This is a genomic window from Chloracidobacterium sp. (assembly GCA_016716305.1).
Taxonomy (GTDB): domain Bacteria; phylum Acidobacteriota; class Blastocatellia; order Pyrinomonadales; family Pyrinomonadaceae; genus OLB17.
Window position 1 is genome coordinate 288,358 of record JADJWP010000001.1, and the last position, 57,671, is coordinate 346,028.

At 53.3% G+C, this 57,671-nt stretch carries 46 protein-coding genes and 1 pseudogene (1 of these 47 running past the window's edge); 24 read left to right on the forward strand and 23 right to left on the reverse strand.

Features of this window, described 5'->3' with window-relative positions:
* Positions 1-44: 44 nt before the first annotated feature.
* The gene (locus tag IPM28_01225) at positions 45-1,004 is read left to right on the forward strand and encodes an isoaspartyl peptidase/L-asparaginase (GenBank protein ID MBK9171620.1); all 960 of its coding nucleotides are present in this window, start codon (positions 45-47) and stop codon (positions 1,002-1,004) included.
* 29 nt (positions 1,005-1,033) lie between these two features.
* Here the strand turns inward: IPM28_01225 and cphA are convergent, their stop codons facing one another.
* The 8 genes from cphA to IPM28_01265 all read right to left on the reverse strand — a co-directional run bounded on the left by cphA (position 1,034) and on the right by IPM28_01265 (position 15,175).
* Positions 1,034-3,676 (reverse strand): cyanophycin synthetase, encoded by a 2,643-nt coding sequence (gene cphA / locus IPM28_01230; protein MBK9171621.1) that lies wholly within the window; start codon positions 3,674-3,676, stop codon positions 1,034-1,036.
* A 104-nt stretch (positions 3,677-3,780) separates the two neighbouring features.
* Positions 3,781-4,635, reverse strand: a complete 855-nt coding sequence (locus tag IPM28_01235) for a cyanophycinase (GenBank protein ID MBK9171622.1) — start codon at positions 4,633-4,635, stop codon at positions 3,781-3,783.
* A 186-nt stretch (positions 4,636-4,821) separates the two neighbouring features.
* Entirely contained in the window at positions 4,822-8,049 is a 3,228-nt protein-coding gene (gene carB, locus IPM28_01240) for a carbamoyl-phosphate synthase large subunit (protein MBK9171623.1), read from the reverse strand.
* A gap of 147 nt (positions 8,050-8,196) precedes the next feature.
* Complete coding sequence (locus IPM28_01245) at positions 8,197-10,026, reverse strand: tetratricopeptide repeat protein (protein ID MBK9171624.1); 1,830 nt, start codon at positions 10,024-10,026, stop codon at positions 8,197-8,199.
* Between the two features lie 89 nt (positions 10,027-10,115).
* Positions 10,116-11,192 (reverse strand): UDP-N-acetylmuramate dehydrogenase, encoded by a 1,077-nt coding sequence (locus IPM28_01250; protein MBK9171625.1) that lies wholly within the window; start codon positions 11,190-11,192, stop codon positions 10,116-10,118.
* Positions 11,193-11,300: 108 nt separating this feature from the next.
* Positions 11,301-13,175, reverse strand: a complete 1,875-nt coding sequence (locus tag IPM28_01255) for a tetratricopeptide repeat protein (GenBank protein MBK9171626.1) — start codon at positions 13,173-13,175, stop codon at positions 11,301-11,303.
* Positions 13,176-13,371: 196 nt separating this feature from the next.
* Positions 13,372-14,160 carry a class I SAM-dependent methyltransferase gene (locus IPM28_01260; GenBank protein ID MBK9171627.1) on the reverse strand — a complete coding sequence of 263 codons (789 nt, stop codon included), beginning with the start codon at positions 14,158-14,160 and terminating at the stop codon, positions 13,372-13,374.
* Between the two features lie 52 nt (positions 14,161-14,212).
* The gene (locus IPM28_01265; GenBank protein MBK9171628.1) at positions 14,213-15,175 is read right to left on the reverse strand and encodes an FkbM family methyltransferase; all 963 of its coding nucleotides are present in this window, start codon (positions 15,173-15,175) and stop codon (positions 14,213-14,215) included.
* A gap of 268 nt (positions 15,176-15,443) precedes the next feature.
* Between IPM28_01265 and IPM28_01270 the strand changes: the two genes are divergently transcribed.
* Both IPM28_01270 and IPM28_01275 read left to right on the forward strand, forming a co-directional pair.
* Positions 15,444-17,549 carry an elongation factor G gene (locus IPM28_01270; GenBank protein ID MBK9171629.1) on the forward strand — a complete coding sequence of 702 codons (2,106 nt, stop codon included), beginning with the start codon at positions 15,444-15,446 and terminating at the stop codon, positions 17,547-17,549.
* 118 nt (positions 17,550-17,667) lie between these two features.
* A complete protein-coding gene (locus tag IPM28_01275) occupies positions 17,668-18,162 on the forward strand; it encodes a hypothetical protein (protein MBK9171630.1) in 495 nt (164 codons plus the stop codon).
* On the opposite strand, the gene bla is transcribed toward IPM28_01275, so the two are convergent.
* Positions 18,144-19,136: a class A beta-lactamase gene (gene bla / locus IPM28_01280; GenBank protein MBK9171631.1), complete on the reverse strand. Its 993-nt coding sequence runs from the start codon at positions 19,134-19,136 to the stop codon at positions 18,144-18,146. The genes IPM28_01275 and bla overlap by 19 nt on opposite strands.
* Positions 19,137-19,140: 4 nt before the next feature.
* Positions 19,141-20,163 carry an SMP-30/gluconolactonase/LRE family protein gene (locus IPM28_01285; protein ID MBK9171632.1) on the reverse strand — a complete coding sequence of 341 codons (1,023 nt, stop codon included), beginning with the start codon at positions 20,161-20,163 and terminating at the stop codon, positions 19,141-19,143.
* Positions 20,164-20,385: 222 nt separating this feature from the next.
* Here IPM28_01285 and IPM28_01290 point away from each other — a divergent pair, with 222 nt between their 5' ends.
* The gene (locus tag IPM28_01290) at positions 20,386-21,342 is read left to right on the forward strand and encodes a hypothetical protein (protein MBK9171633.1); all 957 of its coding nucleotides are present in this window, start codon (positions 20,386-20,388) and stop codon (positions 21,340-21,342) included.
* Positions 21,343-21,358: 16 nt separating this feature from the next.
* The gene (locus tag IPM28_01295; GenBank protein ID MBK9171634.1) at positions 21,359-21,925 is read left to right on the forward strand and encodes a hypothetical protein; all 567 of its coding nucleotides are present in this window, start codon (positions 21,359-21,361) and stop codon (positions 21,923-21,925) included.
* A gap of 82 nt (positions 21,926-22,007) precedes the next feature.
* On the opposite strand, the gene IPM28_01300 is transcribed toward IPM28_01295, so the two are convergent.
* Positions 22,008-22,295, reverse strand: coding sequence for a hypothetical protein (locus IPM28_01300; protein MBK9171635.1), 288 nt, complete (start codon positions 22,293-22,295; stop codon positions 22,008-22,010).
* An 84-nt stretch (positions 22,296-22,379) separates the two neighbouring features.
* On the opposite strand from IPM28_01300, the gene IPM28_01305 reads away from it, so the two are divergent.
* The 11 genes from IPM28_01305 (at position 22,380) to IPM28_01355 (ending at position 33,170) form a co-directional block, all read left to right on the forward strand.
* Positions 22,380-22,844, forward strand: coding sequence for a hypothetical protein (locus tag IPM28_01305; protein MBK9171636.1), 465 nt, complete (start codon positions 22,380-22,382; stop codon positions 22,842-22,844).
* 389 nt (positions 22,845-23,233) lie between these two features.
* Complete coding sequence (locus IPM28_01310; GenBank protein ID MBK9171637.1) at positions 23,234-24,187, forward strand: hypothetical protein; 954 nt, start codon at positions 23,234-23,236, stop codon at positions 24,185-24,187.
* A 4-nt stretch (positions 24,188-24,191) separates the two neighbouring features.
* Positions 24,192-24,620 (forward strand): hypothetical protein, encoded by a 429-nt coding sequence (locus IPM28_01315; GenBank protein ID MBK9171638.1) that lies wholly within the window; start codon positions 24,192-24,194, stop codon positions 24,618-24,620.
* 171 nt (positions 24,621-24,791) lie between these two features.
* On the forward strand, positions 24,792-25,697 hold the full coding sequence (locus IPM28_01320) for a hypothetical protein (protein ID MBK9171639.1): 906 nt from the start codon (positions 24,792-24,794) through the stop codon (positions 25,695-25,697).
* Positions 25,698-25,754: 57 nt separating this feature from the next.
* Positions 25,755-26,156 carry a hypothetical protein gene (locus IPM28_01325; GenBank protein MBK9171640.1) on the forward strand — a complete coding sequence of 134 codons (402 nt, stop codon included), beginning with the start codon at positions 25,755-25,757 and terminating at the stop codon, positions 26,154-26,156.
* A 58-nt stretch (positions 26,157-26,214) separates the two neighbouring features.
* Positions 26,215-27,537 (forward strand): hypothetical protein, encoded by a 1,323-nt coding sequence (locus IPM28_01330; GenBank protein MBK9171641.1) that lies wholly within the window; start codon positions 26,215-26,217, stop codon positions 27,535-27,537.
* Between the two features lie 61 nt (positions 27,538-27,598).
* Positions 27,599-27,934 carry a hypothetical protein gene (locus IPM28_01335; protein MBK9171642.1) on the forward strand — a complete coding sequence of 112 codons (336 nt, stop codon included), beginning with the start codon at positions 27,599-27,601 and terminating at the stop codon, positions 27,932-27,934.
* Positions 27,935-28,000: 66 nt separating this feature from the next.
* Complete coding sequence (locus IPM28_01340) at positions 28,001-28,540, forward strand: hypothetical protein (GenBank protein ID MBK9171643.1); 540 nt, start codon at positions 28,001-28,003, stop codon at positions 28,538-28,540.
* Positions 28,541-29,041: 501 nt separating this feature from the next.
* On the forward strand, positions 29,042-30,196 hold the full coding sequence (locus tag IPM28_01345) for a type IV pilus twitching motility protein PilT (protein ID MBK9171644.1): 1,155 nt from the start codon (positions 29,042-29,044) through the stop codon (positions 30,194-30,196).
* 473 nt (positions 30,197-30,669) lie between these two features.
* Complete coding sequence (locus tag IPM28_01350; protein MBK9171645.1) at positions 30,670-32,853, forward strand: 30S ribosomal protein S1; 2,184 nt, start codon at positions 30,670-30,672, stop codon at positions 32,851-32,853.
* A 41-nt stretch (positions 32,854-32,894) separates the two neighbouring features.
* Positions 32,895-33,170 carry an HU family DNA-binding protein gene (locus IPM28_01355; GenBank protein ID MBK9171646.1) on the forward strand — a complete coding sequence of 92 codons (276 nt, stop codon included), beginning with the start codon at positions 32,895-32,897 and terminating at the stop codon, positions 33,168-33,170.
* 104 nt (positions 33,171-33,274) lie between these two features.
* Here IPM28_01355 and IPM28_01360 read toward each other — a convergent pair whose 3' ends face one another.
* From IPM28_01360 to hflX, 3 genes are all read right to left on the reverse strand, one after another.
* The gene (locus tag IPM28_01360) at positions 33,275-33,715 is read right to left on the reverse strand and encodes a hypothetical protein (protein ID MBK9171647.1); all 441 of its coding nucleotides are present in this window, start codon (positions 33,713-33,715) and stop codon (positions 33,275-33,277) included.
* Positions 33,716-33,795: 80 nt separating this feature from the next.
* Positions 33,796-36,237, reverse strand: coding sequence for an HDIG domain-containing protein (locus IPM28_01365; GenBank protein ID MBK9171648.1), 2,442 nt, complete (start codon positions 36,235-36,237; stop codon positions 33,796-33,798).
* A 53-nt stretch (positions 36,238-36,290) separates the two neighbouring features.
* Positions 36,291-38,075, reverse strand: a complete 1,785-nt coding sequence (gene hflX, locus IPM28_01370) for a GTPase HflX (protein ID MBK9171649.1) — start codon at positions 38,073-38,075, stop codon at positions 36,291-36,293.
* A 152-nt stretch (positions 38,076-38,227) separates the two neighbouring features.
* On the opposite strand from hflX, the gene IPM28_01375 reads away from it, so the two are divergent.
* From IPM28_01375 to IPM28_01385, 3 genes are all read left to right on the forward strand, one after another.
* Positions 38,228-39,682 carry an NAD-dependent malic enzyme gene (locus tag IPM28_01375; GenBank protein ID MBK9171650.1) on the forward strand — a complete coding sequence of 485 codons (1,455 nt, stop codon included), beginning with the start codon at positions 38,228-38,230 and terminating at the stop codon, positions 39,680-39,682.
* 2 nt (positions 39,683-39,684) lie between these two features.
* Positions 39,685-40,329 (forward strand): hemolysin III family protein, encoded by a 645-nt coding sequence (locus IPM28_01380; GenBank protein MBK9171651.1) that lies wholly within the window; start codon positions 39,685-39,687, stop codon positions 40,327-40,329.
* A gap of 176 nt (positions 40,330-40,505) precedes the next feature.
* A complete protein-coding gene (locus tag IPM28_01385; GenBank protein MBK9171652.1) occupies positions 40,506-42,275 on the forward strand; it encodes a CSLREA domain-containing protein in 1,770 nt (589 codons plus the stop codon).
* Here IPM28_01385 and IPM28_01390 read toward each other — a convergent pair.
* Complete coding sequence (locus IPM28_01390) at positions 42,272-42,952, reverse strand: response regulator transcription factor (GenBank protein MBK9171653.1); 681 nt, start codon at positions 42,950-42,952, stop codon at positions 42,272-42,274. The two genes, IPM28_01385 and IPM28_01390, sit on opposite strands and share 4 nt — an antisense overlap.
* Before the next feature lie 53 nt (positions 42,953-43,005).
* The gene (locus IPM28_01395) at positions 43,006-44,826 is read right to left on the reverse strand and encodes a HAMP domain-containing histidine kinase (GenBank protein ID MBK9171654.1); all 1,821 of its coding nucleotides are present in this window, start codon (positions 44,824-44,826) and stop codon (positions 43,006-43,008) included.
* 221 nt (positions 44,827-45,047) lie between these two features.
* On the opposite strand from IPM28_01395, the gene IPM28_01400 reads away from it, so the two are divergent.
* Entirely contained in the window at positions 45,048-46,160 is a 1,113-nt protein-coding gene (locus tag IPM28_01400) for a hypothetical protein (GenBank protein MBK9171655.1), read from the forward strand.
* Between the two features lie 86 nt (positions 46,161-46,246).
* On the opposite strand, the gene IPM28_01405 is transcribed toward IPM28_01400, so the two are convergent.
* From IPM28_01405 to IPM28_01425, 5 genes and pseudogenes are all read right to left on the reverse strand, one after another.
* A complete protein-coding gene (locus tag IPM28_01405; protein ID MBK9171656.1) occupies positions 46,247-47,281 on the reverse strand; it encodes an NAD(P)-binding domain-containing protein in 1,035 nt (344 codons plus the stop codon).
* Positions 47,282-47,647 (reverse strand): annotated as a pseudogene (locus IPM28_01410) (four helix bundle protein).
* Positions 47,648-47,653: 6 nt separating this feature from the next.
* Positions 47,654-47,944: a hypothetical protein gene (locus IPM28_01415; protein MBK9171657.1), complete on the reverse strand. Its 291-nt coding sequence runs from the start codon at positions 47,942-47,944 to the stop codon at positions 47,654-47,656.
* Position 47,945: 1 nt separating this feature from the next.
* Entirely contained in the window at positions 47,946-48,860 is a 915-nt protein-coding gene (locus IPM28_01420; protein MBK9171658.1) for a folate-binding protein YgfZ, read from the reverse strand.
* A 29-nt stretch (positions 48,861-48,889) separates the two neighbouring features.
* Positions 48,890-49,495 carry a uracil-DNA glycosylase gene (locus IPM28_01425; GenBank protein MBK9171659.1) on the reverse strand — a complete coding sequence of 202 codons (606 nt, stop codon included), beginning with the start codon at positions 49,493-49,495 and terminating at the stop codon, positions 48,890-48,892.
* 54 nt (positions 49,496-49,549) lie between these two features.
* Between IPM28_01425 and apbC the strand changes: the two genes are divergently transcribed.
* The 4 genes from apbC (at position 49,550) to IPM28_01445 (ending at position 54,840) form a co-directional block, all read left to right on the forward strand.
* Entirely contained in the window at positions 49,550-50,632 is a 1,083-nt protein-coding gene (apbC, locus tag IPM28_01430; GenBank protein ID MBK9171660.1) for an iron-sulfur cluster carrier protein ApbC, read from the forward strand.
* A 6-nt stretch (positions 50,633-50,638) separates the two neighbouring features.
* On the forward strand, positions 50,639-51,088 hold the full coding sequence (locus IPM28_01435; protein ID MBK9171661.1) for a hypothetical protein: 450 nt from the start codon (positions 50,639-50,641) through the stop codon (positions 51,086-51,088).
* 205 nt (positions 51,089-51,293) lie between these two features.
* Positions 51,294-52,577 carry a hypothetical protein gene (locus IPM28_01440; GenBank protein ID MBK9171662.1) on the forward strand — a complete coding sequence of 428 codons (1,284 nt, stop codon included), beginning with the start codon at positions 51,294-51,296 and terminating at the stop codon, positions 52,575-52,577.
* A 31-nt stretch (positions 52,578-52,608) separates the two neighbouring features.
* Complete coding sequence (locus IPM28_01445; GenBank protein ID MBK9171663.1) at positions 52,609-54,840, forward strand: hypothetical protein; 2,232 nt, start codon at positions 52,609-52,611, stop codon at positions 54,838-54,840.
* Between the two features lie 100 nt (positions 54,841-54,940).
* On the opposite strand, the gene IPM28_01450 is transcribed toward IPM28_01445, so the two are convergent.
* Both IPM28_01450 and IPM28_01455 read right to left on the reverse strand, forming a co-directional pair.
* Positions 54,941-57,544 (reverse strand): serine/threonine protein kinase, encoded by a 2,604-nt coding sequence (locus tag IPM28_01450; protein MBK9171664.1) that lies wholly within the window; start codon positions 57,542-57,544, stop codon positions 54,941-54,943.
* 44 nt (positions 57,545-57,588) lie between these two features.
* Positions 57,589-57,671 carry the final stretch of a sigma-70 family RNA polymerase sigma factor gene (locus IPM28_01455; GenBank protein ID MBK9171665.1) on the reverse strand. Its footprint extends 475 nt past the window's final position, so 83 of the gene's 558 nt are visible here — the last part of the coding sequence; its start codon lies beyond the right edge, outside the window; the stop codon is at positions 57,589-57,591.

Genomic DNA, 57,671 nt, shown 5'->3' on the forward strand with positions numbered 1-57,671 from the left:
CTTGCTTGTTCTGTGAATGTCGTTACCGCTGTTAGACTATCTGTATGAACAATATGGCTTTGGCGATCCACGGCGGAGCTGGAACGATATCCAGATCGTCGATGACAGCCGATCTGGAACGCGAGTACCGAAACGGACTCGAAGCGGCACTGAGGGCAGGATGGTCCATACTGGAGGACCGAGGATCGGCGATCGAGGCCGTAGAGGCGGCCGTTGTGTCGCTTGAGGACTTTCCTCTCTTCAATGCCGGGCGTGGTTCTGTTTTTACTCACGAAGGAACGAACGAGATGGATGCGGCGATCATGGACGGTTCCGCGTTGAAGGCCGGCGCCGTAGCGTTCGTCCGAAATGTAAAGAACCCGATAAAGCTCGCACGTTTGGTGATGCAACGCACTGAGCATGTTCTGTTGGCGGCGGATGGGGCGAACAAATTCGCCACAGAAATGAACGTCGAACACGCTCCCGACGAATACTTTTTCACCGAGCATCGATGGCAGCAGCTCCAGGACGCCATCGCCGCCGGCCGCGTACAGTTGGACCACACCCCGGCGGAAACACGACCGGTAGGGAGTGTGTCCCGTGGCCAAGAAACGTCGCTCGGCACAGTGGGCGCCGTCGCCTGCGATTCCGAAGGCCGCCTCGCCGCCGCAACCTCGACCGGCGGCATGACCAACAAGAAATTCGGCCGCGTCGGAGACACGCCGATCATAGGCGCAGGAAATTATGCTGACGGCACTTGCGCCGTCTCGTGCACCGGCCACGGGGAATATTTTATGCTGGGTGTCACCGCCTATGACGTAGCGGCGCGGATGAAATACAAAGGCCTCTCGCTCGACGATGCCGCATCCGAAACCATCGAACACCTCACATCCATCGGCGGCGAAGGTGGCCTGATCGCGGTCGATTCACTGGGGAATATAGTGCTTCCTTTCAATTCGGATGGAATGTATCGTGGTTATGTTACGGCCGATGTTCGCCCGAGCACCGAGATCTACGGCGACTGAGGAACTAGACATGTCGCGGAACAAATCGTCTATTCTGCCTGTTCATCTGCCAACAATTTATCCCTTATCTCCTGCACATGCGCGATGTCATCAGGAACGATGTCTGCGAGCGTGACGACGAGTTCGCCCTTTCGGGCGTATTTGATCGCGTGTTGTATTGCGTCGCGGCTTTCCGGAATGATCCGCACTTGCGGTTCCCTGGCGCTCCGGGAAATGCCTTCCTGGATCAGCTTTGCGATGTCAACCGCATCCCTGCCGCGAAGGTAATGGCCTGCTCGAATTACAATTCGATCGAACGCCTCGCCAGCGATCTCGCCCATTTCACGAATATCGTCGTCCCTTCTGTCTCCGGGCACATTCATCACAACCGTACGATATTTGTTCGGCAACTTTGAGATGAATTTGGTCAATCCCGTAAAGCCGGCGGGGTTGTGAGCATAGTCCATCAGAACGGTCACGGTGCCGACCTCGATGAAGTTCAGGCGTCCCGGCGTCTGAGCGGTACCGGCGTTAAATGTCGTCAAGCCGACGCGGATATCTTCGATCGAAACTCCGTGAACAAAGCACGCCAGCGTAGCTGCCAACACATTCTGGATCATGAACTCGGCACGACCGCCATAGGTAAGCGGAATATTCGTAACCTTTTCGACCCTGACCTTCCATTTGCCTTTCAGGATCGTCACGAAGCCATTCTCGTAGACGCACGAGATACGTCCCCGTTCGGCCCGGCGTTTTATGTTCACGTTGTTCTCATCCATCGAGAAACAGACCACTTTACCGTCAACCAGTTGCTTCATCCGATAAACGAGCGGGTCTTCTGCGTTTAGCACCGCATAGCCGCGCTTGCCAACCGCACGAGGTACGACCGACTTGACCCGCGCGAGATCTTCGAGCGTATTCACGTCCTTCAGCCCCAAATGATCGGCTGCAACGTTTAGGACGACCCCGATATCAGCATGATCGAACCCAAGGCCGGAACGAATGATGCCGCCTCGCGCAGTCTCCAGCACCGCAACATCGACCGTCGGATCCTTCAGGACAAGCTGCGCCGAGACTGGCCCCGTGTTGTCGCCCTGAACGATCTGTTGATTCTGGATGTATGTACCGTCTGTTGTCGTGAACCCGACAGTCCGGCCGCTTCCCTTAAGTATATGAGCGATCAGTCGCGTGGTCGTTGTCTTGCCGTTCGTGCCGGTGATCGCAAATATCGGAATTCGCGCTTCGGAACCTGGCGGAAAGAGCATATCGATCACGTGTTCCGCAACGTTTCGGCCGATACCCTCGCTTGGGGCGAGATGCATTCTAAATCCGGGTGCGGCATTTACCTCGATGATTCCGCCGCCGTTCTCATGGAGCGGTTCGCTCACGTTCGGAGCAATTATGTCGACACCCGCAACGTCCAATCCGATAATGCGTGCGATGCGTTCGAAAAGAAAGACGTTTTCAGGGTGCACTTCGTCGGTCACGTCGATCGCTGTGCCGCCGGTAGAGATGTTCGCTGTCGTTTTAAGGTAGACTTTTTCGCCTTTTGGCAGAACACTGTCCAGTTCATACCCAGCTTTCTTGATGCAGCGCAAGGTCTGGCTATCGACATCGATCTCGGTCAGCACATTTTCGTGGCCGTAACCGCGACGCGGATCGGCATTGGTTTCGTCGATAAGCTGCTGGATCGTCTGCTTTCCGTCACCCGTAACATGTGCAGGGACCCGCTCAGCTACAGCGATCAAACGGTTGTTTACGACGAGCGCCCGATAGTCGGCGCCTATCAACTGCTTCTCAACGATGACCCAGCGCGAATACTCTTTCGCTTTCTCCCAAGCGACCATCGCATCTTCAAGCGATTTGATGCCGACCGTTGCACCTTTTCCGTGATTGCCGTCGAGCGGCTTTATCACGACCGGGAATCCTATTCTCTCGAGCGTGTCTTCGAGCTCCTCTTCCGACCTCAAGCGGTATCCTTTTGGCACCGGCACGCCCATATCGCCAAGGAGGGTTTTAGTGGCGTGTTTATTCCCGGCTATATCGACCGCGATCATGTTCGTATTTGCGGTCGTTGTCGCCTGGATGCGCTTTTGATGAACGCCGTAACCAAGCTGGACCAGCGATTGATCGTTCAATCGAATAAACGGAATGTCGCGGCTAACAGCCTCTTCGACCAATGATCCGGTCGAAGGTCCAAAACGGACCTCCTCGCGGATCTCGCGCATCTTTTGAATGTTCTCTGCTATCTGAGCCTTCAGTTCCTCTGTCGGCTTTGCCTCGACCAGGTCTAGAAACAAACGCACTGAGACGCGGGCGGCAAATCTTCCGACCTCCTCTTCGTGGTAGCTGAAAACGACGTTGTAGATGCCGCGTTCTTCGGTTTCACGCGTCCGGCCGTAACCGGTTTCCATACCTGCAAGCGTCTGAAATTCGAGTGCGAAATGCTCGATTATGTGTCCGGCCCATGTACCTTCCTGAACGCGCCTGAGAAATCCGCCTTCCTCGCCGTAGCTGCAGCCATGAGCAAGGAGCGTTGGCATCACTTCGTTCATCCGGCCATAAAACCCGTCGATCTTGTCAGACGGCCGGTCCTCGAACTCGCCGATATCGAGGCGCATGATGATCAGCTTTTTCCAGTAACCACTCCAATAGTTAGGCCCGCGAAGTGTTCTGATTTCAAGAATTTCCATAGTCTCTTCAGGTGCGATCCTTTTGGATCAATTGAATCTAATATCTCGATATGTGATCTGCATAAAGCTCTCCGCCTCCGTGCCCCGATTCTAAGTGTCACGTCTCAGCCGAGATCGGGCAACAAGAACTCCTGCGGCGGCTGCAGCGGATGCCGGTCAAGATATTGGTAAACAAGACCATCACGCAGTATATGCATCTGGACGCCGCAAACGCCGAACGACTCGTGTTCGGCCACTTCGGCGATCTCGTTGTAGGTAATCTGCGAGCCGTCCACGACCGTTACCGAACCTTGTCCGAACACTTCCATCACACCATTCGGGTCGAGAATTATCGCAGTGTTCTCATCGATCCCGATCCCAAGATTATACGGATTGTATGATACGGCAGTGATCAATCGGCTGATCCGGCCGCGTTCCGTAAAGTGCTGATCGATAATAATGTTCTTTAGAAACCCGAGCCCTGGAGAGAGTCTGACAGCGTCTTTGTGCGGATGCGATGCGGCCTCACCACGCACGATCATAGACGTACTCATGCCCGCAGCTCCCGCACTCGTCCCGGCAAGCACGATATTTGTTTCGCGGACCATTTTCCGAAGCTTTGCCGCGAGTTCGGTGCCTCCAAGGAGCGAAACAAGCCGCATCTGATCGCCGCCCGTTATGAACACACCGGTGACGCCGTCAAGCAGTTCGTTCGGATCGGCTTGAAATACGTCCTGGCGCGACGTTGCCCGCAAGACCCTCGGATTCGTAATTCCGAGGTTGCGAAACGCCTGGGTATAAACATCGGCCGCAAATTCCGGATAGTCCGACGCCACCGGAACGATGAGTACTTCGGCCTTCTCGCCGCCTGCGAGCTCGAGAAACTTTTTCAATATCCGCCGCTCGTTGTACTTGTCCTCTGCGCCGCCGATCACGAGCAGATGCCCGCCTATGATCTCGCGGTCGTGCGATTCATTCATTGTTTGATATGTAAGATTAAATTGAGAATAACTGTAGGTAAAGTTATTGCATCCGGTTCGATAGGTCAAGAATCGAAAAAAAGGGCGATTTCGAGATCGCGAACGAGCATCGATGCCGTGATTCATTGATGCCGAATCCCGGTTCAGTTGCCGCATGGCTCAGATTCCCACAACGTGCAGCATTATTTAGCCGCTTTGTCGGATACTCATCGAGGTCTGATGTATCTCCTGCAAGCTGCGAACCGTTAGATGATCTTCCGACTTCTTCGTCGCGATGGCCTCGACCAACGCCTCGGCACCGGTAATGGTCGTCACGCATGGGACATTGAATTGAAGGGCTGCTTTTCGGATGGCTTTTTCGTCGTAGTGCGACGTTTTTCCGAGCGGAGTGTTGATGATCAGCGATATTTCGCCCTGGCGGATGAGGTCGGCGATGTTCGGCCGGCCTTCGTTCACCTTGAATACGCTTGCACAATCAAGACCGACCTCGTGCATTCTGATCGCCGTTCCGTAGGTTGCAACAAGGTCGAAACCGAGTTTCACGAGCCGCCGGGCGAGTATCGCGGCCTGGCCTTTGTCAGCATTGGTGACAGAGATAAACGCCTTACCGGTCAAAGGAAGTTTTAGTCCCGCGCCTTCCATCGCCTTGCCGTAGGCCTCGCCAAAGCTCGCACCGACGCCCATCACTTCGCCGGTCGAATGCATCTCGGGTCCAAGGATCGGATCGACGCCGGCGAACTTCTTGAACGGAAACACCGGCGATTTTACAAATATCTGCGGTACCGGAAGTACTGGCGGCAGCCCGAAATCGCTAAGCTTATTGGCTCCGGCCATCACCAGCGATGCGATCTTTGCGATAGGAACGCCAGTGGCTTTTGCAACGAATGGCACCGTCCGTGAAGCCCTCGGGTTGACCTCGAGAACATACACGCGGTCGCTTTGTATTGCGTATTGAATATTCATCAAACCCTTTACTTTCAGGGCCTTGGCGAGAAGCGTCGTATAGTGCTGGATGGTCTCGAGGTGCTCTGAAGCGATCTTCTGGGCAGGCAATACCGACGACGAATCGCCTGAGTGAATTCCCGCCTCCTCGATGTGTTCCTGAATTCCGGCGATGACGACCGCCGTTTCATCTGCAAGAGCATCTACGTCGATCTCGCCGGCGCGTTCGAGAAACTTGTCGATCAGGACCGGCTTCTCGGGCGAGGCGTCGACCGCGGTCCGCATGTATTCATCGAGCGAGGCTTCGTCGTAGACGATCGCCATCGCCCGCCCGCCAAGAACAAAACTCGGTCGAACGACTATCGGATAACCGATCTCAGCCGCGATGATCTTTGCTTCATCGGGCGAAACTGCAGATCCGTTTGGCGGTTGGGGAATATTCAGATCCTGAAGCAGCGCTGAAAATCGCTTTCGGTCTTCAGCAAGATCGATCGAATCCGGAGAGGTTCCAATAATCGGTACGCCGGCAGCGTGCAGCTTATCCGCCAAATTGAGCGGGGTCTGCCCGCCGAACTGTACGATAACTCCTTCTGGACGCTCGACTTCGACTATATTCATCACATCTTCGAACGTAAGCGGTTCAAAATACAGCCGGTCCGAGGTGTCATAATCAGTCGAGACGGTCTCGGGATTGCAATTGACCATTATCGTCTCGAAATCAGCGCCCTGAAGAGCGAACGAGGCATGGCAGCAGCAATAATCGAATTCGATGCCCTGCCCGATCCGGTTCGGCCCGCTCCCGAGTATCATGATCTTCCGGCGTTCGGTCGGCTCGGCCTCGCATTCCTCTTCGTATGTTGAATACAGGTATGGAGTATACGATTCGAACTCGGCCCCACACGTATCGACTCGTTTATAGACAGGCACGATCCCCGCCGACCTGCGATGCTCGCGAACATCGGTCTCAGATGCACCGGTCAAAAATGACAACCGGCGGTCTGAGAGGCCGAACTCCTTCGCGGTTCTGATCTCTTCCTCCATATACTCACCCAATGGCTTCGCATCGAGCGTTTCCTGAAACTCCATCACCTGCGACACTTGATCCAGAAACCATGGATCGATCCTCGTCAGCCGGTGGATCTCGTCGATCGAATAGCCGTTTTGAAGTGCATAGGTAACGTACGAAAACCGCTGCGAATTCGGACGCGCGAGCTTACGCTGAAGCTCTTCTTCGGGAACTTCAGCGAGCCTTAACGGCTTGACCGCCTCGAGTGACCGTAAACCTTTGAACAGGCTTTCCTTGAAGGTCCGTCCGATAGCCATCACCTCACCGACGGATTTCATCTGCGTTCCCAGAACATCCTCGGCTCCGGGAAACTTTTCAAACGCCCATTTCGGTATCTTTGTGACAACGTAATCTATCGTCGGCTCAAATGACGCCGGAGTTTTCTTTGTGATGTCGTTCGGGATCTCGTCCAGGGTGTACCCGACTGCCAATTTGGCCGCGATCTTTGCTATCGGAAATCCGGTCGCCTTTGATGCAAGGGCACTCGAACGCGAGACCCGCGGGTTCATTTCTATTATGCGAACTTCGCCGTTCGCCGGGTTGACCGCAAATTGGATGTTCGAACCGCCCGTTTCCACGCCCACCTTACGGATGCACTTGATCGACATGTCTCGGAGGTTTTGATACTCAACGTCGGTCAGGGTCTGTGCAGGAGCTACGGTGATCGAATCACCCGTATGTACACCCATTGGGTCAAAATTCTCGATCGAGCAGATTATGACGACATTGTCGTTGAGGTCGCGCATCACCTCGAGCTCATATTCTTTCCAGCCGAGGATCGATTCTTCGACGAGGATCTGCGAAACGGGCGAAGCTTCGAGACCGCCTTTTGCGATCTCTTCGAATTCCTCGGGGTTGTAGGCAGTGCCGCCGCCTGTTCCTCCCAATGTGAAAGCCGGCCGGACGATCGCGGGGTATCCGGTCTCTTCGACGATCGCCTTCGCCTCTTCCCAAGTGTGGGCGAATCCGCCCCTGGCCGACGGGATACCGACCTCGTCCATCGCCTTCTTGAAGAGCTCGCGGTCTTCACCGACCTTTATCGCGTCTATGTTCGCCCCGATGAGCTTGACCCCGTATTTGTCGAGAATTCCCTTTTCGAAGAGTTCGACCGAAAGGTTCAGGCCCGTTTGCCCGCCGACCGTTGGCAGCAGAGCGTCAGGCCTCTCTTTCTCGATGATCGCTGCGATTGTTTCGAGGGTCAGAGGCTCGATATATGTGCGATCGGCTATCTCGGGATCGGTCATGATCGTCGCCGGATTGGAATTGACCAGGACGACCTCAAAACCTTCCTGCTTTAAAGCCCGACAGGCCTGCGTTCCGGAATAATCGAACTCGCAAGCCTGGCCGATAACGATCGGGCCTGAGCCGATGATTAGGACCTTGTGAATATCTGTACGTCGCGGCATTTTTCTAAACTCACGATTATACAGAAATTACGGAGTCGGACGAACTGTGCGCAAACGGAATATCGGTTAGTGTAAGAAAAAAAGCGAAACGGTTGGTAATGACGCTTCGCTTCCAGGTTTGACACTCGAAAGAACCAAGCTAACCGGTCAATAGGGAATTCCCGGTATCCTGACCTTTTCGCGGAGTTTTTGCTTTCCGGCTTCGATCGCTTTGCCGGCAATTATATTCCCGAGTTGGTTTGCAAGATCCGGATTCAATCGCTTAAGCCGGTCCTGCGTCTTTTTCGCTCCCTTCTTGTCGCCGCTCGCGAACTGTGCCGAGCCGAGGCCGTAGAGACCAAAGACGTTGTTGCCGTCGAGATTGACGACGCGATCAAAGGTTGAGACCGCGGCGGAAAGATCGTTACTGCCGCGATAGGCGAGGCCAAGCTGATTGAGTGCAATGACCCAATCGCCCTGTATCGCAAGGGCCCGATTGAGAGCATTGACCGCCGACTGAAAATCGCCGAGCGAATTGTTCGTCGCGCCAAGATTCAGGTACGCCGCATGCAGATTCGGATCCAATTCGACCGATTTCTCAAGCGACGCCTTCGCGATGGCCAGCTTCTTATTTGCTTCTTCTTCGTTATTATTCTGCCTATCGGCTCGGGCTCCGTTGTAGTACGCCCAACCGAGATTGTTATAGTCGACGGCCGTCGGGCTTAGCTCTTCCGCGGTCTTCAATCTCTCGGCGGCTTTGTCCCACTCATTGGTCTTTCCGAGGCAAAAACCCCATTCGTTGTAAAGGTTCGCATCTCCCTTAAGGCCCTTTTCATGCGCGGCACGATATTGTGCATTCGCGTCGGCAAATCGTTCAAGCTGACGGTATGTGCTGGCGAGGTTTGCGTGCGCCTGTGCATTTGCGGCATCGTATTTCAGCACTTGCAAATACGCGATCTCCGCCTTGCCATAATCTGCCTTATTGTAATAGATCACGCCAAGGTCGAACCATGCCGGGCTGAATGCCGGATCGATCTCGACCGTCTTTTCAAGGGCAAGAAAAGCTGCTTGCGCATCTCCTTTCTGCTCTAAGACCCCGACCTTCGCATAGTATCCGGCAGCGTTGGACGGTTCCGCGGCGATCACATTATCGATCACCGCCAAAGCTTCATCGTGATTTCCCTGCCGGCTCAATATCGAGGCTCGCGCAAGTCTGGATTCCGTTGTTGATGCTCCTGCCTTATCTGCCAGCTCCAGGTAGCGAAGAGCGTTTCCGTTGTTCGATTCCGCCGAATAAGCGAGACCCAGCGGCAAATATAACGCGGTCAATTCCGGATCGATCGCGAGCGCTTTTTCGTAGTATTTTATCGCTTCTTTGTTATTGCCCTTCAGATCGTTGATCTCGCCGAGTTTCGCGTAGGCGATATCGTTTCGCGGGTCAAGCGAAACAGCCTCCAGGAGCACTTCGGTCGCCGACCCGTTTGGTTCCGTTGAGGACGCTTCTATGCCTTTTGCGGTCAATGCATCACTTAACCCTAGTTGGGCGTTTTTGTTCTGCGGATTTAGTTTGATCGCTTCACGAAAATTCCCGATCGCTGTTTCCAGTTCGCCGCCGTCGAGCTGAGTTTCAGCCCTTGCCGTTAAGACATTCGATTGTTTGAACCGAGCATTGCGCTCACGGGCACGCTGACGGGCAAGCTCGGCCTGTTTTGCCTTAGCGGCATCGGCCTTACGCTTTCGTTTTGCCGCCAATTGATTTCCGACCTTAACCCTCGCAGAAGCTGCATTGCCGCCTGTGGAAAGATAGCCCCGTGCGGCGGCCGACCTTGCTTGTGGCCGTTTGCTCGAGCCCCGAAACACAAAAGCGCTTGAGCCGCCCGTTATATCACTCGACGGAACGATATCATTCGCCCGGATCGAGGTCATCGGCCCAACGACGAACGATATGAGAGTAACTAAAGCGATCCCGGAAATGACAGTGCGATTTTTGCGAAACATTGGAGCACCTCGTGGCAGGAAAAAAGTATCCCTTGACAAACAGGAATTATACCCGATTTAGACGCGATCAGGTGAGGAATTTTGCCGAATCAAACTTGCATATTAAACCCAACCAAGACCGGTTCGGGCATTAACTCGATCCCGAAACGCTCCAAGACTTTTGATTGGATCAATTGTTTCAAAGATATTATTTCAGACGTCGTCGCGCCGCCGCGATTTACGATGGCCAGCGAGTGGTTTTCAGATACACCGGCGTTGCCCAGGACAAAGCCCTTTCCGACGCCTGCTGCCTCGATCAACCAGGCAGCCGGGATCTTTACAAAACCATCGCGTAACGGGAAAAACGGGACTTCGCTGGGCGAGTTCCTGGCTATTTTCTCAAATATTGCCTTCGGAACTATCGGATTCTTGAAGAACGAACCAACGCTTCGCGAGTTCGGATCGGCCGGATCGATGACCATCGATTTGGCTTTGCGGATCGCCAATACCGCCTCGCGAACCTCAGTAAGCGATGGCTCTCGGCCACGAAACCGTTCGATCAGCTCCTTATAGATGATCTTCGGCTTCCCGCCGACTCGAAGTCCGTAAGTAACTTCGCATATGACGAAACGGGCAGCGGATGATGAATTGAAGATGCTCTTCCGGTATTCAAAACCACACTCGGCATTCGTTAATCGGACGGGTTTCAATGTTTCGCGGTCAACGCAATGAACTTCCACTATCGTTTCCGAAACCTCTTGCCCGTAGGCACCAACATTTTGCACCGGCGTTCCGCCGATATATCCGGGGATCCCGCTGAGGCATTCGACACCTGCAAGATCGTTTTCGACGCACGATCTTACAAAGTCGTCCCAATTCTCGCCTGCGCCGGCCCTGATGGTTCGTATGCTGTTCGTACGGTCCGATTCGTTAGGGTAAGCAGCGGCAGTCTGCCGGAACTCAGACCTGTCGATGCGGATGTGGATGACGATGCCGTCGAAACCTTCGTCGGCGACCAGTACATTGCTCCCGCCGCCCAGAATAAACACCGAAAGTTCGCGTTCCTTTGCAAACGAAAGGGCCGAGACAAGCGCGGTTTCAGTCTCAGCTTCAACAAAGTACTTTGCGGGCCCGCCAACACCTAGTGTCGTAAATGGCGCAAGTGAGACATTTTCCTGAATTTCGATCGACATTTCACTTGTTCGAACGACGGCGCTTAACAATGAAGCGGGTATTGAATTCAACAAATAAGGGGCGCCATCGCCCCTAATAATGCCCGTCGAGATCAAAGGCGGTTACCCTTTCACCGCCCCGCCGGTCAATTTTTCGAGCATGGTTGCGAGGTCAGGACGCCCGATGGCCCTCAACCTTGCATGGGCCTTTCGGGCAGCGTCGAGGTTGCCATTCTTGAATTCGGCAAGTCCGAGATTCAGGTAACCATCCGCAAATTTATCGTCACGGTCAACCGCTTTCTTAAGCTGCGATACCGCGTCCTTAAAATTGCCGGCCTTTAAGTAAGCAACACCCAGGTCATTGAGCGCCGAAACCGACCTCGGGTCTCTGTCGACAACCTTCTTGAAGGTCGCTATCGAGTTTCGATGGTCACCCAATTCGCTGTACACCTTGCCCAGATTCGTAAGCGGCACATCCAGAAAATTCGGATTTGCATCGATCGATCTGATCAGGCTGTCACGTGCCTTTTCGAGATTCGCGCGGCCCTCAGGCTGGCGATTGAATGCCAGATCAGCCCGGCCGGCGTTGTAAAAGGCCCAACCGAGATTTGCGAAATCCATGTCGCTCTTGCTTATCTCTGCACCACGGGCCAGTGCCTTGATAGCGACATCCCATTTGCAGGCCTTTGCCTCTCGAATGTTTATCTCGCACTGTTTGCCGATCGCAAAAGCAATTCGGGCGTAAATATCAGCCGTCAACTGCCGAATCTCAGTATTGGTCGCAAAGTCCGGACGGCGCTCAAGAAAGAGTGCAGCAAGATTGTAATTGCTCTCAGCGAGGTTATATCTATTTGAGGCTAACGCCGGGTCATCTGACAGCCGATATGCGTCGCCGAGGTTTGCGACGACCTCTGCGTTATCGTTACGCAGGCGCTTTGCCCGTTCAAATGCTTTGACCGCTTCCGCATAATTCTCTGATTCGAAAAGTGCGGTACCAAGGCCGTACCACGCCTCGAAGTAGTTTTCTCGGATCGCGATCGCCTTTCGAAAATCTTCGATCGCAGCTTCACGATTACCAAGGCGGGTCATCGCTTCGCCGGAGTAATAGAACGCTTCTGCGTGCCCCGGATCGGCCGTCTTTGCCCGGCCGAATGCCGCCGCAGCTTCCTCGTTACGGCCCTGCTGAAGCCTGATCAACCCGAGAAAATGCTGTGCCTGGGCATCGTTCGCGTCTATGCCGATCGCCTTTGACAATAATTCGTCCGATTTCGCAAGATTGTTCTGCTGATAGTAAAGAATGCCCAAAGGAATGTATATCTCGGTAAGATCGCCGTCGTACTCGAGAGCCTTTTCATAATTCACAAGTGCCTCAGCTTCGTTTCCGCTGTCAGAAAGTACTTCGGCAAGGCCAAAAAACGCGGGCGAATTTCTCGGATTGTAGGACAAGGCCTCTTCGAAAAATCTCTTTGCGATCGCGGTACTGTTTCTGGCAAGTAGTTCGTTACCTTTTAGTGCTAACGCTTCGCTGAGTCCGGCCTTAGCAACGGGATTCGATGGATCCATCGTAAATGCTTCGCGGAAAAAATCGATGGCGCTGTCATATGCGTTGCGATCCATGTGATATTCTCCGACACCTGCAAAAAGCTTTGAGGCCTCTTCTTTCGGCATCGTAGCGATTTTCTTGAGTTTGGGATCGTCGGGGTTGACAGAGGCAACACGTGCTCGCCTAGGCTCGATCTTCGCAAGCTTGGTGAACTGTGTGTTTACCCTTCTGGCACTATCAGCTCTCTGCTGGACCGAGCGCTTTGCACGGGATTGGGTTACAAATCGCTTCGAAACCGATTTCGAAACACCGCGAAAAATGAAAACACTGCTTGCTCCCGTGAGGTCACGGACGGGAACCAACTCTTGTGCCGCAACAAGCGACACAAAGATCAGTACCGACATCGCAGCACTAAGCGTTAATGAACTCTTTCTAATTCGCAATCGACTTTTCATTATGGATCATCCGTTGGTTTGTCGAATCTCGTGTGATATGGCGCAACATATTACGATGCGCGTTCCCTGATCTGACGTTTCCCGGGTTCGTAATTTGCGAAATTGCCTGCCAGTAGCTGAGCCAAAATCGGAACTGAGTCCAACCAAACAAGATTATCGCATAGATCGCTTAAGACCGGACATTGGCTGTCGTGGCCTACTGGCTGACGTTGCCCCTTTTAACCCTGGCGATCATGTTCCTGACCGCACGAAACGGATATTTTGTCGCAAATCGGCGAAATTTATCATTGTCCTGCAGCGAGAACAGATAACCTCGATGATTGTTCACAAGCCTTTCGAAGATCGATGGATGAGCATGTATCGGAAGATCGCCGATCTCGATGACAAATAGGATGTGGGGGAGATTGTATGCTCGAAAATCGACTCCGTCGTCTTCGAGTTGTTTCACACATTGTGCAATGCCGTTATAGGTTATCTGCGAATCATGAAAAACGATGGCGCCGCCCTTCGGATCAAGTACCCGTCTGCAAAACTCAAAATCACGAACGACCGCGGTATCGGTATGCTCGCCATCTATGAAACAAAGCTTGACCGGACGTTCGATCCGGGCCGGATCGATATCCGCCGTGCTCCCGTCGATCGCAATGATCTTCGCGATCCCTTCGCCCGACACTGATCGCAGATTCTCCATCATACGCTCGGTCGAATTGTTCAAATACGTGTAATCGAAGCCGCGCGCGTCGGGCTGCTTCGTCGGACGCTTGTCTATCGAAATGATCTCTTTGCAGCGATCGTCGAGCAAAAACGGCTGGATACTGCCGCCGAGATACGAACCGATCTCAAGGTAAACGTATTCGGGATCGAGTTCGCGCACCGCAGATTGAATTGCCAAAAGCGAACGCTTATCGTCCTCGGTCGATTGGCTTTCGATCTTCTCGAAAAGGGCAAGATCCAGAGAACCGACCATATGATCAAAATCGCTCATAAATAACGTCTAAATCTTAACACGTTGAGGCTCGAACGCGTCATGAAAGCATTCAACGAAGTAACAGCTGCGCCGCATCCATCACACTATCCCTGCCTCGGTCGGGAATACAGATCACGTTCGCACCAATGTGGCCATCAGGAAAGTGCTCAAAAGGAACAAGTTTCCCGGCGATCTCGTCGATCCAAAAGAACTTATAATCGCCGTTTTGATTTACACGATCGATCAGCGCGTTAGGCTCGTATCCAAAATCGCGAGTCTGATTCAATGCCATCTCCATTAAGAATAATGGCGGCACTTTTTGCTTGAACAGCGTCGTCGCCCCGTTCAGGAACGACATCTCGGCACCCTCGATATCGACCTTTACAAAGTCGATCTCACCGACCGCATTTTCAGCCAGATAATTGTCCAACGTGTTCATTTGTGCCACATGCGGCACAGCGTCGTCGCGGCCATGGTTCGATATCGAAGCATGGCCGGTCGACAATCCGCTGAAAAGATTTATCGTTATCTCTTTTCTCTCGTCGCCAAGGGCAAGATTGTTGATGTGTACGTTCGCCGGGCTTCCCATCAATTCGAAGTTCTTTTTCAGATTCGCAAATATCGGTGGCACAGGCTCGAATGAGTGCACTTCGCCTAAATTCGCGGTCAATCGTTGGAACAATGTAGTGTACCAACCGAAATTCGCCCCGACATCAAGAAACGATCGGCATTTACCTGCCTGCGCAAGCTTAACCACAATTTCCGTGATCGCCTTTTCGTATTCGCCCAGAAAAAACACGGTCGTCTGCATTCCGGTCGTCAGGTCGGCATAGAGCTTTCGGCCGTCATGGGTGGAAACGACCTCGCCGGTAGGCAAGTGTCGAGAGAACCGCATTGCAAAGAGATAGGCTCGGTGGCGGCCCCTCGAGATCGGCGTGTTGAACGTGTAGGCACGAACGAGCCGAAGCCACGCCCGGTCAATAGCGGCACGCGGGCCGCCGGATCTGCTGTTATCTTTCTGTACTGGAGCCACTTTGATGTCGCACCGTAACCTTACGTAGCGAAGCTAGATTCTACACGCCGACGTATCATCTTCCCAAACTGTCGGGATGGCGACTGCTTGCCATATCTCTCCCACTCGGATAAATTATCGATTTACCATCACGCAATGCGCTGATTCCGCTCGCACGTGCAAACTACGAGCGTACGGTCATTCGGTCATCGAAGGTCAGAGACGGATGACCAAGTTCAGGTCAATTGCGTTGGGACCAATTCCAACCTACTAGGAGATCTTGCCGAAAATGAAAGCATTTGCAACTGAGAATATCAGGAACCTGGCTGTCATTGGACACGGCGACGCGGGTAAAACCCAGCTCGTCTCGAGTCTTTTGCACATCGCCGGAGCCACTACTCGATGGGGTAAGGTAGACGAAGGCACTACTGTTACCGATTACGAAGATGATTCGATCGAACGAAAGATCTCGCTCAACAACAATTTTGCCCACCTCGAGTATAAGGACACAAAGATAAATTTGATCGACACGCCTGGTTATGCGGCGTTCGTGTCGCACGCCCGCCCCGCGCTTCGTGTAGCCGATTGCGCATTGGTGGTGGTCGATGGCGTCCACGGGATCGAGGTACAAACCGAAAAAACATGGTCGTATGCCAATGAGTTCCTGCTTCCACGGTTCATGGTGATAAACAAGCTCGATAAAGAGCACTCCGATTTTGGGCACGCGTTAGAGACCGCCTCGTCCAGTTTCGCGCGTTCGATAGTTCCGTTCACACTGCCGATCGGCAGCGAAGCAAATTTCAAAGGAGTTGTCGACGTTGTTCATCAAAAGGCCTACGAATTTGACGAGCGCGGCGTGGCAAAGGAGATACCGCTTCCTGAGGCCGGCCGCGACGTCTTTGAGCGCACGCGAGAACGCCTTATTGAGTTGGTTGCCGAATCAGACGACGCTCTGATGGAAAAGTACTTTAATGACGGCACACTCCCTGAGGAAGATATCTATCCGAACCTTGCAAAAGCGATCGCGAAAAGCAAACTTTGCCCTGTTTACGCGGTCTCATCGACAAACCTTGTCGGGCTCCAGATCCTGCTCGACCACATTGTCGAGTTTGCCCCAAATCCTGCTACGCATGAAGCTGAATATGGATTTGCCGACAATGATATGACGGGCGAACGGGTCTCTCGAAAATACTCCAATGACGAACCATTTTCGGCGTATGTATTTCGTACGATCGCCGACCCGTTCGCGGGCCGAATAAATGTGATGAAGGTCGTCAGCGGCAAAGTTGCTTCGGACGCAACGGTCCTGAATTCGACCCGAGACATGCAGGAAAGGCTTGGAGCATTGCACGTTATCTCGGGCAAGGTCCTCGACAAGGTGCCGGAGGCGGCGACGGGCGACATTATAGCTGTCGTTAAGCTCAAAGATACGCAGACCGGTGACACGCTTTGCGAAAAGTCGAAACCGATCGTCTATCCAAAGGTCGAGTACCCCGAGGCCGCTATCGCCTTTGCCATCGAACCGAAATCCAGGGCAGACGAAGACAAGATATCCGCGGCTCTTCACAAGATCCTTGAAGAAGATCCGTCATTGCATTTCGATCGGGACGCACAAACCAAAGAATTCATACTTTCGGGTTCAGGCCAGCTTCACATCGAGACGGTCGTCAAGAAACTCGCCGATCGTTACCATGTCGAGGTCGCGCTGCATCCGCCGAAAGTTCCATACAAAGAGACCATCACCGTCTCGGCCGAGGTTCAGGGCCGCCATAAGAAACAATCTGGCGGCCGCGGCCAGTTTGGCGATTGTAAGGTCATCTTCGAGCCGCTCGAGCGGGGCGGAGGTTTTGAATGGGTCGATAAGATCTTCGGCGGTGCGGTTCCGCAAAACTTCCGGCCGGCGATCGAAAAGGGCATTATCGAAGCCGCCGCCGGCGGAGCCGTTGCGGGCTATCCGTTGGTCGATTTTAAGGTCACGCTCATCGACGGCAGTTATCATACGGTCGACTCCGACGAGCATTCTTTCCGTGCGGCGGGCCGAAAGGCATTCAGGGCGGCGATGGAAAAGGCCAGGCCGACGCTCCTCGAACCGATAATGGACGTCGAGGTCTTTACGCCCCAGGAGGTTTCAGGCGACATAATGGGTGACCTGAACAGCCGCCGCGGACGAGTCGGTGGGATGGAGATGCGGGGCAAACAGCAGGTAATAAAGGCAAAGGTGCCGCTATCTGAAATGCTCGACTACCAATCGAAGCTCAATAGCGTCACGCAGGCTCGCGGGTCGTACCATATGCAGTTTTCTCATTACGATCCGCTTCCCGGAAATCTTGCTCAGAAAGTGATCGACGAAGCTGTTGCCGCTGGGCGCGTGCGAGCGCACGAGGACGAAGACTAGCGAATAGTTCCAAACATTCGCGCCGATTCGAAGACCTACGTCTCATCTCTTTTCAGAAGCGGCGTGGGTTTTCGGCTTTGTGTGAATCCGGTGCTATCCAGCTATCGAAGCCGTCATCATGAAGTTCGTTCTATTGCTCGCCGTTATTGTTTCGTCCGCACTTGTTGCGTTCGGACAGCACGCAAGGGTCGAAGCAAATGACATTAAGGTTCTCGAAGGGCCGCGATGGACCGGAAGCCTCAGCTACCTTGATTACAGTTCGAACAAAACGACGTCTATCGCGTCAGATCTTATAGTTGAACGGCTGCCAGACAACGAGCGGGGCTGGAAGTTCGATTTCAAGTACCCCAACGAACCTCGTGCCGATAGTTCGTCGTTCGTGACTATTGCCCCAGACGGCACCTCATTCAACGGCCAAAGGGTGATTTCTCGGCTGAGAGACGCCAATGGCCTGACTATCGTGACCGAATCGGAAGGCACGGACAACAATAAGAAAGCGATGTTCCGTTTCACATACTCTCTTACCGGCAGCACCTTTTCGATAAAGAAGGAAGTCAAGACCGAAGGCTCGAACGAGTTTTTCGAGCGGAATGTCTACAATTGGACCCGCTGATCTTCCTTTCGGACGCTCCATGTGTCCCAGGCGGACCGGGCGATCTTCGCAATAACGGCTTCACGTGTTTTTTCGTCCATTGCCGAATCGCCCACAAGTACAGCGATGAAAAGATGATCGCCATTCGGCAACGTAATTATGCCGACGTCATTGGTCGCTGACGTTATACCGTTCCGCTTGCGGCCGGTGCCTGTCTTATGAGCCACGGGCGTTCCCGGCGGAAGCAGGCCTTTCAAACGATTCGGCCCGGTCGGTGTTCGGTACATATGGTTCAGGAGGATCAATTCCTTCTGATCGTCCCCCGGCGAAGCTGCCGGCTTTTCGTCCCAGAGTTTCTGTAGTAAACGTACGGCAGATTCCGCGGTTATTGAATTCTCGTACTGCAGATCCCAATCGGCCGCAAATTCCTTGTGCGTGTGCCTTATTTTCATCCCTGAAACACCGAGTTGGTCAATAAATGCCTGAACGCCTTTCGCCCCGCCGGCCACCCGCTGAAGCACATCGCTCGCCGTGCCGTCGCTAACGGAAACTGCCGATTCGATCAATTCGCCGATCGTCAGCTCGCCGCCATTCGGAATCTTGTCGCGGATCGGTGAATGCATTCCCGCAGGGACAAATTCCTCTTTTTCGATCTTGATCCTGGTGTCGAGCGTCAGCTTGCCGTCCGCGACCATCTTCATCACTGCCATCGAGATCGGAACCTTCACCACACTCTGCATCGCAAAACGCTCGGTCGGGTTGAGCACGGCAAATTCACCTGTCTCAAGCACAAGGGCGTAAACGCCGACCTTCCCTTTTGCTTCTTCGGCGATCGAACCGAATCGTTTCGACAGTGTCTGATCCGGTTTCTTTTCTGCTGTGGGAATAGGGGTCGCTTGAATTCCGGCGTTGTTCGCAGCCACTGGACCGGAACGCGCGGCACACGATGCGATGACCGCTGCAAGTGCGACGAGGATCAATATCCGATCTGCCATTTCGCTAAACTTTCAGAGCTCCGTTAATTCCCATCTCGAGAGAAAAAAGCGTGTCGTTCGTAGCGACGATCATATTGCCGTCGCGATCGAAACAAAGCCCGACCATCGCGTTTCCGGCAACGACCGTTTCGGCAGCGATCCCGGCCGGATCGATCTTGACGATGCCGTGCCGACCTTTGTAACAAGCCGCCGCATAAAGGTTCCCGTCGATGTCGAAGGCCAACCCCTGCGGCCTGCCGAAACCGCGGATGAACCGTTCTACCTTTCCATCGGCGTCGATCGCGTATATGCAATCGTGGCTCGAGAGTCCGGGTGCCGTAACGAAAAGCCGTCCGTCCGGGCCAAATGCCAAATGATAGGCCGCGACCGAAGGTTCGACCTCTGCAAATTCTGAAACGCGGCCAAATTCGCGTATCCGATAGATCGTTCCGCTCCGGTCGCCGACGTACATCACGCCTTCGGCATCGAATGCGATGCCGGTGGCGATGCCAAGCCCCGAGGCGTAGACAGCGACGCCTTCCCCGTGATCGATGCGGCAAACGGTTCCTTCAGCCCGATTCGTGACGTACATTTCGCCATTCGGCGAGAACGCGATGCCGGTCGGGTTCATTATTTCGGCGGGCAGTTCGTCAACGTAACCGTCCGGCTCGATCCGGTAGAGCGTGTGTTCGAGCTTTTGCCCGCGCGAGCCCGAGCGTGTGATGATCACCGAGCCGTCGCGCGGATCTATTGCCGGATTTGCCACGATATGCATTTCTTCGGCGATCGTCCGTCCAACATTGATCGTTACCGTATTGCTTCGGCCTTGACGATTCTCGAGCTCAACGCCAGCCTCGCCCGCGACCCCTTCGGGTACGATCGCCAGAACACGTCGCGACGATGCCGCGACGACGCGGGCCGGTAATGCACCGATATAGCATCCAAATTCGCCGTGTATCGCGGAAAAGCCTTCGGTCGCAACCTCGATCTCGCCTCCGGCGATCGCAAAACTCGGGGTTACCGATCTGATCGTTACAGAATTTTCCATTTTGTTGCCCAAAACTTAAGATTCTATTACCGCACCGAACAATAGTCCAAAGTCCGTCTCTGTCGGCCCCGAAAAGAAATGGAAAATTCCTGAGCGAAAGAATGGGGTCGATCCTGCTGAGCTACGATCTTCTGATGAAATTCTGGGAATTTGGCGAGGAAACTGCAGCTGTAGATCGAAAGGGTGCTCTATCATTTCAACGATCTCTTCGCGGAAGCCCGGATGTACCAGAACAAGCACGGCCGGTTCACTGCGCCCGACCCGCTCCTGGCGAGTGCCTCCGCCGCCAACCCGCAAACCTTTAATCGATACGTTTATGTCATCAATAACCCTATCATCCTTGTTGACCCGGATGGATTACAGGTCTCATTCGTGCCTTCTGGGGGCACTCCGCTTGTCCCAAATGGAAGATGGTACAAGCCGATTTTCCCAGACGGTGTGCAAACTTATAGATTCGAAGCCTCACAGCCCGATGGATATGAGCCAGTCACACAACGGAATAGAAATGGTGATTTGATAGGCGAATATGTTGGCGGCCTTGTCGGCGGAATTCCATATTACGTTCTAAGGTTTAACGAGATGGGTCCGATGACGCCCTTGCCGCTATTAGATGCTCGGACCGGACAAAGATCGATGGCTAGATTAACTGACTCCGAGTTGAATGGTTTTGACGTAATCCCCGGACCAGAATTTAAACACACGGGAGCGGTTCAAAATGCTATTGAACCCTTCGATGTTGCCCTACTTGGAAATCCCTTCAGATTTATTGGAAGCCGTGCCTTAAGCGGAACACAAAGAACTTCTACAACACTATTGGATAGTACTGTTTCAACGCGATCTGTAGTTGTTACCCCTAAAGGATTGGACATCGTAAAAAATCATCTTGCCCGGTTCGGTGACGATGCAGGGAATTCGGGAATGGTAAGGAGATTGGAAGATGCTATCAAAAGCAGTGGTGGCCGAGTTACGGGGGCTGACAGGAACTTCTATGTGCACGAGTTAAAGGAGTCCACTTTGTTTAGGCGAAACCTGTTTACGAGTGACGAGGCTCATAAAATTGCTTTGAGGTGGGACAACGCCAACCCATTCTCGTTGTACCATCGAGATGTCATTCGTGCGAATCCACGAATCTTCAATCCGAACTTTATGCAATACTGGGATCGACAAATACAACGATAGGGAGGGTTTTTAGCTTATGAAAAGTTTTGACCTAGGAATGCATCGGGAAGCCAGAATCTGGCAAGACGCTCTTCCGGAGGCTTGTTTTTCATCGCCGACGACGCTCAAGACTTCTGTATCAGTGCGACCTTCAACTAATGGAGCCCTTCTAAGGTGTCAATCATTCTGTATTGAATACAAAGCTAATCTGGGCGGTCGGATAGGCTATGGTTTGTTAGGTAGCACCTTTACGACGATGGCCTCGGATATTTTGACAGTTACTGTGCCGGTCAAGAGCGACGTTTGGGCTTCGTTTTCGACCCCAATCTATCGAATCGACAACGTGTTTGTTGGGTTGCCGGCATATTTCGCAAACGCTGTACTAACAGGAAGTATGGACTATTTTGCCGATCACGAGCCAATCACAGGGGGAAACTTAAGCTTTGTGGCTGCTGCATTCAGCGACGTCGGATCGAGTCCCGATATATTCAGACGACTTGGTTTGGCAAGCTGTCACTATTTTATGTTGCAGGTAAATCAATCTAGAATTCAAGACGATGTCGATTTTGATGAGTTGTTTTCGCTGATTACCGGAGACGTTTAGCCTCGTTTATTTAAGCGCGCGGGAAAAACGAAGCGACAAAGAAGATATTTCAGAAACTGACCGTTCGGAAGGATACTGGTGGTTAGCCTTTTGTTAAGACGGTGAGGGCAAGCGCGTCAAAAAAGAGACGGACACCGAGACGACCGTCTTCGTCTATTCCGCCGGGAAGCTGATCGCGGAGTATTCGACGCAGCTTTCGCAGTCGCCGAGCGTCGCCTACACGACGACGGATCATCTGGGCACGCCGAGGGTGATCACCAACTACCTTCGAAGATGGTTGAGCCCGGCACTCCCCAACAAATCTTTCCTCAATGTTTGGGCTGTATGCGCAGGCAAGGTGGGGAAGTTCGAACTTTTCTTTACGGTCCATATCGGCCGATCCAGTAATATGAATTTAGTTGAAAAACCAGAGTGTTGGACTTGGATAACTTCAACCGGCGGACCATTAGTACTAATGACGAAAACGACTGCCCAAACGTGGTGTGGCGTTTTCGGAACGAGCGCCGATCAGAAAGCCCAGTCAGATTATGATAGAGCCTGCTTAGTGGATGGCTATGTTGGACTCATCTATTCAAATGAGGAGCCTGTCATTGTTCTCGGTCAAGAGCCCCTCTTCACGACATGGTATTCAAACAGTTCCTCCGAAGGGACAATCGTCCGTTGTGTATGGGCAAATGATTTGAAAAGCACGGAGACAGAATTCTACGCATTTGAATCCTTAACAGGCTGGGAAAATACAGACGTCGTCGTTGATTTTCCCAATGGCCATTTAGTGCTCTTCGACTCGTCAGCGTACGGATCCAACATGGAGGAATGGATAGAAGTCAAGCTTGACCCTGGAAGGTATTTCATAAAAACCTTGTTCTTTGAGGCAGACGAATCAACCAAGTTCTTACTCCATAGGTTCAGTAGTTCATAGCCGAATGCGGCTCCAAGGCTTCTCTGAGGATCTATTGGATTGACCTCGAACATGACTCCCACGGCTTCTTCTGTAACTAGGGATTCTTATATGACAAAAACGGAAATGTCATCACGGATGTCGATTCGATCACGTCATCTGCACGAACGTTTGTTTTCAACGGCGATAACGAGCAGACTGAAGTAAAATGCGGTTCGGAAGTGGTTGGACGCTATTTCTATGACGGCGAGGGTAAAAGGATCAAGTAGCAAAGGTATGCCGGCGGTGTACTCGCTGAAGAAACCGTCTTTGTCTACTCTTCAGGCAAGCTCGTTGCGGAGTATTCGAACTAGCCCTCGCAGACTCCGACGGTCGCCTACACGACGACCGATCATCTCGGGACACCGAGGGTGATCACGGACCAGTTTGGGCAGGTGAAGGCCCGGCGGGATTTCATGCCCTTTGGCGAGGAGCTTTACACGGGCGTCGGCGGCCGCACGGGCGACACCGGCCTCAAATACTCCTCCAGCCAGGACGACATCCGCCAAAAATTCACGGGCTACGAAAAAGACCAAGAAACCGATCTGGATTTCGCACAGGCAAGAATGTATGCGAGCAAATTAGGCCGCCTCTCAACGACTGATCCTTCTCGAAAAAGTATTATAGCCGCTAATCCACAGACTTGGCATAGATACAACTATTGCTATAACAACCCGCTGACGTTATTTGACGACAATGGAAAATGGCCTACCAAAGTACACAATGCCTTGATTGATCGTGCATTCGCCGGTTTGTCCAAGGGTGAACGTCAAATCATAAAGGACGGGAGTAAGAGTACAGATTGGCGGAGGGAAAAATCGCCTTACTTTATTGCCACACGCTATCCGGAAAATGCACATGAACACTCAATGCGGCAAGAAGGCGTATCGTTCGAAGACGGGATGAAAAAAACAGATGATTTCATTCGTGGGAAATTATCAGAAGCCCAATCGAGTCAATTATCATACGAAAGTGCGGGACTGCGAGGTCTTTCGGGAAAGGCTTTGTTTATCTTCGGAAATGGTTCACATGCTCTAGAGGATTTCTCGTCCCCGGAACACGGACCTGGTGCCGTTTACTCGATACCTAAGAATGAGGATGGAAGTATTGATAACTCTAGTTGGCATTGGGATGAAATTAAACACGCATGGAAGGAGAACTATGAGCCGAATGACAATGACGCCAAATCATCTATAGTCCGCATGCGTGCCGCATTCTTGGTAACTTTTGGTGATAAGGCATTTAAGCGAGCTGTGCGTGATAAGAATGCCCGAAAGGAAGCAAAAGATTATCTACGAAGCATTGGGTATGACGAGGAGGATTGAATCTATGGGCTATACGCACAGAATCACGCAGATCATCGTCGTTGTTTTAATTTTACTGTTTCTTAATATTCCTTTTGAGACGGTTGCGATACCGGAATGGAAAATTCGAGTTGTTAATGAGCTAGGCCTTCCGATGCCAGGTATAACGATTAGGCAGCATTGGAATAATTATTCCTTTGATCTATCCGCCACAGATGGTAAAGAAGAGGACAAAGTTACTGACTCTAACGGTAATGTTACTTTTCTGGCACGGAAGGATCGCGAATCCCTTTTATTCAGATCAATCGCGTTTGTCCTAGATATTCTGAAGATCGGCATAATTCATTCTAGTTCGGGAGTTCATGCTACGATACTTAGTCCAGATCACCCTGACTCCTCTTTGTCATATGACGGATCTGGTTCCTTGCCAGATACTCTGGTTATCCGAAATTAGCTGACCCAGATGGATTCTGCTATCGAAAATCCTGTGCCACCGCAGGCGGTAAAGGACCGGGCGACGCTCGACCCAGCCGGTGCTGATGTCGGACGCGAGAGTCCGTACCCGGACCCGCCGGAACCGCTGCCGCCGTTTCACGCCGAGTTTGGATCACCGGAAGCAACGGAGATGGTCGAGGTTGATGGGGCAATGACCCCTCTAGCCTTGTTTCCGGGGCTGGCCTCTCTTGTCTCGCAATGCCCTTCCAGAGGCTGCGGAGCGATGGTCACAGAGAACGGTTTCGAGTTCTGGAACGCATTCGCCGATGGTTACGATGGCTATATGCCAATGGGCGGTTCATATGCTGGCGGCGGAATGTGGTCGTGGGAGACCGAAGCAGAACGGAATCGCAGACAGGGCATTTTCGGTAATGGAAGAGTTCCAAAGCCCACGCTAAAAAGGGTTCGTAAGCCCACAAAGGCCGAGGTCAAGGCCGCAAGAGCAATTGCAGAAACAGGCGTTTTTGATAATGAAGCAGATGATATGGTGCAAATACTCTTAAATGCCGCTGATATTGTTAAAAAGTATGTCAGATTTGTCAGTCACAGAGATGGTGGACTGTTTGAGAAAAAGGAGAATAGAGATGCTGTACGTCAATCGCTTATTTGGCTTCTAGCTGATCCCGAATGCGAAAAAGCCTTTAAGGATAACAATCTGACGACGCCAGCGGAGGTAATAAAGAAACGAGGATCAACACTTGCAGGTGCAGGAATATTATTAGATCCGACCGCATCCCGAGAAATTGGAATTCCGGAGGTAGTTCGACAAGCGGCGCAACGTCATGTAGACAACCTAAAGAACCAGGCATTCACTATTGATATTGAGGGACAAAGGCTGTTTACATTCTTCAAGAATCGAGCGTTCGAAGGTGCGTCGATTTTATTCGGCCGATATTCAATTGAGGAAATAGTGGTACATGAATCAATTCATATGGTTGGCGAAAAAAAGCACCCTAGCTGGCTTGGTGGGCATGACTTGAGCGGGCACCCAGCGTACTATGCAATTCTAGCAAAATGTCGAATCGATAAATGGTAAACAATGAATTTCACTAGGTATAAAACGATAACCGCGATCATGGGCTGCATAGTTAATATGTACTTAGCAGGTGAACGTTCTGGTTATCAAAAAGGCTTTGATTTTGCCGAAAACCTGTGTCGAGATTGCATTCAGTATAAGATCTATGGCGACGTCGGTAACTTCCAGACAGAATCAATTCTCGTGGCAGCTTGCTTCCTTTTTTTTCTTCTTGGGGTGCAGCTTCAAAGAGAGTCCTTGTCTCGTGCGATTCGTCTTTTGTTCTTGCTATTAGCTTTGTATATCTATCTTCGTTGGCTAGAACTCTTGATATCGAACAGTGAGCTATCGTTCTGGACAAACGTTGAGAATACTGTCCATGTGATTGATGGTGTCAGTTTCTTATTAGTAGTTAGCTTACTGATTCATGAGTTAGCTAGTCTTTTTAAGAACCGTTCTGAAAAACGAAATCGAGTTTGAGTTTGCCTATGACGGCGAAGGCCGCAGGGTAAAGAAAGTCACCGATACCGAAACCACCGTGTTCGTCTATGCCGCCGGACAGCTTATTGCTGAATACTCAACGGCGATCTCACAGACGCCTTCGGTCAGCTACACAACCGCAGATCATCTCGGAAGTCCACGAGTCATAACAAACGAACTCGGCCAAGTAAGCTCCCGCCGAGACTTCATGCCCTTCGGCGAAGAACTCTACGCCGGAGTCGGCGGCCGGACAGGCGACACTGGCCTGAAATACTCCTCCAACCAGGACGACATCCGCCAAAAATTCACCGGCTACCAGAAAGACAAAGAAACCGGCCTCGACTTCGCCGAAGCGAGGATGTACGAGAACCGCTTCGGAAGATTCACAGCCTTGGATCCACTTCTTGCAAGTGGAAAGTCGTCAAACCCACAAACGTTTAATCGCTTTATCTATGTTGGTAACAATCCCGTAATGATAACCGACCCGTCTGGTTTGGACTGGTATCGACAACCGATAAAGGACAGTGTCCGCTTCACTTATCAATGGTTTGATAAGGACCCCGGGGGAAACTGGAGGGCGGTCAATTTTGGCGATAATGTGTTCCTGCCGATCAACGAATGGGTTACCGGAGACGGCCAGGCGTTGGGGACCGTATATCTTGACCGATACAGGGACAGCGTGTTGACCCAAGAGCAGTTTTCGACGATGGCAGCGTCCGCAATACCTGGGGGAGCCTGCTTCGCTAATCCCCAATGTGCCGGACTGAGGAACCCATTGCGAGACAATCAAAGCGTCTTCGAGGCCCAGCGCTTCAGCACCGGGGTTCCGATCGGCGTAAGAAATCAAGCGAAGAGTTGGGTCGACGTGCCGAACTGGAACTTCGCTCCGCCGGTTGTGAACTGGTTCGTTACCGATTCGTTAAACACGCGGTTCGGTGTACAGCCATTCTTCAATTACGAGACTCCGCGGCCCGGTTCGGAATCGATAGGAGCGTTTGTGGGAGCAAGGTCGGTTGACTTTGGAATTTTTGCAGCAACTGGCAAATTGGCGACTTCCGTCGGAGCTAGGTTTAGTCCACAAACAAGCTCCTTACCCGAGATAGTATATCGCGGAGGCACTCCAAGTCCTGGGAATTTGACGCCGCGTCCGTCAGATGCTGGCAGACTGTCATTCCGCGAAAGTCTTTCCAATCCATTTCCACTTCTGCCGGGTCAACGGCCGGTTTTTGAAGTCGGAAAGCCCTACTTTGGTGTTCGCACAAGCGACCTGCCAAGTGGAAGTGTTATCTTGGACAACACTCCACCGGGGCACGTATCGGTTTGGAACGTTAGCCCGAGTCAGCTCAAAAGTAGCGTGTGTGTGAGAGGAAAATGTAATTAATATGAACGAGTTTCAAATTTCAACACGGTTCCTAAACGAACTCGCGAGATCGAGCGAAAGTTTGGTTGCGTTTGCAAAACAGCTCTCGAAGGAGCAACTGGTTTCAGACGTTATCAAGGGAATCGATTGTCGCATTTACGATGGCAATACGATTTACGAGCAGTTTGTTGAGGCCAAACTGGACAATGGCAGTTCAATTTGTTGGTGGATTGATATCGGGCAACGGAAAGAGCAGTGGGAAATCGAAGGCACGGTCTCGCTGAACGCGGATTCTTCCTCAATTATACGACAGACAGCACATTACCATGCCAACACGATCGACGAGCTTTCAAGCGCTCTTAAGGCGACACTTAGCTCCTTACTTTTTGTGGGGGACATTACGTACAAATCGGAATGATCCTCGCCCAGAAAAGATCGAGGGCACGAAACAACAGCGGGCATGGTATCCGCCATTTCGAATATTATGAAGGAGCTTAGTTTCTATGACAAAAATAACTGTTCTATTTCCGGTGTGGGTAATGACTATGCGGGTGTGGAGCGCCTATTAGCTCTTATCGACGGACTTCTGGGACAGAGCAAGAGCGTCTTGGTCTTTGCACAACGCCCCTATGCCGATACTCCGCTGACCATCTCCTCTATGGTCAGCCTTGTGAGGTTAGTATCGAATTATCAACATTCGGACGATCACTTTCGATTGTTCTTCTATTACAACATCCGAGACTCAAACCCCGAACTCTTGAACACGATTCGTCAGATTTGGAGAGAGTACGAACAGCCGGTTTTTCTGTTTCCGGCTATGAGCTTGCAACCGGAATCATATGTTCCAATAACCGCCGATTCCACATTGAGTTCCAGAAAGAAAGTAGAATTGTTAGCCTCGCTTGCTCCGTGTTACCAGGCATATAAGGGAGTTGACGAGGATGTACTTTGGATCGAAAAGGACGATGCTCTTGAATTTGACTGGATAGAAGGACTTGACGAACAAGAGTTACACCAGATCTGACCGAGAATGATCCAACGGCAAGCTTATCGATGCGTCGCAGATCGCTCAGACGAACCTTTCCCACCCGGCGATCGACGCGAACACGAACCGCTTTACAGCCGGGCAGGGCTACGCCTTTGACAAGAACGGCAATCTGGTCACGGACCCCGCCGATTCGGGGCGGAGCTTTGTCTTCAATGGCGACAACAAGCAGGCGGAGGTCCGCGGGCCGAGCAATGAGCTGATCGGCGAGTATTTCTACGACGGCGAGGGCAAACGCGTCAAGAAGCGCCGCTACGTGGGCGGGGTTCTGACCGAGGTGACGGTCTTTGTTTACTCGGCCGGGAAGCTCACTGCGACGAACATCGGATTTTTGTTGACGGTCATTGTACAAAAACGTTAAACTTGTTTTGACGGTTTTTGCGTCCGCGGCCCAAGTCTTACCAGATCACCAAACCGTCCTGCGTCAATCCCGGCAGCCCCCGAGCTATTCCCGGCCATTGTCCGATACCTTTCCCTTTTATGCTGAATAGAATAGACGATCTTCTGCGCATGGCGATGAGCTTCGGTGCATCGGATCTGCATCTACGTGCCGGCTCGACACCCGTGATCCGCATCAACGGCGAACTTCGGCCGCTCGAAGGTGTTTCGAAGATGAACCAGGACGAGACGCTCGAGATGGCATTCTCGATGATGTCGAACCGCCAGAAACAGCATTTTAAGGACGTTTTTGAGGTAGATATCGGTTACGGCGTATCGGGCCTTGGGCGTTTTCGCGTGAATATCTTTCAGCAACGCAATTCGATCGGCATCGTTGCCCGTGTAATTTCAGACCACATCAAAACGTTTTCCGAACTCGGCCTGCCGCCGATCCTGGCCTCGATATCCGAAGAGATGCGCGGCCTCATCCTCGTGACCGGAACTACCGGCTCGGGTAAATCAACAACTCTTTCGGCGATCGTCGACCATATAAACACCAAGCGGAACTGCCACATAGTCACGATCGAAGACCCGATCGAATTTCTTCACAAGGACAAAGAATCGTTCATCACACAACGCGAAGTGGATGTCGATACGCGTTCGTTTGCCGAAGCTCTTCGCGGTTCTCTCCGTCAGGATCCGGACGTGATCCTCGTCGGCGAAATGCGCGATCTAGAGACGATAGAGACCGCGTTGGTTGCCGCAGAGACCGGACATTTGGTCCTTTCGACGCTTCATACGCTTGACGCACAAGAAACGCTGACGCGCATCATTTCGGCCTTTCCGCCCTACCAGCAAAAGGCGATCAGGATACAGCTTGCCGGATTGCTCAAGGCCGTAATTTCTCAGCGACTGATGAAGGCCGCCGACGGCCGTTCACGCGTCCCGGCGGTCGAGGTCCTGATTTCGACACCGCTTATACGCGACTACATCCTTAACGAAGAAAAGACCTCGTCGATACGCGATGCGATCGCGGCGGGCACGTCGCAGTACGGAATGCAGACATTTGACCAATCGCTGTTTTACCTTTATTCATCCGGGCTTATCGGGCTCGAAGAGGCTCTTCGGGGTTCGACCAACCCGGACGAGTTCCGGCTTCGCCTTGCGGGCATCCAAAATACCTCGACCCTTGCCAAAGAAGAGATGGAAAAGATCAGCGGCGTTGGCAACATAAGCAGCCTAATTACAAGGAGTTAGCTTCGAACCAGAGTGCGATCCGAGCCTCGCCGGGAGTTTCCTTGCGAGGCTCTAAATGCGCCGGCGAAGACTGGCCGCAGCTGCACACTTGTCCGAATTCAGTTCAAACGGTCGTGCCTTTGGTTCGCCATAATGCACGCTTATATTGCCTGACGATGACCATCAGCGGCTTGCGTCACGCCCGCGGCGATGCCCATTTTCGGCGTCGAAGTCTTGACATAAAAGCACTTCGACGTGTAAATTTTAGTTTTATCCGGTCAAGTGAACAGGTTCATTATTACAGCGACGAGCTATAACTTTGGTTGAGGTAACTTACGGTTGCTTCAGGAACTTCCCGTTGCGGCTTAAACTAACCTCCCTGACACCCTTTCCGGCTGAAAAACCCTTAACGCTTCGAGATCGAATCTCAATTTTGGATCCGATCGTTTCGGTATTTGACGCGAAAACTAAGTAAGGAAGACGACGCACATTAAATGGCAACAGAGGCAAACAACCAGACCGAAGAAACGAAAACCGGCGAATCTTCGGCTGCAGAAGTAACAGAAAAACCGGACGCGGCGATCACGGCTCCGATTCAGGCCGCGGAGGAAGCGAGCGACGAGCAGCAGAATGCCGGCGAGATCGACTTTGGTGCGATCCTCGAACAGTTCGAACAGGAACAGACCGTTTATCACGCTGGTGAGATGGTCGAGGGCAAGGTGGTCGGCGTTTCCGACCGCGGCGTACTCGTTGATTTCGGATACAAAAGCGAAGGTATCATTCCGGCAGAGGAATTTCCCGGCGGTGTCGAAGGCGTTGTAAGCGTCGGCGATAATATCGAGGCGATCATCAAGAGCATCCATTCGGGCGATGCACCGCCGATCCTATCGCGTTCCGATGCGGTCAGCCGAAAGATCTGGAACGACATCGAAGAGGCCTTTAACAACGAGGCGACCGTTACCGGACGGATCATCGATAAAACAAAAGGCGGCCTCCGTGTCGACCTGAACGGAATTGAAGCATTTCTACCCGGCTCGCAGATCGATTCGCGTCCGATCCGCAGCCTGGATTCCTACATCGGCCAGGACATCGAGACCAAGATAATCAAGTTCAGCCGCAGGCGAAACAACATCGTCCTCTCGCGCAAAGTGATCACCGATCTCGTGATCAATGAACAGAAGGCCGAAACGCTGAATAAGATCGACGTTGGATACGTTGTCGAAGGAACCATCAAAAACCTCACTGAATACGGCGCTTTCGTTGACATTGGCGGGATCGACGGATTGCTTCACGTCACCGATATGTCTTGGGGACGCATCCAGAATCCAAGCGATGTGTTCAAGCCGGGCGACCACATACAGGTCAAGGTCTTGAAGCTCGACCGCGAAAAAGAAAAGATATCCCTTGGCTATAAACAGTTGCTGCCCGATCCGTGGTCGACGGTGGTCGAGGTTTACTCGGTCAATTCGCGGATCAAGGGCAGGGTCTCATCGGTCACTGAGTACGGCATCTTTGTCGAACTGGAGCCGGGCGTCGAAGGCCTGGTCCACGTCTCCGAGATATCGTGGTCAAAGCGGTCAGCAAGCCCGAAGCGGCTTTACCACCGTGGCGATGAGGTCGAGGTGCAAGTTCTCGGTGTCGACACCGAAGAGAAACGCATCAGCCTCGGGATGAAGCAGCTGCAGGAAAATCCGTGGGACACGGTTGCAGAGCGTTATCCGGTCGGATCAAAGATCCACGGTAAGGTTCGCAACATCACCGATTTCGGTGCGTTTGTCGAGATCGAGGATGGGATCGACGGCCTCGTGCACGTCTCTGACATAACCTGGGCGAAGAAACTCAAGCATCCCAAGGAATTGCTTAAGAAGGACCAGGAAGTCGACGCGATCATCACCCATATCGACACTGCCGGACAGCGGCTTTCGCTTTCGATGAAGGACCTGACACCGAGTGCGTGGGAAGGCTTTGTTGCAACCCATCGGCCCGGCGATACCGTTCGCGGCAAGGTCTCAAGGTTCACCAGCTTTGGCGTATTTGTAGAACTTGGCGAAGGCCTTGAAGGCCTCTGTCATATTTCAGAGCTTGCCGAGGAACGCGTCGAGCGTCCCGAGGACATCGTCCAGCTTGGCCAGGAAATGGACTTCAAGATCCTGCGTATCGAGAACGACGATCAGAAGATCGGTCTTTCGTTCCGAGCCGTCGGAAAGGACGACGAACCGATCGTCGATACCCGCCAATACACAAGCGCGGCAAAAGGCGGAATGGCATCGCTTGGCGAACTCGCAAATCTGAAATTCGGTGCTCCGGCTGAAACTGCCGAGGAGCAGCCGAAAGAAGAATCAAAGAAGGACAAGCGAAGGGCGAAGAAAGAAGCTGCGGAAGCGGGCGAAACAACTGAAGCCGATGCGATCGGCGACGCAGAACAGGCGGCAGTTGCCGAAACGGCCGTCGAAGATGCTCCGGTGGTCGCTGAAGAAACGCCTTCCGAAATTCCGGCTGAAGTCACCGAGCCGCAGGCCGATGAGCCCGTTACGACCGAGGCAGCAGCGTCGGAGGAGGCTCCGGCAGCCGAGACCGCAGCGGACGAGGCTCCGGCCGCAGAATCCACCGGTGAAGCCGTAGCTGAGACTGCCCCTGAAGAAACGGCGGATGTTGAAACAGAGCAGAAATCTGCTTAAGATCAGGCTGGGAGATTATTGGTCGGGGAGAGACGATACAGATGACAAAAGCAGACCTCGTTGAAAAAGTCGCAGTCGAAGCTGACATGACCAAAAAGGATGCCGAGCAGCTGGTTGAGATCGTTCTCGACAGCATAATCGATTCGCTGAATGCCGGTGAGAAGATCGAGCTTCGCGGATTCGGCAGCTTCAGGGTTCGCGAAAGGAATTCGCGAAAGGGGCGAAACCCGAAGACGGGAGCGGCTGTCGATATCCCGGCGAAGCGCGTCGCGTATTTCAAACCCGGAAAAGAGCTTAAAGAATTGATAAACACCTAATTTTTTTATTGTGACACTCAAAAGACCGTCGCCACGTGAGATCGTGGCGGCGGTCTTTTTTGTTCGACGGTCGTTACGATTTCGCGTGAAATAGCCTCGCGTCGTCACGCTCGTGCGGAAGACGACTTGAACAAGATCAAAGAGATCAGAAGCGACAGAAAGGTGGCGCCGGACATTACGATCGGCGGCAGGAAAGTGAACATCGACATCATTACGAATAAGATCCCAAAAAAGACCACATTTGCGAGCAGCAGTTTTGCGGTCATTCTGCGTTCGTGATCGCCCTTCAAGATGATCGTATTCACGACACCGGCGAATCCGCAGAGCAGTGAAAAACACGAACTCAGCGCAAAGAACAAACCTGACATTGTTGGCCTAAAGCCGGCACCCGCGTCCAGCTTATAGGTGTCCATCAGTTCCAGCAGCTGGCGTTCGGTCTCGTTTGCGGGAACGACCGGTGCTATCATTCCGATCGTATGGAAGACGGCAGTGGCGAACTGTAATACGATCGCGGCCCAAAAGAAGTAACGGTATCGATTCGACATTCCCTTATCCTCGCAGATCAAATTATCTTAGGTCACAGACATCCGGTGATCAGTAAAACGGGGTTCGCTTTCAACGGGTATTACTTCGCCGTGTTGGCGGCCTTTTCCGGCTGCTGCGAGCGGTCGATCGCCTCGTCTTCGATCTCGCCGCCCTTGCTGATCGGGATCTCGGCGGGATCTGAGTATTTCATCCCGCGGTCGCCGATCTTTTCGACGTCTGGCACGACCTTGAACTGGCCGGTCGTTGGCGGAACGTATCCGGGATAGTCGACCCTTGAATGATAGATCGCTACGAGCGAGCGGATCATCGCTTCGCGGATCTGCGTCAATTCGCGAAGCGTCAGATCGCATTCGTCGAGCTGATCGTCGCTTAAGATCGCATCGATTATCTTGGTGACGATGAAACGTATGTTCTCAGGATTAGGTTCGGCGAGTGATCTCGCAGCCGCTTCACAGCTGTCGGCGATCATCATTATCGCGGCCTCGCGAAATTGCGGCTTCGGCCCTGGATATCGAAAATCGTTTTCTGATATCTCATCCTCACTTCGCGCTTCGGCTTGTGCTTTTTTCAGAAAATAATGCAGCGTTCGCGTGCCGTGATGTTGCGGGATAAAGTCGATTATCCTTTGAGGCAAACCCATTTCCTTTGCGAGCTTTATGCCATAGGTCACATGACTAATGATGATCTTTGCGCTTTGGGCAGGCTTAAGCCGGTCATGCGGATTTTTTGAAAGCTGATTTTCGACGAAATGTTCCGGCGCGGCCGATTTGCCGATGTCGTGATACAGAGCCCCGATACGCGTAAGCAGGGCATTGCCGCCAACGACCCGACACGCTTCCTCGGCCAATTGTCCGACGGCATGCGAATGCTGGTTTGTGCCGGGAGCACGCAAGGCGAGCTGTCCCAGAACCGGCAGATCTGCATTTGAAAGCTCGAGGAGCTTAACGTCCGTGAGGACACCGAACAACGTCTCGAACATCGGCAGGAAGACCGCCGTGAACGCGGCCGTGATCACGCCGCTCGCCAGCCCGCAGGCGATCGCAAGCAAGATCGTGTTCAGGATGAATGGCTGTTGAGTGAATGCGATCAAGGCGATCGCAACGCCTGCGCTCGCAAGGCCGACCAGCACGCCGGCAAACGTAACGGTTTGGCGCGACCGGTAGCGTCCGATGCCATACGCAGCGACCGACGAGGCGATGATCGCATAGATCGCAAACTCCAACCCCCGCGGAGCCATGAGGCCAGCGAAAATTGCGCAGAAAATGCCGGTGAAAAGGGCCGTACGGCGGTCGGCGAGAAGCGTCATTACGAGACTGCCGAAAGCGAATGGTATAGCGTACGACCAAAGATTCGGGTCGTTCATCGGCGGCCTGACGTTTTGCGAAGCCGTAAACTCGGCGAGCCTGAAAAAGATCGCCATCAAAAAAGTGTGTACGAAGACGATCGAACAAAAAAGGGCGAAGGTCTTTTGCTCCGACAACGCCAATCGGGGAACGATGCCGCGATGTTCGATGAATTTCCATGCGATCCAAAACAAGATCGCGATAATCACGACAAGACCGAGAAACCGGTTGACGCGCCTCGTCGACGAGCTGTACCTATTGACAGCCGAGATCTGCGAGATCATTGTCGACGTAATGACCTGGCCGGTATCGACTATTTGCTGCCCGCGTTTGAGCGTTATCGTTCGCGGTTCGACACTTTGTACCGCAGCAAGCTTAAGAGCGTCGGTCGCGGCTCCATCGTAAATGATGCTTGGCTGGATGAGGGGAGAAAGGGCGGCATAAAACGCCTCTGACTCTTTTGGCGAAAGGCTGACGATCTGTGAAAGAGATTCTTTCAGTTTTGCCCTTGCATCGGTCAGCGAGGTCATCGTCATCGCCGGACGCATCGCCTGACGGAGGTCCGTGGGCTTTTGGCGATCGCGAATGTGTACCTCTTCCTCGAGGAACTGACGGTCCTGGTCGCCGTAGATCTCGCCGCTTGCATTCTCACGCAGGATCCGTGTCACGGCCTCAAGCTCGTTCGCGCTGAATCGCCTTGCGGTAAATATACGGCCGAGTTCGCGACCGCCCGCACCGGTCCATTCGGTATCCGCCGCTGCGTTCGAGTTCGATCTCCCAGTTTGAGGAGTCTCGGTCTTTCGCTGAAGCTCTTCCCACGCTGAACGAAAGCTCTGGACCGCTTCGTCAGCGCGGCGCGGCTCAAAAACGAAAATCGGCTTGATCGTTTCCTGAGCGCTCTGAATGTCCCGCTCGGTTGCTTCTTCGTCGACGATACTTATATCCGCCGGCGAGAATATCGCCTCTCGGGCGATCTCGCCTTCGCGGTAGGTTTCTTCGGCCGAAGATCGCCAAAATGGATTTGCGATCAGCAAAGTCGTCGCGACCGAAACAAAGGCAAATCCTATCCAGAAGACCTGGTCTGACGAAAGCTTTGCCAATGGACGCTTGAAAACGTCCGCGGCCTTCTTTCGCCATTTCTGCATCGGCGACTGTATTTCCTGGATCCTGTTACTCAATTTTCGGTCTCAGCGATCTCTACGAAGTATCGGATCGGGCACTTAACTTTCATTCATACGGCAATGGCGTCGGCTTCGCCGGTTACGTGTTCGACGATCCGGCTGCCGATCCGCTCGGTCAACGGAGCGAGCGAATCCTTACGGATAGCTGAAATTGCCACGCATTCAACGCCCTTGTCAAGCTGTATGTTCCTTCGAAGTGTGTCCAGAGCATCGGCAGTGACAAGGTCGGCCTTGTTCAGCACAACGAATTCCGGGATCGACGTAAGTTCGAGATCGGCCAGTATCTTTCGGACGGATTCGATCTGCTGCATCACACGCGGATTTGATGCGTCGACGACATGAACGAGCATATCGCTGTCGGCTATCTCCTCGAGGGTTGCACGAAAAGCTGCTACCAGATCGTCAGGAAGATCGCGGATGAACCCGACCGTGTCATTGATAATGACCTCCTGGTCGAACGGCAGCCGCAGCCTTCGCGACGTCGGGTCGAGCGTTGCGAACATCTTTTGCTCTGCGTAAACGTCAGATTGGGTCAACGAATTCAGAAGCGTCGATTTGCCAGCGTTCGTGTAACCGACAAGCGAAACGATAGGCAGCTTTTTCTGGACACGCCGTTTGCGACGCTCTTGCCTTTGGCGGCCAAGGCTGTCGACCAGGCGCTCGAGTTGGGCAATTCGGTCGCGTACGCGGCGGCGGTCGGTCTCAAGCTTTGTCTCGCCCGGCCCGCGTCCGCCGATCCCGCCGGCCAACCTCGAGAATGCCGAATTTTGGCCCATCACGAGTCGCGGCAACAGGTATTTGAGCTGGGCGAGTTCGACCTGCAATTTGCCTTCCCGGCTCTGTGCTCGCTGGGCAAAGATGTCGAGTATCAGCTGCGGACGGTCAATGACCTTTAGGTCGGTCGCTTCAGAAAGGACGCGGACCTGCGTCGGCGAAAGCTCGGTGTCAAAAACGATAAGGTCGGCACCGAGCCTCATCGAACGGACAAGCAGCTCTTCGAGTTTACCTCGGCCAAGCAGCGTTTTCGGATCTATCTGCGGTCGCCGCTGGATTATCGTATCGAGGACGAGAACATCAGCTGACGTCGCAAGTTCGGCAAGCTCGGCCATCGATTCTTCGGCATCATCGATAAACCCTGTCGTAACCCCGACGAGGATGACGCGGTCGCGGCCGGTCTGCCGCTTGCTTGCGGTCTGTCTCACGCGTGCCATTTCGCTTTCGAGCGAAGTGATCAGCGCTATGAAATCGACATCAAGCTGCGAAGGGAGGGCGGCCTCGAGATAGGCGAAAGGAAGATTCTCTGGGTCCGGATCGCCTTCCTCGAATATTTCTAAATTGCCGGACGAACCATTAGCCGGATCTCTCGCCTCTTTGCGATCGATGGCCTGTTTTGCCGATTCTTTCCCGCTGATCGGGACGAGATGCGCCGAATGGACGAGTCCGGGCAGCCCGGTATTCCGGTCGACCTGGACGATCGACATTAGATCGAGCCGGAGCAGTGCGAGGTCAGTGAGATCGTCCTGAGTGAGCTTTTCGTTCTGCAGGTGGGTGTGAACACAACGCAGGCCGCGAAAACGATCGGTCGAAACACGCGAGCGTCCGAAGTCGGGCAATTCGATGCTCTTGGCGTTGCCGACCATGACGTATTCGACCTGCCCTTTTCGATTAAGCAATACGCCGATCTGTCGGCCTGTTTCATGCGAGATCTCGCACATCTGGCGGGCTAATTCCTGAGAGACGATATCGGCGGCAGGTACGCGGCGCGTTGCAAGTCGTTCGATCCGCTTGATCTGGTTGTGCTTAAGGCCCTTGGTAAAGCCGGTGACGTTGCTGATAACAAAAACCTCCGCTCGGACATTATACCAAATGTCGTGACGGCGTTTGCACGCATGTCAATCTTTAGATCGTATCAGTTTGCAGAATTAGTTGGTTTTTTGGTTTCTATGCGTTGCTAACCTGCGGCCATTCGCGATAGATTTTCTTAGAGATGTCAAATATTCAAACTCCGAATGCAAGTTACAGCATGACGCTGCGCGTTCGGATCCATAACAAGCCGGGAAAACTAGGTGAAATAACTACTGCGATCGGACGTGCCGGCGGCGACATCGAGGGTATCGATATCGTTAGCGCCGGCAAGGACTTTTTGATCCGGGACATTACGGTCAATGCCGCGAGCGAATCTCACGACAAAGAGATCATTGCCGCGGTCGGGGCGATCGATGGTGTCGAAGTGATAAACGTCAGCGACCGGACCTTTCTGATGCACCTCGGCGGCAAGATCGAAATGGTCTCGAAAGCTCCGCTCAAAACAAGGTCCGACCTCTCTATGGCATACACGCCGGGTGTCGCGCGAGTTTGCGAAGCGATCCATGAGGACCCGGAAAAGGTATTTAATCTGACGATCAAAAAGAATACGGTCGCGGTCGTATCAGACGGTACCGCCGTACTCGGGCTTGGCGACATCGGGCCCGCGGCGGCGATGCCCGTGATGGAGGGCAAGTGTCAGCTCTTCAAGGAATTTGGCGGAGTTGATGCTTTCCCGATCTGCCTTAACACGAAAGACCCGCACGAAATAGTCCAGACGATAAAGAACATTGCTGTCGGATTCGGCGGGATCAATCTGGAAGATATCTCGGCTCCGCGGTGCTTTGAGATCGAACAGCGGCTCAAAGAAGAACTTGATATTCCGGTATTTCACGATGACCAGCACGGAACGGCCGTCGTCGTTCTTGCGGCCCTGATCAATGCCCTCAAGATCACCGGCAAGGAAATGAAAGACATCAAGTTGGTGGTCAACGGCATCGGAGCTGCTGGGGTAGCATGCTCGAAGATCGTGATGGCCGCCGGCGTTACCAACATAATCGGGTGTGATACGACCGGAGCGATATACAAAGGCCGCAAGGAGAATATGAACTGGGTGAAAGATTGGTACGCCCGTAACACCAATCCGAAAGGTGAACATGGTACGATCCACGACGTCATCAAGGACGCCGACGTCTTTTTTGGCCTGTCGGCGCCCGGTGTTATTGACGAGAACGACCTGGCCAAAATGGCAAATGACCCGATCGTGTTCGCAATGGCAAACCCGACACCGGAAATAATGCCTGAGGATGCCGCCGGCCACGTCGCCGTCATGGCGACCGGAAGATCTGATTATCCCAACCAGATAAATAACGTTCTCTGCTTTCCGGGAATCTTTCGCGGGGCCTTGAACTGCCGCGCGTCGCGAATTAACGAAGCTATGAAACTCGCGGCTGCCAACGCGATAGCTGGCATTATCGGCCCCGAGGAGCTTCACCCCGACTACATCATTCCGTCGGTCTTCGACCGCCGGGTCGGCGAAGCGGTCGCGTCTGCGGTGGAAGCGGCCGCATACGAAACAGGCGTCGCGAGGCGCGAGCGGGCGACATCCGATAGTGAATTCGCGACCGCAGTTATTTGATCATGATAGCCAAACAGCTCGAAAAAATGACCGTCGAAGAGGTAGCCAATTCCCTCACCCATGGCTTTGGGCTGATCTTGAGCGTTGCTGGCTTCTTATTTCTCGTCTCGCTTGCGATCGTCAAAGGTGATGGTTGGCATATAGCAGCTAGTGTGGTTTACGGAGCATCGCTAGTTATCCTTTATGCGGCGTCGACCATATATCATGCGACGACCTCGCCCGAATTGAAACACCGCCTTCAGCTGATCGATCACTGCTGCATTTATTTGCTCATTGCAGGAAGTTATACGCCGTTTCTGATGATCGTGCTTGGCGGTTCGTTCGGAATGGGAATGCTTGCATTCGTTTGGGCCTTTGCTCTTTTCGGCATCTCGATGAAGGTCATGTTTTGGGGCCGCTTCAATTTGGTCGGCGTGGCATCGTACCTGATCATGGGCTGGATCGGTGTACTGGCGATACAGCCGTTATACTCCGCACTCGGGCTCGAAGCCCTTGTGCTCGTGGTTGCCGGCGGCGTCAGCTATTCGCTTGGCGTTATCTTTTTTGGCTGGAAAAGCATAAAGCATCATCACGCGATCTTCCACGTCTTCGTACTCGCGGGCAGTATCCTGCATTTTGCTGCGATCTCGATGTACGTGCTGAGATAGCTGCCGTCGGGCACCCTCGGCCAAGAATCTTGCCTTTTTCGCCATTACGGCGTAATATCTTCCAAATCAGAAATTGTTGTTTCTAACGCCTGCAGTAGGTCGGCGTGTGTCCGCTCATGACGGTCGCCGGTCAAATGTAGGTTCCCTTTTCAGGCCCGCATTCAGGAGGATCTTCAATGTCGAGAATTTCATCGGTTTGTATTCGTTTCTTTGCAGTTGTTTCGATCTTTGCCGCTGCTGCCAGTGCAGCGACCTTTACCGTAAACAAGACGGCTGACACCAACGATGGTGCTTGTAACGAAGACTGCTCGCTGCGCGAGGCGGTCGCTGCCGCGAATTCGTCGCCTGAAGCGGACACTATCGTGTTCGACGCGAGTGTATTCGCCGGCCCGCAAACGATCACTTTCGCTCTTGGCGAGATAATTGTCGTCAACAGCGGAGGGCTTCGGATAATCGGGCCGGGAGCGATAAAACTCACACTTGATGGAAATAGTACGAGCAGGATGATCTCGAACAGCGCGGCATCGGTACTCACGATCAGCGGGCTCACGTTCACCCGCGGGAATGGCGTCGGGGCAACAAACAGTAATTCGGGCGGTGCCCTGATGAACAACGCCGGAACCGTTTCAGTATTCAATTCGGTTTTTGCGAATAACGTCACGACAGGGACGGCCGGAGCGATCCGCAATTCCGGAGCCGGAAGTATCCTGAATGTCGTCAACTGTCATTTCTTCAATAATACCGCAGGCTCATCTGCCGGAGCGATCCAGAACTTTGCGACAAGCGTGCTTAACGTTTCGAATTCGAGTTTCGTCGGGAATACAAGCAGCGGTGCGACCGGCGGCGGCGCAATGCAGGTCAATGGGACCGCCAATATTTCGACCTCGACGTTCAGCGGCAACAATTCGCCCGGCGGTGCCGGAGGCGGCCTGTCGGTCAACGGTACTCTCATAAACATCAACAACGTGACGATGGTCGGGAACACGGCGACCACTCAGGGAGGTGGGCTCCATCGAGGATCGACCAATGTGAATTTCTTTATCCGAAACTCGATAATTGCCGGCAATAACGGTATTGCGACATCGCCGGATGTCACGAATTCAGCCGGCGGCCTCGCATCACAGGGCAATAATCTCATCGGCAACGTCGGGACCAGCACGGGATGGGTAATGTCCGATCTGCAGAATCAGAATCCGCTCGTTGGGCCGCTCGGTTCTAACGGCGGACTTGGCCGGACCCATGCGCTGCTTGCCGGTTCGCCCGCGATCGGTGCGGGCAACCCATGTGTCATCGACCTTTCGTGCGGAACGAACAATCCGGCGACGCCGATCGTGATCGATCAGCGCGGACAGGGATTTGACGATTCGGTCGAGATCGGTGCATATACGATCAATGCCGAGACGCCGGCGTTTCTGCCGAATGCCCAGCCCGGCATTCCGTACAGTTATCAACTCACCGGCGCAAACACGGGCTTCACATTTCTGACCGGCGGGACCCTGCCGCCCGGGATCGACCTGACCACCAACGGTGCGGTGACGTCTTTGGCAGGCGATCCGACCACGCCCGGCGTTTATTTCTTTACGATCGCCACGGCTTCGGCAAGCCAGCCCACGCAGTTCGTTGTTCAGCCTTATGTGATCTCGGTTCAGACCGACCGGAATCAGGTCGGTGTCAATGTTCGAATTACATATAACGGCGGGCCGCCCCGGACGCGTTTCCCTGCTTTTCTGAGCGGTCTAGACGGCACCTCCTATCCTTCGATGACTTCAACATTTGGAAATTTGAATTTTGAGAACGTGATTCCGGGAAGTCTTTATTCGATCCAGATAACGAGTAAAGAACTCGGCACGCTTACCGGCGGCTTTATTGCGGAAGGTACGTTTACGATCCCTGATATCGAGATCGGCGGGCAGCCAATGAGAACCCGGACGCAGACTAAACGTTAAGCAGAGAATTTGTAGCCGAGGCCGTGTACCGTTTGGATGTAACGCGGGTGTTTAGGGTTTTCTTCAAGCTTTTGACGAAGCCATGCGATGTGGACGTCGACCGTCCGAGTCGATGGCATCGCATCGTAACCCCAAACCTCATCGAGCAGATGATCGCGCGAATGGACATTGCCTCGGTTCTCGATCAAGAACTGCAGCAGTTTGAACTCCATCGCTGAGAGTTCGATCGGCGATGCGTGTTTCGTAACCTCAGCCCGCTTGAAGTCCACCGCGATATCGCCGAATCGATACACGTCTTGCGTCGAGCCGTTAGTAGATGACGAGCGCCTAAGCAAGGCCTCGATGCGCGCGAGAAGTTCGATCACTTCAAATGGCTTTGTAAGGTAATCGTCCGCCCCGAGTTTCAGCCCGAGCACTTTATCGATCGTCTCGCCTTTAGCCGTGAGCATCAATATGGGAGTCGTTATGCCTTTTTGTCTAAGGTCCCGACAGACGTCGTAGCCGTTCTTTTTAGGCAGCATGACGTCAAGTACGATCAGGTCAAACTCTCCCGTAGAGCCGAGTTCGAAGCCCGCAATGCCGTCAGGGGCGCTCGTGACCTTGTAGCCTTCGCTTCGAAGACGGTCGGTCAATGTGATTATCAGGCCTTTTTCGTCTTCGACGAGCAGGATCTTCATAGAGGTCAGAGCGAAATTCGAAGGTCGACACGGATTCAACAAGACGAATTCGGTCAGGCGATCTGTAATGAGCCGGGCAGCTCGATCGTGAACCGGCTCCCCTTCCCTGCCTCACTTGCGACGCGCACGGTGCCGCCGTGAGCTTCGGCTATCTCCTTCACAAGGCTCAGCCCGAGTCCATTGCCGTGGATCTGCGCATCGACCACTTCCTTGGATCTGTAAAACGGTTCGAAGATCATCCGTTGGTCGCCCTGGGCGATGCCGATTCCCTTATCTTCCACCGCGATCTCAAATCCCCCGGAGGTCCTGGATGTCGAAACGCGAAGCCATCGGGTTCCGTTGCTGTACTTGATCGAGTTCTGGATCAGATTTTGGACCGCACCGGTCAGAGCATCTGCATCGGCTGAGACCGGCGGCAGATCGGGGTCAATATCGGTCTCGATCTTAAAAGCATTTTCTTCGAGCTGCGGCATCGACTCGCGGATAGCCTTTTGCGCGACGGTCGCGAGATCGGTCTCGGCGAAGTTATACTTCTTGCGTCCCGACTGTGCCCCGGCAAATTCCAGGATCTGCTCGACCATCGACGTAAGCTTCTTGCCCTCACCCTTGATCAACTCGCCATACCGTGCAACCTGTTCGCGGTCGCTCGCTACACCATCGACCAGATTTTCGCCCGCCGAGTAGATCACGGCCAGCGGTGTCCGAAACTCATGCGAGACCGATGAAACGAAATCGACCTGTCGTTGAGCATAGGCTTTTGATCGCTGGGCGGAATAGATGATCGCGCCTGCAGCAAGTGCCATCAGCGTGAGTATTCCAAAGCCAATTCCAAGGTTTCTGATCTTTACGTTCGTTACGAACGCGTCGATCGAGCCGTCACGGTGCTGAGCGGTCAAGGTCCACGATGCGGGCTGACCATCTGCGAGAGTCGAAAAGATCTGAGATCTCGGTTGGCCTCCGCGTTTCATTTCCACCGTGACCATACCCGAGGTGGAATTGCTATTGGTCTGCAAGCTGCTGAACGTTTGGGTCTCGATGCGTTGATTGACGATCACGTCGCTCCTTTGGCGTTGAGCAACGCCCGCAGGCAACGCATCACGATTCGAAAAGAAAATGAAGCTGTCCGTCGATAGGTCAAAAAGCGGAGCCGACGCATCCTTGCCCGATACTGGGCCGCCTTTAGAAAAAACGCTATTGCCCTCGCGGTCAAATATGGCTAGATCGAACTCGTCGTCGGGAAAGTGCTTTTGCACGAGTGTGCGTACCAGTTCGTCCTTTATTACGTTTTCATCGAGAAAGACCGCCAGATAACCAAAACGCCCCGGTAAATTTATCACAGGAGGCTCGGTTGCCTGACTGCTTCGGACCACTATTCTCTCGATATTGCGGGTCGATTCGTGGGCCGGAACAAGCAACAGAAACCGGCTTGTATCGACCGCTTTTCGATTCTTCTCCTTCAGCGACTGTTGCTTTAGTTCACGAAGGTCCGGCGTCCATTCGGCCGTTTTGAATTCCCTGGTCGATCGATCGAACTTCATCGGGAGAGCATCTGAGCCGGTTTCAAAAAAGACGAAGTCCTTTATCAATTCCGGATAGCCGGTCCTTCCGCGCCAATAATCATATCTCTCGTTGAACTGAACCGAGCTTCCGGAACGCCATGTATCGGCATCGAGCTGGAAATTTACGTAAGCAGCCTGGATCTCGCGATTGAAGTCCTCGGCGAATCGTTCCGCCGCATCCTGAACGCGCTTTTCCATTTTTGTGCGTTCGTTCTCGCTGATCTGCGATTGCCAACGATATTGAAGTGCCCCGAGCAGTACGAGTGCACTACCTAGCAAGAGGAGCGATATCAATGTTGGCCACGATCTCTTCATCGGTTCCCATTTTCTATTGTAGAATTGCCCTTGTCTATCGTTTTTCGGCAGATTTTACATTCTTTACAATTTCTTTGCGTTGTCTTAACCATTTGGACGATACAAACTGGAATAATCCACAATGCCGGGAGAGTGATTTTGCCATATTAAGCATACTTCCTCCTGAAGTCAGTGACACGGATCGCGACCCCGGCAATAGAAAATTTTGGCGGAGGCAAATTATGAAGAGATTTATTGTTTCGGTACTTTTTGTTGCGGTTTTCTTTATCGGCCTGGGCGAATTGGCCGACAGCGTTCGTGCTGGTCTCAAGTCAGACCAGAAGGCCCTGGATATCATAGCCAAGGCTCGCCAGGCTCTGGGCGGTGATGCGGCATTGGCCGAGGTTCGCAGTATGGTCATCGTCGGACGAACGTCCACAACGATCAAGATAGACGGCGCCGACAGGACCGAACAAGGCGAGACCGAGATAGCTATGCAATTTCCCGATAAGCTGATGAAAAAGATCAAGATCGGGAACGCAGACGGTGTGGCTGCGGGCGAAAAGCATGTCATCAAGAGCCACGACGTGATAGTGATGCGAAAGGGTGAGGGCGAAGCGGCGAAACTCGAGGGCAAGGATGCTGAATTCACGACGACCGACGGTAAGACGTTCGTTATCAAGAAAGGCTCGAACGGCGAATTTACGACCGACGACGGCAAGAAGGTCATAGTCAGAACCGCACCGCCATCAGGCGACTTCGTTTGGAAAGGCAAGGGCGATGGCGGAGAAAATGTCGAAAAGGTTGTTGTCCGTACCGGCAGCCCGGCCGAACTTCACGGCGGCGTCAGGCAGAACGAACTGCTTAGAATGGCTCTAATGCTCCTCGTAAAGGCTCCGGACGGCATGGACGTAAGCTATACGTTCGACGGCGAGGGCACAGTTGACGGAACAAACGTAAACATCATTGCCGCTTCGTTCGCCGGCTCGACCTATCGTCTTCACCTCGACAAGAGCACCAATCTGCCGGTCGCATTTGGATACAAAGGCCTTGCCATGCCGCAGATCGTGAAATTTACACGCGACGCACCAAATGGCGGTGAATCGAAAGAAGATGTTGTTTTCACGAAACGAATCGACGTAAACGCCGAAACGACCGATGCTTTGGTGAAGTTTGCCGACTTCAGGAGCACGGGCGGCGTTTTGCTTCCCTATCGATGGACAACGACCGCGGGTGGACAAACGACCGAGATCTTTGATGTGACATCCTTCGAAGTAAACCCGGCAAATATTGCGGATCGCTTCTCAGATCAGAAGATCATGATCAGAACGTCGAAACCGGCTGAGACCAACTAGTCTCACCGACAAATACCAACAGAAAATCGGACGGAGCCTAAATTTCGGCTCTGTCCTTTTTTTGAATTACGAGCTCGAACAATGGATCACTTTGATCGGGCCGCAACAGCGGCCGAGACAGTCCGGCCCGCATCGATCGCCGGCTTGATGTGGCGGTGGTTGGTAAAATGCCCGGCAACGTAGATGCCGGGGACGTTCGTCTCGAAGGTCCCCGGATCGTAAACCGGAACCTCGCCGTGCTTACCTTGCTCGGTTTCGACGCCGAGCGATTTCAGCATCGTCAGATCAGCGTCCGAACCGATCAGCACGAACACGACATCGTTCGGGATCACGACCCGCTCACCCGCTTCGTTCTCAAGCTCGACCTCTCCCTCAAGGATCTCGATCACCTTGCCGAGAAAGAAAAGCTTCAAACAATGTTCCTTCAACTCTTTTTCGAGCGGCTGCTTGACCCAATATTTTATGCAGCCTTGCTTCGGATCATTGTTCTCCCAATCCGACCGAAAGATCGCCAGCGTCGTCTCGGCACCTTCCTGAGCCAGAAACAACGCCGCCTCGCCCGCCGAATTCCCGCCGCCGACGATCATCGCATGCTTCCGCACCCAAGGATACGTCTCGCGAAACACATCATGCACCTTAGGCAACTCCTCGCCCGGCACACCCAGCTTTCGCGGATGGTCCATCGCCCCGATGGCAAACAGCACGTTCTTACCGTCGTAAAAGCCTTTATCCGTCACGACCCGATAGGCAATGTCCTCACGGCGAGGCGAGTTTGCAAACTCGATCTTACCGACGAAACTGACCTTCTCTTCCGTCCGCACATTCAGCTCATTATCAAGCACGAACCGCACGTAGTATGAAAGAAGCTCCTCACGCGTAGGCTTTTCACGAGCAGGCTTCAGATCTCCGTCGTTAAACTCAAGCTCATTCGTCGTGGAAAAAACCGTCAGCCCGACCGGATAGTTGTAGATCGTATTCCCGATCAACCCTTTCTCGATCACGACATACTCCAGCCCCGCACGCTTCGCCTCATACGCCGCCGAAATACCTGCCGGTCCCGCTCCGATGATGACAAGGTCAAGGACCTTTTCAGTGGATAGTGGATAGTGGATAGTGGACAATTATTGAAGCCCTCTCTTAACTGTCTTTATAGACGCGGTCAGCATTTTGATGATCTCACTACAGTCATCACGCAACGATTCGGCTTGGGCATTTTTATTGAATTGTTCGTCTCTCAGCAGCCGGAGCCAATAGTCGGTTTCAACGGCTACCTTCAAAGCAATCGACAATTTACTGATGAAGTCTGCTTTCGACTGAGCCTGATTCGCCTCGGCAACATTCGCTCCAACCGAAGTACCACATCGTAGGATCTGCTTAGAGAGCACGTACTCCCTGTGTTCTTAAATCAAATGACGATAAAGCTTTATAATGCGCCTAGCGAAGGCATAGGTTTTCGAAGCGAGCGGGTTTTCCGAAGGATTGTCCATTGTCCACTATCCGTTATCCACTTCCCGGACCTCGTCCATCACCCGCAGGACCTGAGTGAAAAGTTCGATCTGTTCCTTCGTCCGCTCAAGCTCGCGTTTCGATTCGAGATACTTCTGCCATTCGCCGGTCATCGTTAGGGCCTTTGTCACGTCCTCATCGAGAGCATGCGCCGCAACGACAAGAAGGTCGCTCAAGGCCTCGTTCGCATCAAGCAGCGATTGAATTATCGTGTACGCGAGTTTCGCGTTCGGCAAGTCGATGTCGAGTTCGTCCATATTGATACGGGCAACGTTCATTTCAGATAACGAACGGCAATTTCGCAACAGTGCCACCTGCGTCACCGCATTTTAGCTCAGTTCCTTCAGCAAGGTGTTCGTGTCGTACGAACGCCAATGCAATTTGCCGATCGAGCTTCGGCGAGTAGGTATTCGAAGTTATACGGCCGGCGGGCCTGCCGTCGGGGGCGGTCAATTCCATCGACTGAGCCGCGGGCTCCTCGCCTTTGTCGGCCGCTGGGTCGAAGCCCTCGTTGAGGATCAAACCCGTCAACTGCTTTGCCACGTGGCCTCGAAAGTGGATGCGGGCGATTATCTCCTGGCCGATGTAACAGCCCTTTGTGTATGAGATAAGACCGTCGAGCCCAAGTTCCGGGACGATGGTCGTCTCGTCCATATCGACGCCATATTTTGGTATGCCCGATTCGATCCGCAGGTTCTCGTAAAGTTCGTCGGTGATCTCAACGGCGTTGTTTGCAGACAGTGAATCGATAAGGTCATCGGCAGCATCCGTGGGTATAAAATACCCGGTCGCTGAATGACCCGAGAATGCAATACCGGCCGGAGGCGGCGGAACAGGGAGATCGCCCCATATCTCGATGTATCGATACTGCTCCGAAAGTTCCTCAACAAAAAAATCGCCCGCGTATGTGAAACGGAAAAGATTCTGAAAGATCTTCTCCCGCGTGGCTTCTTCGGTCTCGATCAGGAATCGGTCGCCTTGCCGCAGCACTCGCACAACCGCCAGCAGACGCCCTTGAGCGTTCGGGAACGCGGCAAGCATCTGCTTTCCGTCCTCGAGGGTTTTCATGTCGTTCGTTATCAGGCCATCGAGGAATTGCACCGCTTCTTTGCCCCAAACGGCAGAAAGGCCGCGTTGCTGCTCGTGGAATCCGACGCCGCCGTTGCGAAGATGCTGGTATGCTGAGATATCCATTCGATTCAATTGTAAAGAATCGCGGTCTGCTAATCCAGATGGCCGTCGATCGCGTTCTTCAGAGTTTGAAAGTGTCCGAGTTGGATGCCTAAACCACGCTGAGCGGCGATCACTTGCGGGCTTGGGTGATAAAGAGGCACGAGCCGCCGGTGACCCCATGTCGTAATGCTCCCGGCATGCTGCCTCAGAGAGAGCCCGTGGGCCTCGATCGCTTTGATCGCATCGAGCGCTGTGCCGCCGAGTGTCGCGACCACGGGCGGGTCGATCAATTCGATGGTTTGCCTAAGGAACGATGAACAGTTTCGGACCTCGGTCCGGGTCGGCTTGCGGTTTGCGTCGGTCGCGGTTCGCGGGCTGCACATCACAGCATTGGTAATGAATATGTCTTCGCGGCTTAAAGCGATGGAATCAAGCAGCGTTTGAAAATTCTCACCTGACTTATCGCCATAAAACGGACGCCGAGTCCGATCGGCGCCCCGGCGGCCAGGAGCTTCAGCAATAAAAAGCACCTTCGGAGTCAAAGATCCGTTCAATTCGCTCATGACGGCGGTCTTGTCGGCAAGTTCGGGACATAGCCTGCACGCCTTCGCGTTGCGGCATAGCACATCAAACTGATTCTCCTTGGACAACTTCATATCCGAATTTGATAGAATATCCTTTTGGACATAACAATTGAAACCGGACATACAATGAGTCAAATAACAGAAGAAAAGATCCTCGAAGCGTTAAAGCAGATCATCGACCCCGATCTGCGGAAAGACATCGTCACGCTCGGGTTCGTTCGCGACGTCGCCATCAACGGCGATGAGGTAGCATTTCGTATCGTTTTGACCACGCCGGCCTGCCCTGTCAAAGAACAGATGGAATCAGAGGCGATCGGTATCGTGGGCGGCCTCGACGGCGTAGGCTCGGTCAAAGTGACGATGGATGCCGAAGTCCCGCAAGGACGTGGGATCGCCAACAACGTCGCCATACCGGGCGTGAAGAACATTATCGCCGTTTCGTCGGGCAAAGGCGGCGTAGGCAAATCGACGGTCGCGGTGAATCTCGCGGTGGCTTTGGCGGCGCAGGGTGCAAAGGTCGGCATAATGGATGCTGACGTCTACGGGCCCAATATCCCGATGATGCTCGGCACCGGGTACGATCAGCCTGAGGTAATGAACGGACAGCTTCAGCCGATCGAGGCTCATGGGATAAAGATGATCTCGATGGCCGTGCTCGTTCCTCGAGATAAGCCGATGATCCTTCGCGGGCCGATGCTTCATGGCGTCGTTCGACAGTTTTTGACAGATGTTAACTGGGGCGAGCTCGATTACCTGATCGTCGATATGCCGCCCGGCACCGGCGACGTTCAGCTTTCGCTGGCGCAGCTCGTACCGGTGCAGGGTGCGGTCTTGGTGACCACACCGCAAGAGGTCTCGCTTTCTGACGTGCGGCGGGCAATAAAGATGTTCGAACAGGTCGCCGTGCCGGTTCTCGGGGTGATCGAGAATATGTCGTATTTCATAGCTCCGGATACCGGAACCAAATACGAGATCTTCGGCAGCGGCGGCGGACAGCGTATTTGCGAGGAATACAGCTTGAATTTTCTCGGCCAGGTCCCGATCGGGCTCGAGGTTCGCGAGAGCGGCGACAAGGGTGTCCCGGTGGTTATCTCAACCCCTGATTCACTGCAGGCCGACGCGTTTCGCACAGTTGCCGAAGAGGTCGCCCGCCAGGTCTCGATAGAGGCGATGAAGCCGGAGTTAACGATCTTGTCGCGGGCTAACTAGCTGACCATGTTCGGATCTTCGAAAAGATCGGAGAAACGCGATGCCGAGACCGCGGCCGTCGTAGCGAAAGTTGCAGAAAGCCTTGGTGACACGAAGTTCCGACGACGGTTCTTTTTGCTTTTCGCATCGCTCAATGCTGCGGTGTGGATGATTTCCACGATTTTCGCCAGCCAGCTTTATAATCTCTTCACAGAGGTGTTCAGCCTTTCAGACACTCCCGGCATCGCTGCCATTTCCTTACCTCTGGGGTTTGGTTTTTACGCAGCCTACGCGTTTCTGCGAATGAGATTTCCCGATGTCGAGGACAATAAACAGCTCGGATCAAGCCCAATGGCGAGTTATGGATATAACACAGACTCCGCAAAACGCTGGCGGGTCTGGGTTGCCGCATCCGCGTTCGCTTTCCTGAACACACTCTTGCTGGTCTCAATGGTCGCGTGGCTAGGTGATTCTTAAAGCCAATGATCGGATAACCGGTTCAATTTGGGCCGCGCCGACGCGTTTTGACCCGATCTTCGCCACTTACCAACCTTTTATTTTTGAACCGTCGATCTTGAGCCGCTTTTTCGGTTGAAAACGCGTAGTGGGGTGATGTATTATTCGCGGGTCCTGCCAATTTTCACATCCGCGAATATTTTCCAAACAGACCGAGGTAAATAACATGAACGCACGTTTGATTTCTTACGCATTGCTGATCGTCCTTGTGTCGTCAAATTTGGCATTTGCAGACTATAAGATCTCGCAACGCACAACGGTCGAGGACTTTTCGTCCGAGATAACGGTATATGCAAAAGGTGTTCGCCAGCGGCGTGAATCGAAGACCATATTTGGCGAAGCAGCCGCGGGCATAAGCCAGGAGATGATCGAGAGTTTCATGCCCAGTCTGACGACGATCTCGCAGTGTGATATTAAACAGGACGTCACGCTCAACGACAAGACAAAGATGTTCTTCATTGACTACTACGACTGGTCTGCAGTACCCCCAGAAAAGCTGAGTCGGCGGCCGGCTCAAAAGGTCGTGATCAAAGGCACCGTAACAATCGGCTCGACCGTGACCGACAGCGGAAAACGGCAGACGATGTTCGGTTTGCCCGCTCGCTGGCTGAAGGTCGTCAGAACGATCGAATCATCTGCCGATTCGTGTGACGGTGCAGCAAGCGTTCGGATGGAAGAAGAAGGCTGGTATGTCGATCTGCAGCTTCGGAGCGAGTCGTGCCGCGTTGCCGTTCCGCCGGCCCCGGACCGCGGCGGCTGCCGCCCGCGTGTAATTATCAAGTCGGCGCAGGACGGAGGCTTTTTTCTTGAGGGAACGACCACCGGTTACGAGAACGGTAAAAAGACGATGACGATCAAACTTGTGACGACCGCCCTGTCAAAAGCGACGCTCGACCAGGCCTTGTTCGAGGTCCCAAAGGACTACGCCGAAGCCGATTCTCTTTCGGAATTGATGCGGGCCCGACAAAACGTGGACATGACCGCGATCACTCAGATCGGCAATAGGCCGGCGGCGACAGCAACCGGACGATCAATGAAAACCGTCGCGATCGATTTCTTTTCCGGCAGCAGCTCAAAGCTCGAACAGAATGAGCTCCGCAGCCTGATCTCGTCAAAACTTTCGGCCGCCGGGATCTCGGGCTATATGATCACGTCGCAGGCCGAACTTCAGACGGGCAATTTCGCGAACGTCATTTCCATCGATATCGGAAAGGCTAAAGAATCTGGTGCGTCGAAGATCGGCGGCCTTTTCGGAAAGGTCACCGGCAATACCGACGCCGCAAAGGCAGGAAGTTCGGAGGCAGAGATCACGATCACGGTCTACGCCCAGGATCGCAAGACCATCGTCGCTGCGATTCCGGCTGTGGAAAAGGTAAAGGGCAATGCAAATGATGCCGTCCGGGCAGCGATCGAAAAGGCGATGCCCGGTGTGATCGCAAAGCTTAAATAACGGCGTCCCTCTTCATCAAGGAGTCTTTACCATGCAACGAATCCGCTTTTTTGCCGCAGCCGTGATGTTGTGCTTGACCGCAGCCGCGGCTATCGTCGCACAGCCAAAGATGTTTCCGCTTAGCTCCCTCAAGGACGAAAAGCCCGGCGAAACGGACGCGTCCGACCCGCTCTCCGCATTCCCGGAAAAGGGGCTTCCCGAAGCTGCCGTGATCGGTGCAAATCCGTCATTCAAAGCCGGCGCCGAAGCTGCCCGTCGGATAATGAAATTTGAGGACGATGCTCTGCCGCTGCTGATCGCCGCGCTCCAGAAAGGCGGATTCTACATAATGGACGAACGGGACAAGGTCCTGTATTCACCCGCGTCCGGCCCGGGGCTCGACATCGGTTTCTTTGATTTCGAGGTCGCCGGTATGCTTCGCGGCCTCGGTTTCGGACTCGGCTCGTCGCTCGACAAACTGGCCCGTGGGTATTCGGGCGACGGTTCGCAGATGTCGCCTGCCGACGTTTCCCGGCTGATGCTCACCGATATTCGGGCAATGCGAAACTCCAAGGACCCGCACATACAGTTCAATGCCGGCATGCTCTTTGAAATGAGCCGGCTTGTACCGGAGAACGGCGATCTCGCCGCTGCCGCGCCCTCCGCGATAAAGCTGAACATGATCCAGGCATCCCTGATCGAGCGCCTTCTTCTGCTTGATCTGTTGACGAAGTTCGAAAATCTCGGCGGCGATTCAGCCCGCGTTTTCCGGAAGCCCTCCTTTGCAACCGGTGAGTTGAATTTCGTCAACGCCTCATGGAAGCGGCCCACCGTCGGACTTTGCGATGCGATCACCGATATTTCGTCTTTCAAAAAAACGGTCAAGACGGGAAAGAAAGTGGTCGATACGGTCAAGACGTTCGGCGAACTGACAAAGGACATCAACACGCTCGATAAGATCAAGAACAGCCAGGTGGTAAAAGGAGCCTCGGTCGTAAATGCCGCAATGGCATGGGCGAAGGTAGTAATGGCGTTCTTGAATCTTGTTGCCACCTTCGACCTCGAACAGCCAATGCCGTTGATCCGAACAAAGCAAAGCGGGAACAGAGTTGGCGAAACGCGCAATGTGAAGATCAAGGTCGTGATGAATTTCAATCACTCTGAGTTCATTAATTGCATCGGTGCTGCGGTTGGAAACCACACAGATATCAGTGTAAGCGTGCCCAAGGGAGGGCCGATGGCAGGCGTGACAGTCAGCTGGGAGGTTATGCTTTCCGGAAAAGGCTACGAGCGATTCACATCAGTTCCGACCTTTGTCGATGCTGCAAACCGCGGCGACATCAGTCGGCAGACGACGGATGCGAACGGTGAGAATACCATCAAGCTAACTGGCAAACCGCAGCCGACCGACCTTTCAAATCAGCCGGTCGTTCCGCTTCCCAAACGCGTCAGCTTGAATGCGAAGATCGCCCTCGAAAAAATGGACGCGAGCAAGGACATTCCCAAGATCGTAAAGCTCGGGCTTGGTACCGCGATCGATCCGCTCGCGGTGCTTGAGGTAGTTGCGGATCTGGTAACAAAGATACCGATCAAAGCTTACAACGTGAAAGTTCCCGTCCGCGATTGGCAACCCTGCACGGCCGATTGGGGCGGCGAGATCACCTACAAAAGAGAATTGCGATCGACGATCGTTGTAAAAGGGACGCGGACCAGCAACGGAAACTCCACCGGCGACGGTTTCAGACAGATCTACGAAAACGACAACGCTATTATCGCGCTCAATCCTCGTACAAAAGAAGAGATCGAAGCGAAGGCGGATCGAAAACCGGCGAGCTTCTATGTTCATGGAAAACGCAGCGATGTGTTTACCGGTAAACGCGAAGCCGATCCGTGCTGCGGCCCGGTGGAGGGCAAATATGATGTCTCGTTCCGCTCCGGCAAGGAGACGACCTATTCTGAGGTCTTTTCTCATCCCTCGGACGTCAACTACCGCGCCGGCCAGCGTGACTTCAGCCTCGCTCTCGGGCTTTCTACGCCAATGTTCAAGGCGATGCAGAGGGAATTTCTTGAAATAGACGAGACAAACTGCCCGATCGACAGAGAATCGGCGTTTGAGGACTACAAGGAAGGCGTACTTGCGTTAAGTGACAGACTAGAGGACGGCCGGTACGGCGAGCGTTATTTTGACGAAACGGGTGAGATCCTTGTCGGGTCAAAAACCGTGACCGGGCCCGACAAATCGACTATTACCTGGAGTTGGCAGTTGGCCCGCTGCGGCAAATGACCGGCACCTGATAAACACAGAAGGGCACAGCAATGAACTTGTGTGCCCTTTCCTTATAGCTAGAAACCGGTTTGAGGAATTTGAAATCAGATCGAGCGCTTCATCGCTTCAAGGCTTCGTCGCATTTCGCTAAAAGTGCCTCGACCTCGTCAGTCACCTTCGCATCCTCAGCGACCGTTATCCCGGCATCGCGATATTTCTTGTATACATCGAAGGCTTTTTGCAGAAATTGACGGGCCTTTTGCAAGGCAGCAGTCCTCTCCCGAGGGTTCTTTTCGGCGAGGCCGATAGCGAGATATGCCCGTCCGATCTCATCATCAAATCCTGCGGCCTGAAACGGAGCGATCTGATTGTTCGGGTCTTTTGCAACGACCTTGGCAAATTCGGCCTGCGACTTCTGCAAAACCTCAATACCCTCCTTCCACCTTCCCGAGCGTGTCAGAATGCGGCCTTTGTATCCCGAGGTAAGGGCGATCATCATTGCGGCATCGTTGTTCCCCGAATCGTTCGCCCCGAGCTTTTTCGCACGTTCGATCGCGATCTCCACGCTCGCCATTGCTTCATCGTATGCTTCGAGGTCGGTGGCTGCGATCACGATACTTGAATTCGAGACGACCGATGTTCGCATAAGATCAGCGTTGTCAGGGTTCGCCGACAAGGCTTCCTCGATCAAAGCTTTTGAACGACGGAATTCTTCAAGTGCAAGCTGCTTGTTGCCAAAGCCCGAATAGACCTCGCCCAAATTATCATGCGAAAGAACAACGGCGTTGATGATCCGGAGATTTGCGGGATCCTTTTTTAAAAGCTCCTCAAAGATCGTCTTTCCCTTCTTTATCATCTCAGCGGCTTCTTCAGGCTTGTTTACGGTCGCTGCTCCGCGCCCGACATTTATGTAGGCTGCGCCAAGCTCATATACAAGATCGATGTCGCTGCCTCGTTCCGGTTCGATCTCGATCAACAGGTCCAAACTTCGCTTATGATTTTCGTAATAGCCCTGAATGTTGGCTTCGAGAAAATCGATATCGCCCATCCTGGCGTAGGCAAATGCCAGCTTCGTCTTGAACTTCGGATCGGTTTCACCACCGTCTACTATCGCCTTAAGTATCGACAGCGATTTCTCGTAACTCTTACGGGCCTCGGCGCTCTGACCCAGGTTTGCCTGGCCATAACCGCCTTGAATATTTCCGATCCGGTGATATCCATCGGCAAGTTCCGTAAGCAGATAAGGATCGTTGCTGCCCTCGGCTGCAAGACGGTCCAGATACTCAAGAGCCTTGATGGCGAGCAATTCCCTTGCTTTTGTCGAACCCGGGATCGCGTCGATCGAATCGTAGAGTTCGTAGAGCACGCTTCTTGCGAGTCCACGCGTCTCGTTGAACCGTTGTTCGGCCTTTTGACGCTCGCGTTGAGCGACCGTATATTGCCAGCCGGTCACGCCCGTCGCGGTCAACAGAAGCAACGCTATTGCCGAGCCCCCGATCACACCTGCTTTGTGGCGCTTGAAGAATTTTTGAAACCGGTAGCCGCGCGAGTCGGCCGTGGCCGAAACGGGAAGGCCTTCCTGAAACCGTCGGATGTCCTCGGAAAATTCCTGAACCGATTGATAACGTCTCTCCGGTTCACGTCGAAGCGACTTCAGAATAATATTATCGATATCGCCCTGTAGGAGTTTTCTATCAACGGTGTTCTCGGGCTCAGGTTCGATCGCCGCATTTCCGTTGGTGTCACGATCTTCGGCCCGGTCGGTTTGCCGCGATCGGCCAGATGTGGCCCCGGTTCCGACCGTGGACGGTCGCGGCGGATCTTTTGAAAGGACGCTTTCAACAAGTTCTTGCGGGGCTTTACCGCGTGTATCGTACGGCCTTTGTCCGGTAAGCAGTTCGTATAGGATCACGCCAAGGCTGTAAACATCCGTCGATGTCGACGTCGGCTCGCCGGCTATTTGCTCGGGCGACGCGTATTCCGGTGTCATTACACGAAATTGGGTAAGGGTCGCTTCTTGGGTATCGGCACTCCAGTCCGGAGCGAGGAGCTTCGCGATTCCAAAATCGAGGAGTTTGGGTTCGCCGGAGTTGGTGACAAGGATATTGCTAGGTTTGAGGTCGCGATGAACTACCAATTTCTGATGAGCGTTTGAGACCGCACCGCAGACCTTGCGAAAGAGGTCAAGGCGTTCGTTCAGGCCGAAACGATTGTCGTTGCAATAGCGCCTGATCTCGGCCCCCTCGACATATTCCATCACGAAGTATGGAACGCCATCCGAGGTCGAGCCACCGTCAAGCATGCGGGCGATGTTCGAATGCTCGAGATTCGCAAGTATCTGCCGTTCCATCAAAAATCGCTTGAGGACGGCACTGGTGTCCATTCCGCGTTTGATCAGCTTCAACGCGACGCGTTGTTTGAATCCCTCGCCGGAATTCTCCGCAAGGTAAACGGCCCCCATCCCTCCGGTCCCGATCTCTTTGATGATCTTGTATTCGTCGATCCGATCGGGAATTCCGAGCGTTTCGTCAACTGATCCGCGGTCCACGAGGATCGGCTCAGCGATGAAACCCTCCGCAGCCGAATCGGCCTTCAAAAGCCTCTCGACGTGCGGACGAATGTCGGGTGCGATCGAGGATACAAATCCTTTGCGCTCGTCCTCCGGGAGGTCGAGGGCCTGAGCGAACGCGTCTTTGATAGATTTCCACAGCGTCGGATCCATATGTAACCGGCTCACTACGCGTAAACCCTCGATCAACAGGCTCACTAGCCGTTGATCCGGTCGAAAAGCCATGCCCGGGCTGCCGCCCATTCGCGTTTGACGGTGGCCGGAGAGATCTTCATGACAT

Bases quoted from the DNA above. Each gene is read 5' to 3' on its own strand.
- IPM28_01305 (MBK9171636.1), top strand. From the start codon at position 22,380: ATGACGAAAACGACTGCCCAAACGTGGTGTGGCGTTTTCGGAACGAGC.
- IPM28_01270 (MBK9171629.1), top strand. From the start codon at position 15,444: ATGAAAGCATTTGCAACTGAGAATATCAGGAACCTGGCTGTCATTGGA.
- IPM28_01350 (MBK9171645.1), top strand. From the start codon at position 30,670: ATGGCAACAGAGGCAAACAACCAGACCGAAGAAACGAAAACCGGCGAA.
- IPM28_01355 (MBK9171646.1), top strand. From the start codon at position 32,895: ATGACAAAAGCAGACCTCGTTGAAAAAGTCGCAGTCGAAGCTGACATG.
- IPM28_01425 (MBK9171659.1), bottom strand. From the start codon at position 49,495: ATGAAGTTGTCCAAGGAGAATCAGTTTGATGTGCTATGCCGCAACGCG.
- IPM28_01415 (MBK9171657.1), bottom strand. From the start codon at position 47,944: ATGAACGTTGCCCGTATCAATATGGACGAACTCGACATCGACTTGCCG.
- IPM28_01295 (MBK9171634.1), top strand. From the start codon at position 21,359: ATGAAAAGTTTTGACCTAGGAATGCATCGGGAAGCCAGAATCTGGCAA.
- cphA (MBK9171621.1), bottom strand. From the start codon at position 3,676: ATGGAAATTCTTGAAATCAGAACACTTCGCGGGCCTAACTATTGGAGT.
- IPM28_01440 (MBK9171662.1), top strand. From the start codon at position 51,294: ATGAACGCACGTTTGATTTCTTACGCATTGCTGATCGTCCTTGTGTCG.
- IPM28_01275 (MBK9171630.1), top strand. From the start codon at position 17,668: ATGAAGTTCGTTCTATTGCTCGCCGTTATTGTTTCGTCCGCACTTGTT.
- IPM28_01375 (MBK9171650.1), top strand. From the start codon at position 38,228: ATGTCAAATATTCAAACTCCGAATGCAAGTTACAGCATGACGCTGCGC.
- IPM28_01345 (MBK9171644.1), top strand. From the start codon at position 29,042: ATGCTGAATAGAATAGACGATCTTCTGCGCATGGCGATGAGCTTCGGT.
- IPM28_01325 (MBK9171640.1), top strand. From the start codon at position 25,755: ATGTACTTAGCAGGTGAACGTTCTGGTTATCAAAAAGGCTTTGATTTT.
- IPM28_01380 (MBK9171651.1), top strand. From the start codon at position 39,685: ATGATAGCCAAACAGCTCGAAAAAATGACCGTCGAAGAGGTAGCCAAT.
- IPM28_01245 (MBK9171624.1), bottom strand. From the start codon at position 10,026: ATGTTTCGCAAAAATCGCACTGTCATTTCCGGGATCGCTTTAGTTACT.
- IPM28_01435 (MBK9171661.1), top strand. From the start codon at position 50,639: ATGTTCGGATCTTCGAAAAGATCGGAGAAACGCGATGCCGAGACCGCG.
- IPM28_01340 (MBK9171643.1), top strand. From the start codon at position 28,001: ATGAAGGAGCTTAGTTTCTATGACAAAAATAACTGTTCTATTTCCGGT.
- IPM28_01385 (MBK9171652.1), top strand. From the start codon at position 40,506: ATGTCGAGAATTTCATCGGTTTGTATTCGTTTCTTTGCAGTTGTTTCG.
- IPM28_01400 (MBK9171655.1), top strand. From the start codon at position 45,048: ATGAAGAGATTTATTGTTTCGGTACTTTTTGTTGCGGTTTTCTTTATC.
- IPM28_01360 (MBK9171647.1), bottom strand. From the start codon at position 33,715: ATGTCGAATCGATACCGTTACTTCTTTTGGGCCGCGATCGTATTACAG.
- IPM28_01450 (MBK9171664.1), bottom strand. From the start codon at position 57,544: ATGGATCCGACGCTGTGGAAATCTATCAAAGACGCGTTCGCTCAGGCC.
- IPM28_01320 (MBK9171639.1), top strand. From the start codon at position 24,792: ATGGTCGAGGTTGATGGGGCAATGACCCCTCTAGCCTTGTTTCCGGGG.
- IPM28_01420 (MBK9171658.1), bottom strand. From the start codon at position 48,860: ATGGATATCTCAGCATACCAGCATCTTCGCAACGGCGGCGTCGGATTC.
- bla (MBK9171631.1), bottom strand. From the start codon at position 19,136: ATGGCAGATCGGATATTGATCCTCGTCGCACTTGCAGCGGTCATCGCA.
- IPM28_01285 (MBK9171632.1), bottom strand. From the start codon at position 20,163: ATGGAAAATTCTGTAACGATCAGATCGGTAACCCCGAGTTTTGCGATC.
- IPM28_01315 (MBK9171638.1), top strand. From the start codon at position 24,192: ATGGGCTATACGCACAGAATCACGCAGATCATCGTCGTTGTTTTAATT.
- IPM28_01395 (MBK9171654.1), bottom strand. From the start codon at position 44,826: ATGAAGAGATCGTGGCCAACATTGATATCGCTCCTCTTGCTAGGTAGT.
- IPM28_01260 (MBK9171627.1), bottom strand. From the start codon at position 14,160: ATGAGCGATTTTGATCATATGGTCGGTTCTCTGGATCTTGCCCTTTTC.
- IPM28_01445 (MBK9171663.1), top strand. From the start codon at position 52,609: ATGCAACGAATCCGCTTTTTTGCCGCAGCCGTGATGTTGTGCTTGACC.
- IPM28_01300 (MBK9171635.1), bottom strand. From the start codon at position 22,295: ATGGACCGTAAAGAAAAGTTCGAACTTCCCCACCTTGCCTGCGCATAC.
- IPM28_01255 (MBK9171626.1), bottom strand. From the start codon at position 13,175: ATGAAAAGTCGATTGCGAATTAGAAAGAGTTCATTAACGCTTAGTGCT.
- IPM28_01225 (MBK9171620.1), top strand. From the start codon at position 45: ATGAACAATATGGCTTTGGCGATCCACGGCGGAGCTGGAACGATATCC.
- IPM28_01290 (MBK9171633.1), top strand. From the start codon at position 20,386: ATGTACCAGAACAAGCACGGCCGGTTCACTGCGCCCGACCCGCTCCTG.
- IPM28_01390 (MBK9171653.1), bottom strand. From the start codon at position 42,952: ATGAAGATCCTGCTCGTCGAAGACGAAAAAGGCCTGATAATCACATTG.
- carB (MBK9171623.1), bottom strand. From the start codon at position 8,049: ATGCCGCGACGTACAGATATTCACAAGGTCCTAATCATCGGCTCAGGC.
- apbC (MBK9171660.1), top strand. From the start codon at position 49,550: ATGAGTCAAATAACAGAAGAAAAGATCCTCGAAGCGTTAAAGCAGATC.
- IPM28_01235 (MBK9171622.1), bottom strand. From the start codon at position 4,635: ATGAATGAATCGCACGACCGCGAGATCATAGGCGGGCATCTGCTCGTG.